Genomic DNA, 56,024 nt, shown 5'->3' with positions numbered 1-56,024 from the left:
TTCCAAGAAGTTTGCGCCGCGATCGGAGTAGGCGATCGTCGGTACCGTCTTTAAAGCTTCTGCCAATTCCTCCTGATCTTGCTTTCTGCGGCTGCTTGCAGGCAACCGGTCATTGAACGCAAGAAGGGCGGGCCTCAGCTCTTTCTGAAAGTTTTTGATCGAGGCCCATAAGAAGTCGTGGATCGTTGAGACCACAAACAAGGGGTCGTGCTCTGTACGCTCGATGATCTCATTCTTTGCTACATTCGTGAAAGTAATGCAGGCCACACGCTGGCCTTCCCCGATAACGCTCGAACGGTCCGGTCCTCGAATGAAATCAAGAGCGCGAATGAGGGACGATGTTTTGCCCGAGCCCGCCCCGGCGTCGATCAGGAAGCTCTGTCGCGTGTGCAGACAATCCAGGATTTTTTCGTCCGCTTCCGTCATCATTTTGCGGGATGCTCGGCCAGCCATTGGAGGCCTTGTTGAATATAGAGGGGAATCTCCCAGCCTGGTGCGCCCATCAGATCGAGGGCGAAATCGACCTTCCCGAGCTTGCCGCTCAACTCCCACGCTTGTGCTGTCAGGCCTGCGTCTATCGCTTTCTTGACGGCAGCCTTAGTCGTGCTGAGCTTGGCATGATTGTCAGTCAGCCAAGTGATGTTGGCGTAGATGAATGCTTCCTCGAATGAACGACCACAATGCCCGTCCTGGGTGACCTGATAGGCAACCCGAATGCAGCCTTGCGTCTTGGCCGCATTATCGCAGGCTTGCAATTCTTCGACGGTTTCCTTCTCGGGGATCCATTTGCGGAGACAGGCGTTGCTAGTGCTTTTCCCCGTCGCGACCGGGCATTTTTTTCCTCCGTCATCGACCGAGTCCAGGTCGGTAATGATCAGGCTCGGAATGCCAAGAAAGTCGATGATCGGCTTAAACTTATGGGCGTGCCCCCCGCCCACCTCAGAAATGCTGACATACTGACTTCCGAGCGTCTCGCAGCCAGCCACCTTGGCTTGCTCCTCAATCATCATTGGGAGCAGCAGCCGCTCGACCTGGCCTTCCACGAAGATGGCCTTGTCCGCGAAAAACAGATCGCAATGAGTCAGTCGAACATAGCGGCGCAGGAAGTCGAGAAGGTCGGGGTTGTGTGGTGGCAGCGGTAGCTGCGAAAGGTCCTGCATGACGACCTGACGGCCAACCCTGCGGAAATAGCGCACGGGCTCGAACTCAGAATGAGCGATCATGTGGGACGAGTGTGTGGAGAGCAGAACTTGTGCTGTCGTCCCTCCGTCCGTTTCCAAAACCTTCGAAATCTCGCTGATGGAAACCGTCTGCATCTGCGGGTGCAGGTGCGCCTCGGGTTCTTCAATCGCGATTATATGAACGCGCGGCTTGTCGCCCATCGTCGCGTCGATCGCAGCGCGGAAGGACTCCAGCTGCAGGACAATGTAAATCAGGTTTTTGTAGCCGAGCCCGTTATATTTTTCGGGCAGCTCGAACTCCTCCATTACTCCTTCTTTTTCGGCGTGTTCGCTGGCATAATATATTCGCGCATTGTCACGGTAAATTGTTTCTGCGCTCAGTTCAGCACGTACCCTCAGGTCCGGCGCTTTTTGGCCTGGCGGATAGCCAAAACTCTGAAGGCGCTTCGTCAAACGGCCAAAGGCTTTGCCGTACATCCCCGTAAGGTCGCCTGCGCTCGCCGTGAGTGCATCTTCGATCGCTTGATAACCGGCAGCGTCATCGACCCGATAGAAGCGTTCGTAATGATCGTGGAGAAGTTTTGAGAGCTTCGCGGACCGGCTTCCCTCATCGTCATCGACGTGCCGCTGAGCGGGCACGATGTCGATGCGCAGTAGGGATTTCAGCAAATTGCCGTCTTCGAGTTGTTCCACTTCTTTGCCGTCAGGGGACACTTTGAAGAAAACGCGTTTGAAATGATCTCTGAACGTCTCTTTCAGATAGTCGCACAGCGAGACGTCTTTGCGAGGCCTGGCCCCAAACTCGTCGAGAAGCTTTTTCGCGTTCTCCAGTCGATAGTCGATCCGCATGCGCACTCTGCTTGTGCCAGGCGTAAGGTCCATCAAAAGCTTGGTGGCTGCAACGAGGTCGGCGGGATCTTAGCCATAGGAAAAGGTCAGATCGAGCCGCATACGCGGTATAAGCCGCCTAAGCAGCTCAATCTTCTTTTCTGGATCAGCTTCAGCCGCAACCTTTCGCTCGATCCGCTTCAGGTCCCGGTGGCGAAGCTGAGAGAGGTCGTGGAAGGAGATTTTAGGAGCCTCGGCTCCTTGCCCGATAAACAGCCGGAGAGCCTCCATTACTGAGGTTTTCCCGCTATTGTTCGGCCCCACCAAAATGGTCGTCGTTTTGTCCTGGGCGAGATCGATTGAGAGTCGGCGCAGCAACCTGAAGTTTCGGATCTTAATGTTCTCAAGGCGCATGCGGTCATTATCTCAAATGGCTCGAAGATCTCGAAGATGACTGTAGGGCCATCCTGACACAAGGGGGAAGTAGTTTGCTATCGAATTGAACCGGAATCGCCTGTCACTCGATCCCGGGTGGCTTGATGAATTCCGTGATCAGCCGGCGAGCGCGGTGCACTGATCGCTAAACGGGTCACCTGGCTACGGTCCGCTTTCGGTCCAAGGCGTGGCATATCCCGCTCGGGCTCCTTTCCTCTGGGCTTCGAGGCAGACCTTGGGCGTGGGACGCGGTCGTTCATTGTGCATGACAATCACAGTTTGGGTGTAAGTCGATGTAAGTTCGGCTACTCCACTCAAGGTATGGAGGGTCTTAGTGTTCCAAGGCGCATTGTTCACTCGTGATTGGCTGAAGCAAGGGGTCACCGAATCCCCTGAGTGGCAGAATCTCGAAATTAGTGAAGTTGAGCAGCTCTACGAAAGCGCCCAGCATTTGCTGCATGAACATTCAGGCCACAAGAAGCCAACCGAAGCAGAAACCGAAGACCAACTTATTTATCCGCTGCTCGAATTGCTGGGCTGGCAACACAAATCCGTTCAACAGAACATGACGACAAAGGGACGCAAGGACGTTCCCGATGCCTTGCTTTTCGCCGATGGCGACGCCGCAGAAAAGGCGAAGACACTCGAGCCATGGCAACGCTTCCGTCATGGCGCTGCTCTTGTCGAAGCGAAGCGCTGGAACCGCCCGCTCGATCGCGAAGGGCAAGGCGACCAGGGTGTTCCGTCGACCCAAATCATGCATTATCTGCGCCGCGCTGCCGTCGTGGCAGATGGAAAGATGCCGTGGGGCATTCTGACTAACGGACGGCACTGGCGGCTCTACTACCAAAACGCTCTTTCTGTCGCTGAGGACTTCTTCGAAATTGACCTGGGCAAGGTCTTTGGTCTGCCCGGATGCGAACCGGATCTACTCGACGAACCGATCGATCCAGATTACGCATTCCGATTGTTCGTGCTGATTTTTGGTCGCGAAGCGTTTCGTCCGAGCGAGCAGGGCCGCAGCTTTCACCTGATCGCGATCGAGGATGCGCGCCGGTGGGAGGAAAGGGTCCGCAAGGATCTGGCAGATACGGTGTTCGAAACCGTCTTTCCCGAACTGATTACTGCCATCTCGTTGGCAGACCCGGATCGCCCCGAGACGCTCGATGATGGCTACGCCGAGCAGGTTCGCCAAGCGGCCATGTTCCTTCTCTATCGTCTATTGTTTGTGCTTTATGCCGAAGATCGGAATCTGCTCCCCGACGAGCGCGGTCCCTACGCGGACTATTGCCTGACCCGTCTTCGAGAGGAGATCAAGGAACGGCATGTGCAAAGGCAAGCACAGCTCGCCCGCAGCACTGCCTACTGGTCGCGCCTCGAGACAATTTTCGGCGCAATTTCCGAAGGCGACGATGATCTTGGCATTCCGCCCTACAACGGCGGCCTGTTCGCAGCGGAAGGCAATTCGCTACTCAGTCGCATCAAGCTGTCGGACGAGACGCTAGCCAAGGCTATATTACCGCTCTCACACCGCGAGGAAGAAGGGCGGCTTCGCTACATCAACTACCGCGACCTTTCGGTTCAGCAGCTCGGCTCGATCTATGAATCGATCCTCGAATACGGTGTCGAGATCGAGGAAACCGGGACCGTCCGACCGCGCTCGGACAACGAGGCACGGCACCGCTCGGGTTCGTATTACACACCAGAACCGCTCGTATCGCTGATCATCGAAAAAACGGTCGGCCCGGTCGTCGAAGAGAAGCGCGAGGCATTCGAAGCCGCTCTAGCAAGCGGCGCAAAGGGTGATGACCTTCGCGCACACGATCCGGCCATGGCACTGCTTTCGCTCCGCATCGTCGACCCCGCAATGGGAAGCGGGCATTTCCTCGTCAGCTTGGTCGATTGGCTTTCGGACAAGGTCTTGACCGCAGTCGGCGATGCCGAAAGCATGGCCGAGGGCGATTATACTTCTCCTCTCGTGAAGCTCATTGCCGAGTTGCGAGAGGGGATCGTCGCCAACGCGCGGGAGCATAACTGGCCGATCGTCGAAGACCAGCTGGATGACCGCCATATCGTGCGCCGCATGGTACTCAAGCGCTGCGTCCACGGGGTCGATCTCAACCCGATGGCCGTGGAGCTCGCCAAGGTCGCGCTCTGGTTGCACAGCTTCACCGTAGGTGCGCCGTTGTCGTTCCTCGACCATCATTTGCGGTGCGGTAACAGCGTGCTTGGCGCGTGGGTGCGCCCGACGATGGACTGGATGCAAGAACGCGGTGCCCTTATTTCCAACCGCCACCTCGCCCCGCTCGCCAACATCGTGCGCGAGATGGAAAAGATCGAAGGGCTGACCGACACCGACATTGCTCAGGTTGACCAGTCGAAAAGCCTCTTCACCACCGTCTCCGAAGCCAGCGCTCCGCTCGAAGCGATCCTCGATCTGGCAAAGGCGGATGATCTGATGGGCGTTCTGGAAACGAATGTCCGCCGACCCCGCGAACCGGCTGATGCCATTCGCAAGGATGGTGACAAACGCCTCGCCGACATGCGCAAGGCGCTGGCCGACAGCACCGACGAAGCAAAGGCGGAAAAGGCGCGGGTCGCGCTCGAAAAGGAATCTGCGAAGATTGACCGCGCGGTCGCCAAGGCGCGCGAAGCCGAACGCAAGTTCGACCGGGCTGAAGCGATGAAGCTGGTCCACGAAGGAACCTTCGGCGATCCCAGCCGGATCGCAAGCGGTGAAATCGAAGTGCTCGCAGCCGACGCGCGAACCGAGCTAAGCTTGGATGCACCAGAGCCGGTCCAAGGCAGTCTGATGCCGAGCCATAGGCCCGATGATCGCCGCCGCGCGCTGGCAGACAGCCTTGTTCGCGAGGCGCGCGCAATCGCGGCCGAACAGCGGTTCTTCCACTGGGAAGTGGCCTTCCCCGGCGTATGGCGCGACTTGTCTTCGTCCGGGCGTTCAGGCGGCTTCGACGCGGTCATCGGCAATCCGCCTTACGTCCGGCAGGAAGAAATCGCCCCGATCAAGCCGGCTCTGTCCAAAGCATTCGACACCTACACCGGCACTGCCGATCTCTACGTCTATTTCTACGAACAGGGGATCAAGCTGCTCAGGCCCGGCGGGCGAATGGGTTATGTTGTTACCAACAAGTGGTTGAAGGCTGGCTATGCGCAGAAGCTTCGGCGGATGTTCGCCGAGGATATGTGGGTCGAATTTCTGGCCGATTTCGGCCACGCGCGCCATTTGTTCCCGGACGCCGACGTCTTTCCATGCGTCATTGCAGTGCAGAAGCCCGATGCAGACGCTGTGCCCGAGCAATACGATCTTGCCGTTATACCGCGCGACGATGTTCCGCGTGAGGGTCTGGCGGCAGCAGTTCAGGCTGCTACCTATCGCGCCGAGCGCGCCGACCTGACCGAAGAGGCATGGGTGCTGGAGCCGCCAGACGTCGCCGCACTGCTTAAGAAGATCCGTGCGCGTGGCGTACCGCTTGAGGAATATGCCGGGGCTAGCCCGTTGTATGGGATCAAGACGGGTTTCAACGAGGCGTTTCTGATCGACACCGCTACTCGCGATCAGCTTGTCAGCGACGACCCCAATGCTGCCGATATCATCAAGCCCTACCTGCGAGGTCAGGACATCGGCCGCTGGCTGCCTGAATGGGCAGGGCTTTGGATGATCGTCATGAAGTCCAGCAGCGATCATGCTTGGCCCTGGGCAGGTGCAGCGACCGAGGCCGAAGCTGAAGCGATCTTCGCGGAGTCCTACCCGTCGATCCACCGGCGGTTCAAAGGTCTTGAGAGCTTCAGGAGAGATGGAAAGCTGAAAGGCCTCCGGCACCGTGAAGATCAAGGACGCTTTTGGTGGGAACTGCGCCCTTGCGCCTACTATGATGCATTCGAGAAGCCCAAGATCATTTATCAGGTAATCCAGTATTACCCGCAGTATGCGGTCGACCGATCAGGTGCCCTCAGCAATGATAAGACGTTCTTCTTTTCCTTGGAAAGTCCAGTCACGATCGGGACGCTCAACTCGCCGCTTCTGTGGTGGTTCAACTGGCGTCATCTGCCTCACATGAAGGATGAGGCCCTCTCCCCAATGGCCTACCGAATGGAGAGGGTCCCGATTTGCGAACCGTTGGAAGAAGACCGATTGGCATTTGTAGACGCCACCAATGGTTGTATCGATTTGACCGCCCACATTCGCGAGGCGGATGAGGCTATTTGTGACTGGCTGAGCACAGAGACGGGTGTTCGCTCAATTCCAATGTTACTCAGAGAGGCAAGCAAGCTCGACAGCGACGGCTTTGTCTCAGCGGTCCGCGCCGCCCTGCCTAAACGTGAAGGCTTGACCCCGACCCAACTCCGTCAGCTGCGCGAAGCGTTTGCCGAAACCGCCGAGCCCGCTCGGCAGGCACGGATCGAATTGCTGGCCCATGAGCGCAGCCTCGCTGCCATGGTCGAGCGCGCCTATGGCCTGACCGACGAGGAAGTTGCTCTCATGTGGCGCACGGCCCCGCCCCGCATGCCGCTGGCCCCTCCACCCGGGTTAGATCTAAGCGATGACACTGGTGACTGAACTACTCTAGGTTTTTGCTGTCACTGCTAAAGTCCGCAACCGGCGCACTTCCTGACCTTTCCGCAACCGAACTCCATTGGCTGACTGTGGGCCGGAAGCAGAATGGCGGCTCTAGAGCGGCCAAACCCAAAAAGCGGACTTAGGATGCGCCGACTTACACGCACACTGTTGGAAAAGTTCGTCAGTGCTCGCTATCGGGCTCTATGGCCACGACACCAACAGCAACAAACGCAACGAAGAAGGGGCACTGTCCCACCTGCGATGGCGAGCGCACCTGCGAAATCCACGGCTCGATCTACAAGGCTTGGGACTGGGAGGACAAGCAATATGGCCATTCGGTCAACGGCGGTGTCGACCACTCTCTGCTCGAATGTCAAGGGTGCGAGACGGTCTTCTACGAAACTTCCAGCTGGAACAGCGAAGACACCGATCACTACTACGATGCGGCGGGGCAGGAGCAGTATGAGCATCCGAGGGAGATACAAACTTATCCGAAGCCAGAGGCCAAGACGAAGCCGGTATGGTTCGACGCCATGCAAAAGGCTGACCCCCAGCTGCGCAATATCCTGAGCCAGATGTACGTAGCGCACGACAACCAGGCACACATCCTCACGGCGATAGGACTCAGAACGGCACTGGACCGTGCAACCGAAGTCATCGGCATCGACCCGGCCAAGACATTTGATGAGAAACTGAACGAGCTGCGCAACGGAGGGTGGATCGGGCAAACTGAGCGGGACATCCTCGGCGTTGTTACGGATGCGGGTAATGCGGCTGCGCATCGCGGCTGGGAGCCCGACAGTCAGGAGGTTTCCGAACTGCTCTCATCGCTAGAGGTGTTCCTCCATCGCGCTTTTATCGTCGGCCAGAAGGCATTAGGCATCAAGAAAAGTATTCCCGCAAAACCCGAGCGGCTGCTCGCCGTTGGGAAGAAGACTACTCCCTGACCACAATTGGGGCCGGAAGCGGAAAGGCAGCTTTTATATCTTTGAGCGGATTAAGCGGACAGCGACTGCTGACCGAATCGCAAGCCGGTGCATTAGAGAATGGTCTGGAGAAACCCCTCTTGGAATAGACTTTTGCCGTCGTTAAAACGCACTTGCAGGACAGCCAACACGGAGCCGAGAGCCACAAAGTAAATCGGTTTACTATTTAGCGCGCCTTTCCTACCATCCAGTGATGGCGAGAGAAACCTTTACGATTGAGGGCGCAGGCGCAATTTCTCTTACAGCCGAGGCTGAGGGGGATGCCTACGCCATACCCGTCCTTCTTGCGCACGGCGGCGGGCAGACACGGCGCGCGTGGAGAAGGGTGGTCAGCGAGCTGGCTCAAGCCGGCTTTCGCGCAATCGCCTTCGACATGCGCGGTCACGGAGACAGCGATTGGTCGCCATGCGGAGCTTATGAAATGCGCGACTTCGCGGCGGATCTGGTCGCTGCAGCGTCGCGCCTGGACCAGAAGCCAGCGCTGGTCGGCGCTTCACTGGGCGGGCTCGCCGGACTGATTGCCGCAGGGGAGCTTGCTCCAGGTAGCTTTGCTTCACTCACATTGGTCGACATTGCCCCGCGCATGGAGCCTAGCGGTGTGATGCGCGTGGTTGGTTTCATGGAAGAGCATGTCGATAGCGGCTTCGCCTCACCAGAGGAGGCGGCCGACGTGATCGCTCGCTACATGCCGCATCGTCCCAGGCGGGGCGCGAGCGATGGTCTGAAAAACTATCTGAGGCAGAAGCCGGATGGGCGCTTCTATTGGCACTGGGACCCTGTGTTTATCCGTAATATAATGTCAGCCAGACAAGGCGACCCAGACAGCCAAGAACGTCAATCGGCAATGCTGAGCCAAGCTGCGGCGAATCTCACGCTTCCGCTTCACCTCATCCGAGGCGGCTCTAGCGATCTTGTTTCCGAAGAGGCCGTTTTGGACTTGTAACGGTTTTGTGCCGGTCACCTATTTCACTATGCCACCTTGGCTTCGAACGCGAGCGGGCTGATGCCGCCCAGATATGAATGGCGTCTACGGGTGTTGTAGAACCCGTTGATGTATTGGAAGATCGCGGCTTCAGCCTGGCGCCGCGTTGGCCAGTTCTGCCGCCAGATCAGCTCTGCCTTCAGCGATTTGAAGAATGTCTCGACAGCGGAATTGTCGTAGCAGTTTCCTTTGTCGCTCATCGATGGTCGCAAGCCATAGGCCTGCAGTTTCTTCTGATAATCATACGAGCAATATTGGCTGCCGCGATCGGAATGGAAAAAGCAGCCTAGCGGCGGATTGCGCAGCCGCACCGCCATGTCCAGCGCCCGGATCGCCAGATCCTTCTTCATCCGATCACTGACCGCCCAGCCCACAACGCGGCGGCTGTGCAGATCGAGGATGACGGCAAGGTAGAGCCAGCCTTCCTGCGTCCACACATAGGTAATGTCGCCAGCCCATTTACGGTTGGGTTTATCGGCGACGAAGTCGCCATCAAGCCAGTTCGCGGCGACACCCAGGCGATGATGGCTGTCGGTCGTGACCTTGTGCTTGCGGGTACGAACCGGCTTGATGGCGTTGATCCGCATCAACCGTCCTACCCGGCGCTCGCCGACATCGAGGCCGGCCTCCTTCAATTCCATTGTCATCCGGGGGCGGCCATAGCTGCCCAAGCTCAGGCTGTACTGCTCGCGGATATGCGCCAGCACCTTCATATCCGTTCGTTCCCGCCGGCTGATCGGACGCGAGCGCCAAGACCGATAGCCGCGCTCGCTGATCTGCAGGACACGGCACATCAATTCCACTGGCCAACGGTGCCGCCAGCTGTGCACGAAAGCGAACCTCACGGCTTTTGGCTCGCGAAGAACTGCGTGGCCTTTTTTAGCACTTCCCTCTCCTCCCGCAGCACGCGGTTCTCCAGGCGAAGCCGTTCATTCTCCCGCGCCAGATCAGCCTGCGGCGCGGCCACCAATTCTCCCGGCCGATATCGTGCAATCCATTTGCCGAGCGTCGATTTGCCGATCCCTAAATCCGCTGCGACCCGTTCGCGCGACAACCCGCTGGTCAGCGCAATCCGCACCGCCTCCTGCTTGAACTCTTCTGAATGCTTCATCATCTCGACGGTCTCCTCTTGCGAGCTTAAATCGCTCAGGTGACCGGCGCAAAACCGTTACAAGTCCATTTTGCATCTGCGACAACTCGTCCCCCATGCAGAATACACCGATATTGCCGATGCCACGCACATGGTCGTGGGCGATGCGAACGATGCCTTTTCCGCCGCTATCGTCGATTTCCTAGGGCGCCATCACTCTCGCGATACGGCTCAGCCACAGGGGACGAGGGAGCTATGATCGATCGAGAGCGCTTGCAGGAAATGCTGCATATAGCGCCGTTTCACCGATGGCTTGGGCTGGAGATTGCAACATGCTCCGACCAGGGAATCGCGATCACCATGCCATGGCGCGAAGAGATCGTGTCGAACCCTATGATTGGGTCGGCGCATGGAGGGATCCTGGCTTCACTGGTCGACCTCACCGGGCTTTATACTCTGCTTGCGGCGGGCGTCGCGGCGAGAGCGACGGCCGATCTGCATGTCAATTACCACCGTTCTGCAACCTCAGGACCTCTCACTGCTCACGGACAGATCGTGAAGCTCGGGCGACAGATTTCGGTGGCGGAAACCCGGGTTCTCGAGCCCGACGGCAAGTTGGTCGCCAGCGGCAGGGGCGCCTACTTCTCGTCAACCGGATCAATTGATCAGCGCGGCGGGACTATTGATCTCGAACAGGCTCTTGCCACCCAAGGCCCAGCGACTTCTGCAGCGCAATCCACGCCAGCGTAAGGGCGCCTTTTGCCCGGACGAGGTCTGCTGAGGCCTGCTGCTGTTCTCGCAGGGCCCGGTTGAGGTCAGCCTTCGAGATCGCTCCTGCAGCAAAACGTTGGCGGTTCAGGTCCGCCGCGACGTCAGCCTGCTTCTTGATTTGCATACTGGCAGCGAGCGCAACACGCTGCTGGCCGAAGCGAGCCAAGGCACGTTCGGCGTCTTGCAGTGCCAGAAGCACCGTCTGCTGGTAATTGGCGACTGCTTCGTTGCGCGCCGCCCCGGTTTGGTCGATCGCAGCGTCTACCCTGCCGAAATCCAGAAAATTCCACTGGAGGCGCGGGATCGCGAGTGCGGAGAATTCGCCGACATCGACAACGTCGTCCAACGAGGATCCGCCGAGGCCCAGGATCCCTGTGAAGGACAATTTCGGGAACCGCGCCGCCTCGGCCACCCCGATCCGCGCCGTCGACGCGGCAAGAGACCGTTCGGCCGCCCTTATGTCAGGCCGACGCGCCACCAGGCTTGCCGGATCGCCAATCGCGACCTGCTCTGGCGGCATGGGAATGGAGCGCACAGTCGTGAGCGCTGCATCAGCTGATCCCGGCACCTGTCCGGTCAGTATAGCGAGCGCATCAGACAGGACTGCGATATCCGCTTCAGCTTCGGCAAGTTGTGACTTGAGCACCTCCAGTTCGGCATTCGCGGTGCCTACCGGGAAAAGCGGCAATGCACCGCGCTGATAGCGTTGGTATGTCAGCGCCAGGATCTCTTCCTGCAACGAAATCTGCGCCTCAAATTGCTCTGCGCGGAATTGGGCCTCCCGCAAATTGACGTAGGTGCTGGCCACTTGGGCAGTCAACTGGACCTTAGCGTCCTCTGCATTGGCCACCGTTGCAGCAGCTTGGGCATTGCTGGCCTCAATGCGCCTGCGCGAGCCACCGGCAAACTCCAGCTCCCAGTTGGCGTTAAGGCCCACATTGTAAAAGCTGAGCGAGTCATCGGTTTCTGCGTCGGAATTGGTTTGCTCTGACGGGGGGGGCGCCCCGCCTTGAAGGTCGAGACCAGGAAGCCGGCCCTGCACGGTGGTGGCCTGTGCCCCAAGCGATGGCATTCGACCCGCACGGTCTTGCCTGATGGATGCCCGTGCCTGAGCAATGCGCGCCTGCGCTGCGGCGAGCGAGGGATTGCCGGACAGCGCAGCCTCCACCAGCCGCGTCAACTCGGGATCGCCGAGCAGCAGCCACCATCGAGCGACAACCGGATCAGATGCGCTCACATCACTGCCAGCGCGCACAAAGCGAGTGCCCGTGTCTGCTGACATAACTTCCGGGGGGCCTGCATAATCGGGCCCTGCCGTGCATCCAGCTAGCAAGGCGATAGTGACAAGCGGAGGTAGCAAGTGGCGCATCGTGTAGGGCTCAGTGCATCGAAAGGGAGACATTTTTTGGAAGCGGCCTCAGGAAGAGGACCAGCGGAACCGTCGCGAGGGTCAGAATCCCCATAACCAGGAACACATCATTGTAGGTCATTATGAACGCCTCGCGTTGGAGGGTGCGGCTCAGGACGGCCATCGCCCCCTCCATGCCGCCGAAGTTTCGCGCCAGCCCTTCGAGATAGGCCTGTAGCGAAACGCTGTTCGCATTCAGGGTCTCTTCCATCCGCCGGCTATGATGCCAGATCCGCTGGTCCTGGAACGATGCCAGAGCCGAAAGAGCGAAAGAGCCACCGAGATTGCGGGCCGCGTTGAAAATGCCCGAGGCATCGCCCGCGTCTTCCTTGGCCACCGACGCAACCGTTGCCTGATTCAGGAACATCATCGCAAGTATCGTTCCGGCCCCGCGGATAAGCTGACTTTCAGTGAAGACTGCGCCGCCGGATTCCGCGGTCAGACTCGTGCTGACAAAGCAGCTGATCGCCATCAGCAGCATTCCGGTGCCGACGGCAATGCGGATGTCCACCTTGCGGATCATCAGGGGCAGAACCGGCATCAGGAGAAAGGCCGGGACACCCATCCAGAAGATGACCAGTCCCGTCTGAAAAGCATTATAGTCAGAGATGATCGCGAGGAACTGGGGGATAACGTAGGTTGAACCATACATCACCATGCCCAGGGCGAGAGCCATGATCGCGACGCTGGCGAACTGTCGATTGAACAGGAGCTGCAACTTCAAGACCGGCTTGCGTGCTTTCACTTGTCCGTAAATCAAACAGGCAAAGCCGATAATGGTCACCACCGTTAGCCAGCGAATGAGTGAGGACTCGAACCATTCTTCACGGTGCCCTTCCTCGAGTACAACAGTCAGACCGCCCAGTCCGAGGATCAGCCCGAGAATGCCAGCCCAATCGGCGTCCGTGAGATATTCCCACTTGGGCTTCTCGTGAGGCAGCCCGATAAACAGCAGGAGCAGCAGGATTGCGCAGACTGGCACATTGACGAAAAAGGCATAGTGCCAGCTCAGGTTCTCGGTCAGCCAGCCGCCGATCAATGGCCCCATCACGGGGCCAAGAACCACAGTCATGCCGAACAGGGCCATTCCGATGGGCTGTTGGTGCGGCGGCAATCGTTTAGCCACAATAGTCATTGCGGTCGGAATGAGGACTCCGCCCATGAAGCCCTGGCCCGTTCGGCCGATGATCATGGTCGTAAGGTCGGTGGCTACACCGCATAGCACCGAAAATGCGGTGAACGCGCTGACAGCGATGATGAGGAGGGTTCGCAGACCGAACAGCCGTTCCAGCCAAGCGCTCAGCGGAATGACGACGATTTCAGCAACGAGAAATGACGTAGCAATCCAGGTGCCTTCGGCGCCTGTGGCACCGATCTCGCCCTGAATGACGGGGAGTGCGGAATTGACGATTGATATGTCCAGCGTCGCGAGCATGGCGCCGAGCGCGCCCGCGGCCACAGCGACCCAGGCAGTCACGTCTGCGTTCTTTCGGCTCCCGGCCGGCCCGATCGAAGTGTCCTGCGCTGCCAGTATCTCGGTCATTGAGTCCGACTCGAGATCTCTTCCAATTCGCCGGCAGCATTCCGGGTGTCGACCGTAGCCACTACCGACATGCCGGGAACGAGCAGACGCCGCACTTCAGGGGGAGCATCGATAGCGATGCGGACGGGTATCCGTTGAACGATCTTGGTAAAGTTGCCGGTGGCATTTTCGGGGGGGAGGATGGAAAATTCCGCGCCCGTTCCCGGCGATATGCTGACCACTCGTCCCGCGATCTCAAGGCCTGGCAGGGCGTCAACTTCGAGCCTGACGCTCTGGCCGGCCCGGATGAGGCCGACCTGCGTTTCTTTGAAGTTCGCGGTCACGTAGATCGCGCTCACCGGAACCACCGTCATCAAACGTTGACCCGGTTGCACGAACTGGCCCACCCTCACCGAGAGATCGCCGACGCGGCCGGCCTTGCTGGCGCGCAGCAAGGTCGATTCAACCGTAAGGTCGGCTGTTTCCAGCTGAGCGCGGGCAGCGTCCGCCTGCGCCTGGGTCTGGCTGATCTGCTCGAACAGGGTCCCCCGGCGAGCGGTCGCGGCAGCCACCGCCGCCTGCGCAGCGGCGAGTTCGGCCCGCGCCTGCCGCGCCTGCGCCTCATACTGGTCTAGCTTTTCCCGCGGTTCGGCTCCTGTCGCGGCAAGGGGCCGATATCGCGCCACCTGGTCGTTCGCGAGGTCCAGTGCTGCGCGCGCGGCGGCGAGTTGGGCCCGCGCCTGGCGAATGGCTGCATCCTGTTCGGCTACCTGAGAACGGATTGTGTCGGCACCGGCCAGGGTCGCAGCGATCTGCGCGCGCGCCTGTTGCGCTTGCGCCTGATAATCCCGCAAATCCAGTTGTACGAGGGCTCCGCCGCGAGCAACCTGCTCGTTCTCCCCCACGAAGACCTCTTCGACGTATCCCGCTACCTTGGAAGAGATAACGACGCTGTCGGCAGCGACATAGGCGTTATCGGTCGACTGCATGTACTGTCCGTAGGTTACGTGCCGGTAGTACCACCAGATCCCGCCAAGCAGCACGGCAAGACCAACGATGATTAGCACGATGCGCAAGCCACGCCGCGATTGCGGTTTCGTTGGGGTTGTGCCCTCCTGCTCCGGTTGGTTGGAGTTATCGGTCATCTGACTCTTTCGGCAGCCTCAGTAATTCGGCAGCCTCAGTAAAAGGTGAACGCGTCTCGCGCCCTATGAGCCGTGAGTCAAATAGTAAAGGCATTTAGCAGTTTGCATTTGGGCATCCGAGGCTATCCGACTACACAGCGCTATGGATGAAAAACCAGATACCATGTCACGGTCTCAGCGTCGGCAGAAGGTCATCACCGATAATGACCGCATTCTCTATCTTATGGACGAGATCAGTCGCGGCGCGCGCAGAGTGTACGATGCGAGGGTCGCCAGGATCGGTCTCAATCAGACACAGTGGAGGATCATCGGACAACTTCTTCGCGATCCTGCCCTTACGCAGGCTGAAATCGCCAAGAAACTGGAACTGGAATCGGCGACCATCGGCCAGGCGGTTGCAGGTCTTTGCGCACGCGGGCTGATGAAAAGGCTTCGAGCTGAGACGGATCGGCGAGCGTGGCAGCTCATCCTCACGGAGCAGCTTGACGATCTGCTGCCCGAACTGAGAGGCTCCGCGGATAGGCTTCATGATCTGCTTTGGCGCGACATTGCCGCCGACGAGAAGCGAACGCTGCAGCAGATTCTTGAAAGGGTATCGGAAAATCTGGACCAACACCGTGCCGAGGCTGAATAAAATCATGGCATCGCCCCCGGAAAAGCCTATCGGCAGCATCGCTCGCGCCGCGGAGATTGGCCGAATCCTAATGAGGCACGGAGCGAAGAATCTCGCCGGAGCCCTCGGGTTTATTCCCTCTTCGAACAATGTCATCGACCCTCGCGAATTTCGCCCGGCCGCAGTTGTCGCGTTCCTCCGTGACATCGGGCCAGTCGGCATAAAACTGGGGCAGCTCCTCGCCACCCGAAGCGATCTGTTCACCGAACACTGGATCACGGCATTCTCAACCCTGCACGATCAGGTGTCGCCAGTGCGCTTCGCAGATATCGAGCCCGTACTTGCTTCAAGCTGGGGTGAGGACTGGCGGAACGACTTTGCGCAGTTCGACGAAAAGCCTTTGGCGTCCGCCTCGATTGCACAGACCTATTCCGCCGAGCTAAGGGACGGTAGCAAGGTCATCGTGAAGGTTCGACGCCCGGGCACCGCCGCGCGGATGGAAGCCGATGTGCGTCTGCTTGTGCGTCTTGCCGAGATCGCAGAAGCACGCTCTCCTGACATCGCGCGTTACCGGCCAGTCGAGTTTCTGCGGACCTTCGGCCGCAATCTTGCCTGGGAGATGGACCTCGCTGCGGAATCCCGAGCCTGCGAGCGGATCGGCGCATATCTCGATACCATCGGCGTCAGGACCCCGGCCATCCATTGGGAACTGACCGGGCTGCGGGTGAACGTTCAGGAACGCCTGTACGGCAGGCCCGCGTCTTCGCTGGGCAGCCCATCGGGCGACCCGCGGGTGGCGGCTTTCGCTAAAAGCTATGCCAACGCTGTCCTGCGGATGATCATCCTGAACGGCGAATTTCACGGCGACCCCCATCCGGGTAACGTCTTCCTGATCGGCGAGCAGGATGTCGGCTTCATCGACTTCGGATCAGTCGGGACGCTCACCAAGGCCAGGCGCGACGAGATCGTCCGCCTCGTGCTTGCGATTGCTGGTGAGAAAACCAGCGATGTCGCGAATGTCCTGCTCGCATGGGCGGGGGAGCCGAAGGTGGATCGCGATGCGCTCGCGGTGGATCTGGATCAGTTGATCGGAGAGTTCAGGGGAACCGTGCTATCTGGCATCGAGTTCTCGCAGATTTTTTCCCGCGTTTTCGACCTGTTGCGGGATTATCGACTGGTTCTGCCACCTGATCTGGCCATTCTTCTGCGTACCTTGCTTACGGCAGAGGGTGTCGTCCGATCACTGGCACCCGACTATAACATTGCCGAGGACACCCGGCCGATCATGACGGAGCTTTTCGCCGAGCGGTTCTCGCTCGCTAGCGCTCGGTCGGGTTTGAAGAAACTTCGCGGTCAGCTGCTGGGGTTGTCGGCGTCCTTGCCCGACATACTTGCCACTGCGAACTCGATCGCAAAGTCAGGATATGTGCCGGTTCAGCTCGATCCGCTCAGTATCGAGCAACTCGCAGGACTTCGCAATGAGCGTCAGTCCTTGAAAGGCCCTCTAGCTGCCGCATTGATCGTGGCTAGCGCATTGCTTGTCGATCAATCCTGGCTTCTGGCTGGCGGCGCGCTTGTGATTGCTGGGGTGGTGCTCATCCGAAAATCATAATGAAGGAGCAACTTAATTCGTGCACGGTCACGTTACGGCAAAGCCGAACTTAATGAGGATTTCATACGCCGCACTTCAGCGACCAAGACGCATCGCGAAAAAAATTTTTCGACCTATTGCGATTGAAGGCTTATTTTCCTCAATCAGACGAAACTATGGAACGGCAGCTTTCAGGCTTGTCCTCGCCTGACTTTATGGCCGCTATTAGGGCGCATTGCTGCCAAGCGAATTAGACCCCACGACATTGAATTCGAATCTCTGGAGCGCGAAATCTCACTGACGCCAGGGGGCTTCGGATAGCGCCAGTCTGCACGCGATTTCATCACCAATTTCGGTCGCAGCCTCAAGGAGGGAGGTATCATCCAAGTGTGCATACCGAGCTGTTGTCGAAACCTGCCTGTGGCCAAGGAGGCTTCCAATCATCGGCAAAGTCTCGGATGATCGCGCTGCCAGGCTGGCATAGTTGTGCCTCAGATCGTGGAGCCTGACGTCATCCAGACCGGCATCACGCCGAAGCTTGCGCCAGAACCAGTCGATCGCTGAAACCGACTGCCCCTTGAACGGAAACACTAGCTCATCCTTCTTCCCACGCGGCAATCCATCGAGCACCGCCCTCGCCTCCTGGCCAAGCCAGACGATGCGCGGACCTGTCTTGGAATCGGTCAGTTTGAGCTTCCGCCCCTGAACCTCGCCCCAGGTGAGGTTGAGGATTTCGCCGCGTCGGCATCCCGTCAACGTGAGCAGTGTGACTACCGCCGCCTCGACGGGCTGGTCAGCGCGTCGGTCGACAAGGGCTTTCCCGAGCCGCGCCATCTCGGCGTCGCTCAGAAACCGTTCGATCTTGCGCCCCCTGTTCTTCTTCACGCCTCGAAAGGGGTTTGAATGCTCCGGAATATAGCCCCAGGCCTCGGCCTTGGCGAACATGGCTTTCAGAATTTCCATGGCGCGGTTTGCCGCGCCCGGCCCTGCCGAGCGCGTTACCTCCGCGTGCCAGCGCACCGCATCGGCATGATCGATCTCGTCGATGAACTTGCCCGCAAACGCATGGTCGAGATGGGTGCGGCGGTAGATGTCCTGGATCTCGCGCGTGGACTTCTTCCAGGTCGGTGCCGCCACATCCCAATACGACTGAAGGAACGCCGCATAGGTCGGCGTCTTCGTGCCGCGCTTCTTCTTGTCTGCCGGGTTCTGCCCGAGCTCGATCCGGAGGATCAGCCGGCGGGCAACATCCTTCGCGATGCGCTCGGTAAGGATGGCGGCATCGCCGATCGTTATCAACCGCTGCTTGCCACCGATGGTCCGCTGGAGGACGTAGCTCTTGCGTCCTGAGCGGTGGATGCGCTCGCCAAAGCCCGGAAGCACGTAGTCAAACCTCGTCCGGCGCTTCCCAGCCTCTCCCGGAACAACGCGCGCGAGTTCCTCGGCCAGGATATGCTTCAGATCGTATCCGGTCACGCCGCGATGCCCAGCGCACCGGCGAGGCTCGAACAAATCCGGTCGGCGCTCTCCGAGATGATGTCGTCTGCAAGATGCGCATAGCGCGCGGTCGTCTCGGGAAGCGCGTGCCCCAACAGCTTGCCGATGGTCGCGAGTGGAATGCCCTTGGCAATGGCCGCTGAGGCAAAGCTGTGGCGAAGATCGTGGAGCCGGACATCGGGAAGAGCGGCCTTGCGCCTGATCCTGATCCAGTGTTCTCCAAGATTGATTGGTCCCTCCCGATGCAACGCCGGAAAGACAAGCTGGTCGTCGGCCCGGCGGTCGAGGCCACTCAGAATTTCGATCGCTTGCGGGTTGAGATAAATGGTCTTCGGGCCGGTCTTGCTGTCGGGTAGCGCAAGTCGAGGAATCTGGACGTAGCGCCAGCGCAAGGTCGCAATCTCCGAAGCACGTGCACCCGTGTAAACGAGCAAGAGAAGCGCGGGGATCACGAACGGGTTCGCAAACTCGTGATTGGCCAACGCGCGCCCGAGCCTGCGGTATTCGTCGGCGGAAAGGTAGCGCTCCGGGAGCTCGCGCTTGAAGCGGGACACACCGCGACACGGGTTGGAGCATTTGGCGCGATACCCGAGCTTTTCCGCATACTGCATCATGACAGACATGATCGGGATGGTGCGATTGAAGCTCCCTTCCCTCTTTGTCATGGTGTCGCGCCAGCGGTTGATGTCTGACCGTGCGATCATGTCGACCGGAAGTTCGCCGAAATGCGGAATGAGCAGCTGATCGATGCGCGAGCGCGAGCTCGTCCTGGTCGACGGCTTCCAGTGCGGCGAATAGTCGGTCCAGAATTCCTCGGCGAAGTCGACAAAGAGCGGGACCTTTTTCTGCTCGGGCGCAGACGGCAGGTCGGCAAGCGTAGCCCTGATGAGCAATCTGCGCGCGGCAGCGCGCGCGGCGGGAGCGCCCAGCGCACCTGCCGCCACTCCCGCGCGTCCCAGCGTCACCATCCTCTGCACGCCTCGGGGCCTGTACTTCACTATCCAGCTAAGGTGTCCGGACTTGCGCTTGCGCAGTCCGAAGCCAGGCAGTTCATTATCCCATGTAATCCCGAGCGGAAGTGAGGCTCGACGGGCCACATGACCGGTCAGTTTCAGCTTATTGGATTGGCGTTTGTGGGTGACGGCTGTGCCTTGCCCACCCACAGATTGCCGGTGGGTTAGAAATTTCGAACTATCTGTTTTTACTAGGTTTTGCTCCATAAATGCAGCTTAGGCTGCGTACGGTGTGCCTCAGTCTCCAATTGCGCAGGTGGTGAACAGTAATCCTGGCCGTTCTTTCTTAATGGTCATTCCCAAACCTTGCCGCAGGAGCGTGAGCAACCATTTGCATTGGCCAATGCCTGCAAGCGAGCTTGTCGACGCTCCTCCCTCAGCAAGAGACTGCACCTGCGCAAAAGGGGCCGGCAAAGGACCATGTGTGAAGCGGCAGGAACGGGACCTGTCGGTCCTGCCGCGCGCGCTGGTCCAACCCGGTCGCGGTGCGCAAGTGCGTGCGGGGCCCGGAACACATACACCGCGCCCGCAGGAGCACCGCCGCAGGTGGTGCGGGATCGAGCGCGTCATCAGCCCCGCTCCACATCACGCCCAGGTCGTCCACCAGCGAACACGAAAAGAGGGCAGGAACCGTCACCGGCTCCCGCCCTATTGGATGCTCAGAATTGGTCGAGCATTGCGCCATGCACAGTGTGCACCACACGGCTGGCCAGATGTGCTGGCAAGGCATTGTAGTCACCTTCATCCAGAGCGAAATATCCAAGGTCGTCATCCTCGACGACGTGCTGGTCGAAGAAGCTGTGCAAGGCCCGCTGTTCGGCAGTGGCGAGTGCTTCGAAGTAGCTGTTCGAGTTCGTTTCAAGGTTGCCAAGTGTAGTCATGATTTCCTCCTGATATCTGTCGGTGAGACGACAGGAGGAAGGCGGACGGGCGCGGTGCCGGCGGGTCAGGGATCGCCGGCATGGGCGACCGCGAAGCGGCGGTGGGGGCAACGATTTTGTCGAACCGCAGCGCAAGCGTAGGGGAGGCAAAATGGTGGGGCCCCGCCGTCCTTGACGCGCCGGTGCCGGGCCCGTCACCCTTGAAAGTCAGTGAGCCAGGCCCCTCCCCGCCCGCCAAAAAGCTCCAGCGTGGTCATCTGCGAAAGGACTTTCCTACAGGGTCTGGCCTGTTCCATTGGAGCCTGCGGGAGGAACGCTAAAGGGGAGTAAGGACGAACTCCAATGCCATCGAAACGAAGCGCTGTAGCCGCACTCCAAAAGCTGGAAGCCGACCGGCTGGCACTCGACCAGCGTCAGAAAGAACTCGAGCAACAGGCTGCTCTTGAATTGGGCAGTGTCATACTCGGCACGGGCCTTGAAACGTTCTCGAAGAAGGGCCTGGCAAGATTGGCCGTGGAGCTCGCAAAGCTGGGCGAGGACGAGGCGTTAAAGCGGCTGGGCGCTTCCACATCTTCTCCTAGCTCTCAAGAAGTGCCTGTGAAGTAGAACGAGGAAAGGGGCCCTGTCCGGCTCGGACAGGACCCCTTCGGGAGAGAGATCGACGGGAGAGTTCAGTCGATCTCGGGAGCATCTTTGTTGTCGTCGTTCTCGCCGGAGCCGTTGCCGCGGGAGAGGAAGTCGACCTTGTCGGCGAGGATTTCGGTGCCGTAGCGGGTGACCCCGTCCTTGTCCTCCCACTGGGTGTAGTGGATGCGGCCCTGGACGCTGACCAGCTGGCCCTTGGAGCAGTACTGGCCGACGGTCTTGGCAAGGCCGTTGAAGCAGGTCACTCGGTGGAACTCGCTTTCCTTGGCGGTGTAGCCGTTCTCGTCCTTGTATGTCTTGCCGTCCTTGTCCCGTGCTGGGCGATCGGTGACGACGGTGATCCCGGTGACGTTGGTGCCGCCCTTGGTCTCGCGGGTGTCGGGCTCGCGGGCGATGCGACCGGTGAGGATTGCGATATTGGTCATGGTGTAAGTCCTTCAGTTCCTCAAACCGGAGACCATCTCCGGCTTGCGAACATCCAGAAGAAGCAGGGCATGGGAGGACTGCACCGCAGGAGCGAAGCTCCAAGGGAAACCTGTTCATGACGGGTGGTGCGGGCAGGCGCGCGAAGCGCGACAACACGGCCGGAAAGGAACGGGTTGCCGTCCTCAGCTGACCTAGTTCAGGACTGTTCGCGAAGAAAGCCGGATGGGTATCGGGTGTGGGCCTGAAGGCTCGCGTATTCCCAATGCAATCAGCTTACCCATCGCCTTCCGATGCTGCCAGGAGATCCATGAAGTTGCGAGCTGCTTGCCGGTCTTCCTCGTTTTCGAACGCCACATCAAGATCGGGGGCGGATCCGAACATGTGGAGGAATGACCACAGCGCAAAGCGCTTGCCCCGGTCCTCCTCAAGGCCGAGATCGACCCGGCAGTGCTCAATGCCGGCTGCAAAGGTATCGGGAGAAACCCCGGAAAGGTCGGTGGTGGCAAAGTAGCGCTGCAGCAGATCGTCAAGTTGCATGAGCAGTTTATAGCCGGGTCTGTGCCGAATGGACATCGCGCCATGAAGATGCAGATGATGAAGGGCCCCTCAGGACCCAGGCGAGGTGCCCAAGAGGCCGCGACGATCGACCACGGTGATCCGGCGCGTCTTAGCATCGATCACCAGTCGTTCGGTGACGCCATTGCCGGGAAAGGCGACGACATAACGCGGATTGAGCGAGAGCATCTGCTCGTTGCGCTTGAATCCGGCGCGGGCACCAAGCCGACGATCAAGTGAGTAGGTCAGTTGCTGTACTTCGCGGCGCTCGGCCCAGCTCGCGGCCAGGCGATCGGCACCCTTGCCGTCGCCACCATGAACCAGGAAGAGATCAGGAACCACATCGCAAACCTTGTCCAGCGTCGCCCAAACATTTTCGGCATAACGCTTCGCATCCTCGGCGCTCTCGAAGCTTTGGCGACCACCGGCAAAGACTACCGGAGTGCCCTCCGGAATCAGGGCATGACGCCGGTTCTCCGCGCGTGCGCGCAGGAAATCGCGGGCATCGATCACGGCCGATGTGAGATTTCGCGAATGGTTCGTGCGCGAGCCGGAAACGGGCTTCCACGAGGAACCGGTCTCGTCGCGATAAAGTGCTGCCGTCGCCTCGCGCATTTGCTCGAAGGCCAGCATGCTGGCTTCGGCAGCCTGCGCGCGCTCGACCTGCTCTTCCAGATTGCTCGAATGCACTTCGGATCCATCAGCGGATGCCAGCAGAGTCCGGATCTCGTCGCTGGCCCGATCCAATTGAGCCGACTTACGGCTGGCTGCGCGGTGAAAGAGATTGACCATGCCCCAGGCAATATCCTCGGCATCAGCCTCCAAAGCAGTGTCGGAAAACATCGCGAAAAGGTCGGACCATACGGCGCCAAGTGTCTGGTCGATCGCGTCCTCGCAGGGAAAGTCGGTTGCATTGAATGGGGCGGGCCTGATGCTGAGGCTTGAAAGGTCAAGGCCGCTCAACTGGTCGATGAAGCTGTCGTACATGGGGTGTCTCCTGATCGCGGGGACAAGGAGAGGAGGCACCATTGCCTCGGCCCTGTCCGCCGGAGCCCGATCAGAGCCGGGAGAAGGGGCGAGACGCACCGCGCAGCGGGAAACCTGCGGCCCTAGGCTGGCGCGGGCAACACGGGCCGACGGGCCGCAGGTTGCGGCTCGCCACGACCGGCCCAAGGGCCTCTCCCGGCGGACTGGGATGAGGCAGGATCAGGACCCGCTGTCGCAGGTGGATCGGGAGCGCTCGAAGATCGCTTCACCATTCGAGAACCGCCCAACCAGGCGCAGCTCACCAAACAGGTCGATGAACTTTCCTGACACCTGGGCGAGCCAGTGCCGTGCCCTTGCCGTTCTTGGGATGTAGAAATCCGCCTCCCAGTACCGGGCATCATCGCGTTCGGCGAGCCAGATCGCGGCGAGCCCGCAATAGGTCGATATGCCGCAATCGGCGAAGGCGTTTCGCAGGAGGATGCGGTCCTCGCGGCCGCGCCATCCATCGAAGCGTTCAAAGGAAGGAAAGGTCGCCTTCGTGATATCGATGACCTCGTCGACCAGGCACTCGTAGACCCAGTCGACATCGCCGCCTTCGCCCTCATCAAGCAGGCGAAAGGCCACCACGGAGCCAGTTGGATAGCTGACGGAACGTCCCATCTCACTGCTCCTCAGGCTGCATCAGCGAGATCGATGTCGGCCTCGCTATCGCAGGATTGGTGACCCCCAAGCTCGAGCAACAGGCTTGCCGCTTCCTCGGCCTTGGCCGCAGCGGTCAAGATCGCGCGCTCGTCCGATTTGAGGATCTTGAGCCAAGACGCGATGTAGCTGGCGTGATGGTCGAGATGGGTAACAGGAAGACCCAGTTCTGCCCCGAGAATGGCCGAGGAAAGTTCGGCGATCAGTTCCTCGGCGGCATAGGCGTCGCTGCCGAAGCGGTTCTTGAGATCGCGGTCGAGCCGCGAAGAGTGACCCGTCCAGTGCGAAAGCTCGTGTGCGAGCGTCGCATAGTATTGGTCGTAGGCTTCGAAGAGTTCGGCTGGCGGCATGGTGACCCGGTCGCGCAACGGCTCATAGTAAGCCTGCGCGCCATGGTGGCGCAGGTCTGCGCCGACATGAGCAAAGAAAGTATCAAGGCGATCTTCTCGTCCATAGGGCTCCAGCGCGGCAACCAGTGGCTCTGGATGGTAGAAGTCGGGGAGGCCGTCGCACTGGTCGGCATTGAACACGGCATAGGCCTTGAGCACGCGCCGGTTCTCGGTGTCAGCTTCGCCTTCGGCGCTCTCGACCTCCTTGGTGTAGCTCTTGTAAAAGATTGCGATGGTCGACTTTTCGCCCTTGCGGACCTGTCCGCCGAGCTGCTGGCACTGGCGGTAGGTCATCCAGTAGGGCGAGGCGTAGCCACAGCCATCGGCCACCGTCCACAACCAGAAGGTGTTCATCCCGCGATAGGGGGTCCCGCAGGAGCGTAAGGGCCGCGAAACCGGTACGCCACGCCACGGCTTGACCCAGGGCTTTGTGCCTTGCTCGAGCTTTTCGATGATGGCAGCGGTAATGCGCTGGGCTGGCGAAGTCGAAGCACTGCGGCGATACTTGGTCATGGGAGTTCTCCTGATGGCCGGGACGGACATATCCCGGCTCAGGATGAGCAAAGCTGCCTCCTCTCTCCTTCAATGATGACCGTTATGCGCCCCAATTCTGGTCGTAGGCCGCACATTGCAAGGTGCCCGAAAGCGGACCGCTTGCTTTTCTGATCCGGCAGGCTGCGCCAATTTTGAGTGCTGGGTGGAAACCCGTTGGTCTGTAGCTTGAATTCGCTGGGCTAGCCTTCGCCCGCGAGGCTTTCCAATACCGGGCACCGATCATTGCTCGTGGTGCCACATTGCTCGATCAGTTTAGCGAGAGCGTTCTCCATACGCTCAAGGTCGGCCCGCTTCGCACGGATGTTTGCGAGGTGCTGTTCGGCGATCGATTGCACCTCATCGCAACGCACTTCCTGACCTGGCGTTAAGTCAAGCAATGCCCGCACCTCTTCGAGGGAAAATCCGAGTTCGCGCGCGCGCCGAATGAAGCGGAGGCGCTCCGTGTCGTGAGGACCATAGTCGCGGTAGGCGCCCCTTCTCGGCGGAGCATCGATAACGCCTATCCGTTCGTAATACCGGATTGTCTCGATGTTACACCCGGTCCGCTTCGCCACTTCGCCAATTTTCAAAGCCAACCTCTTGAGTCTGTAGTTGCTACAGACTGTAAATAGGTGTGCGAATCGAGGTTTGCAAAAGGACGATCGATGCGCGGCATCAGCACATGGTGGAACGGATTGGCGACGGGCGGAGGTATCTTTGCAGCCTTCGGGGCAGCTGCATGCTGTGCACTGCCCTTGATGCTCGCGTCGGTGGGTGTGGGCTCGGCGTGGCTTGGCAGCATCTCGCCGGTCCTGGCCCCCTATCGCGTCCCGTTGCTGACCCTGGCGTCGGCTCTTCTTCTCGCTGCGACCCTCCGTTTGCTCTGGCAGTTTCGGCAGGCACGAACATGCCCGGCGGACAGTGCATGCGGATCATCGACTTATCGAGCGCTGACCGCCATAGGAATTGCCATCGGTGCGGCGCTGCTGACAGGTGCCTTCCTCTATGGCTGATCCGATCCTGATCTCGCGCTTGCGCTGTCCCGAATGCGGTCATGAGGAGGACATGGAAATGCCGACCAACGCTTGCCTGTTCTTCCATAACTGCGCGGGTTGCGGCGTTCGCCTTCAGCCGCTCCAAGGCGATTGCTGCGTGTTCTGCTCGTACGGCACCGTTCCCTGCCCCCCAATACAGGAAGGGGATTGCTGCCATGGCTGAGGCTTTCGATTTCGTCGCCATCGGATCGGGAACTGCTGCGCAGGTCGCGGTCCACCAGATGGCCAACGCCGGGAAGCGCTGCGCGGTTATCGATTATCGGCCTTACGGTGGCACATGTGCGCTTCGAGGGTGCGACCCGAAAAAGATGATGGTGAGCGGAGAGGAAGCGCTCGCGGCATACAGGCGAATGAAGGGGAAGGGCATCAAGGGCTCGGTTTCAATTGATTGGGCCGACCTCCAGGCATTCAAGCGCAGCTTTACCGACCCCGTCCCTGAAAAGCAGGAAGCTCGCTACGAGCGTAAGGGCGTCGCGACTTTTCACGGCGCGGCACGCTTTGCTGGCCCCGACAGGATCGTGATAGGCGACCGGGAACTGAGTTTCTCGCACGCTCTTATCGCAACGGGAGCAGAGCCTCGACCGCTTGGGATCGAAGGTGAGGAATTGCTGATTCACAGCGATGCATTCCTAGAACTCAAAACCCTTCCAGATCGGATCGTATTCGTCGGCGGCGGATACATTGCCGCAGAATTTGCCCACCTCGCCGCGCGCGCCGGTGCAAAGGTCACAATCTTCCAACGAGGCCGCATTCTGAAAGCCTTCGACCCTGACACGGTCGATTGGCTCATGCCAAGTTTCGATGATCTCGGCATCGAAATTGTGGACGCTGAAGTGGACCGCGTAACGAAGAAAGGCAGCGTGCTGACCGTCCATGCTGGCGACCGCAGGATCGAAGGGAGCCTGGTGGTGCACGCTGCCGGAAGAATCCCTGCGATCGGCTCGCTCGATCTGGAGGCGGGAGACGTCGCCTGTGACGCGGGTCGCTTGGCACTTACCGCCCAGCTACGGAGCCAAAGTAACCCCAAGGTCTTCGCGGCAGGTGACGCTGCTGCAAATGGCCCGCCACTGACTCCAGTCTCCAGTAACGATGCCAAGGTCGTGGTAGAAAACATACTCGATGATACCGGTCGAACTCCGAACTATCGAGGGGTGCCAAGTGCACTTTTCACGGAGCCGCCGGCGGCCAGGGTCGGAATGCTGGAAAGCGAGGCGCGTGAGGCAGGGCTGGATTTCACGGTGCATGCTGGCTCGCACCCTGGTTGGTTCTCGGCGAGGCGGCTGAACGAAGAGATCTACGGCCACAAGCTGCTGGTCGAGAACGGAACGGGACGCATCCTTGGAGCCCACTTGGTCGGCCCTGACGCCGACGAGCTCGTCAATATCTTCGGCTTGGCCATGCGCCATGGGCTAAACGCGGACGACATCAAATCTACCATGTTCGCTTATCCGACGGCGGCCTCCGATGCAGGGTATATGTTGGGATGAGCAACGCGGAAGCCACCAACAAGCGTGACTTGGCCGCCAACCGTCTGCACCGTATCCTAATCTGGGGCGTGCCGTTTGCGGCGCTAATCGGCCTAAACTTTACCGCAGAACTTCTGCAACCGAACGAGAGGGTGGAAATCGCGGCGGTGCTGTTCCTATGGATGGGGGCGGCGTGCTCGTTAAACGCTTTGCGTTGCCGTCGGCTTCACTGCATGATCGCAGGGCCAGCATTTCTGATTGGTGCTGCGCTTTTTGCCATGGTGGCATTCGGCTTGGCTGATTTCGGGAAACACGGTCCAAGCGTCATCATCTGGGTCACGTTTGGGGTAGTTGCTGGCAGCTTTATCGCCGAACGGATAGCAGGGAAGTATTGGCGAAGACCGGCGTAAGCTCAGGTTTCTGTTCACAGCGAAATAGAAACGAGACCCTCTCCACCAAGAACCTTTCCAAAGCGAACACGAGCGGGTGGTCTCGATCAAGCAGACTGCCGTCTGCTTCTGCTGCGCAGTCGCCTGGGAGCGGACTGTTAGCAACCGGCCCAAAATTTGACATGGAAAAGGCGGCCCGTCCCGATTGGGACGGACCGCCCGCCGAGTGACCTGGACCTGTCAGGAGGGGTCAGGCAGCCTGCTCGGCAATTTCGTCAGTTGCTTCCACGTTGGCCGCCTCGTCGCCTCCGTGGTCCGCCAGTTCGGCTTCTTCAGAACCGGCGAAACGCATTATAGGTGGAACCCAGGCCTGCGCCCGTTCCTTGACCTCGGGCTCGCCAATGAAGTTGCCGGAGAAGATGCGCTCGGCAGCGCTCGCCAGTTCGGCCTTCTTCGATGCGGCATAGCGACTGACGAGTTCGGGACCGCCGGCGCCATCGAGCGCTTCGAGCGTGCGAGCCTTGGCCACGCGGTCGAAGTAGTTGGCCGCCGTGGGACGCCACCAATGCGCGGTCTCGATTTCAAGTAACGAGCCAAGCGCCTCGTGCAGCGGCACCGAACGTTCGCCTTCGCACGCAAGGCTTGCAACTAGAGTGCGCGAGACGACATGGCCGAGCCAGGCCGAACGCGCCTCATCGGAAAGCGCCCGGAACCTCGCAAACCGCTTCACGTCGCATTCACCAGCACGCCAGCTTTCATCGAGCGACCCGGCAAACTCGGCCAGGGCAGCGCTCGCCGGCGCATCCTTGGCCTCAAACCCGGTGACCGGGCCGGAAGCGACAGAGCCGACCAGCGTCGACGCTTTCTTGGCGCGCCAGTCATGTCCATCGACATCGGCAAGCGTGAAGACCATGAAGTCGAGCGCCAGTGCCGGATCGTTGGCGAGATGGATCGCAAGGATGTCGCGGCGCTGCATGGCCAGTTCGTCGAGCAGGCGCTGGGACAGCGAGCTGCCCTTGGGCTTCGCCGCTCCACTTTCCTCGATTGCCTCGACAACACCTTCGTCAGCGATGACTTCGGTCTCGGTGTAGAACTGCGGGACCAAGGTCGGCTCGCCATTGCGCGAGAGGACTAGGAAGGCACCAGCCTCGGATTTCAGTTCGTCAGCGAGGACCGGCGGCCGGTCATTGAGCGCGCGCATGGCCCGGTCGATGACGACCAGTTCGCGTTCGGCTTTGGCGATCTCCTCTTCGTCGCTGTCCTCGTCTTCGAGCACGGCGGCGACGCGGTCGTAGTCGGCCTCAAGTTCTCCGAGTTCCCGTACTTCCTTTTCGGTCATCGGCGCAGGTTCGCAAGGCAAGCGGCTCATACCTTCGACAAGGTCATGGCTGACATAATTGCCAAGCGTCGGACGCACCCAGGCAAGGCCAAATTCGAGCGCGGCCTTTCCTGCGGCTTCTTCCATGGCTTTGTGCGCGAGATCCTCGAGCAGCGCGACATCGATCCAGCTTTCACTGGCATCATCATCGAAAAGTTCGCGCTCGATCCGGCCACCCGCTGCGATGTAGGCATCGCGTCCGACGAGCACAGCTCGCGGATCGGAACCGCGCACCGTGGCATCAAGCACCATGCGGCGGATCGTGTCGGGCGTGATCTGGTACCAGGCGTCCTGCAGCTCGGCATAGACATGCGCCTGGCGCTCGACGTCGGAGATCGCGCCGTAGGCCTTGGCCATGTCGAGCGTGATCGTGCCTTCGGCGAGCGCTTCGAAGACGCAGGGTGCCAGACTTGCCAAACGCAGGCGCCCTTCGACGAACCGGAGGGTGAGGCCGAAGCGGCGCGCCACGTCTTCGGTGGTAGCTCCTGCTTCGATGATGGAGGCGAAGGCCTGTGCCTCGTCGGCCGGGTTCATTGCGAGTCGCTGGAAGTTCTCGGCAAGGCTGGCTTCGCGCACTTCGCTTTCCTCGCCTTCGATGACGAGGCAGGTGACTTCGTGCGTGTCAGGCAAGGTGCCCTCTTCGGCCAGCGCCTGCAGCGCGGCGAGCCGGCGACCGCCAGCCTCGACCTCGAACTTGCCGCGCTTTCCTTTGCGCACGACGAGGTTCTGCAGCAGGCCGCGCGCGGCAATGTCTGCCCGCAGCTGGAGGTCGGCCAGCACGTCGCTCGACTTGCGAACGTTACGCGGGCTCGGGACGAGCTTCTTCAAGGGAATCGACTGGATCATGGGTGTTCTCCTGATGGAATGAAGGCGCAGGTGAGGATCACGAGGCCCACAAGCCCAAAGGGCTCCCTCCACTCTCATTCTGAGACTGGCGTCGGTCCGAGGGATCAGGCGGCAAGTGCGGGGAGGACCAACGAGGCTCCGGAAACTGGCACGAACAGCCGCGTGCGGTAACGGATGATCTCGGTGAAGCAGCCCTTGTTCTTGTACCAGTCGAGGCGATCGGGCGAGAATCCGGTCAGTTCAAGGCGCTGTTCGCCGCCAACCAGCGCACGCTTCACTGTGAGTGGATCGTGGCTTGCGAGGCCCAACGGTTTGCCGCTGGCGAGGACGAGGTCGCCGATCTGATCGGGTGCCGGTCCGACAACCCCGGAAAGGCCAAAGGTCTCGGCAATTGCGGCGAGATCGACATTGAGCACTTCGCGGCCGATGATTGACTGACCGTCCTCGGCAACGAGCCGGGTAACGCGGACATGATCGCCGGGGAGGCGCTTCCAGACCGGAAGCAGAAGTCCGGTGGCGAGATGGACGCGCTCGGTCACCGGTGAAGCGGCGGCCTCCTCTTCCTCGGCCCGCCAGGTGCTGGTGAACGCGGTGACGCCAATTTCTTCCCAGTGGCTCTCAGCGAGTGCCTCGAATGTCCAGTTCGCGGACTTGAGCGGGCGTAGCAGGCGTCGGCGTTCGATCACGGCCCCGTCGTCGGCGATGAGGCGACGGGCCGGAACCGAGAGCGCGACTTTGCCCGAGCGCGCATTGCGCATCGGGATCGCATGCAGGTTGCCAATCTCGTGCATCCGGACGAGGCGCTGCAATTGCAAAGGCCGAAGGTACCTCGTCACTTCGAGCGAGATGAGACGTGTTTCTGCTCCGGTCACGGGGTCGGTGCGCAGGAGTTCATCTGCCAGGACCGTGAAGCGATCGACCCTGACAGTCTCAAGCCCCTGGTCGAGCGTTCCGGCTTCGCGTGCGGCTTCGATCCGCGCTTCGACGAGGCCAAGATATTCGTCGAAGATCGCGTTCTGAAGCGCGATCGGTAGCGCGAGAATGCGATTGAGCCAGCGCTGGATGGTGGGGAGATTGTCGGTCAGCCCGCCATCGGGGCTTTCAAGCCGGAGGCCGGTGCGCTCGACGAAGTTACCGAAGCTCGTGGCTTCGAGCTTGCCGTCATAGAGCAACTGGAACCAGCGGCTGAGCGCATCTCGCGCATAGTCGCTTTCGAGATTGTCTGCCGGATCGAACAGGTTCTGTCCGCCGGTCTGGCGCTGGCCGCGCGTAAGCGCGCCCAATGCATCGAGCCTTCGCGCAATGGTCGAGATGAAACGGCGTTCGCCCTTTACGTCTGTGGTAACCGGGCGGAACAGCGGGGCCGAGGCCTGATTGGTGCGGTTGGTACGACCGAGCCCCTGGATGGCGTTGTCGGCGCGCCATCCCGGTTCAAGCAGGAAGTGAACCCGGCGTTGCTGGTTCCGGCAGCCGAGGTCGGCATGGTAGGAACGCCCCGTACCGCCCGCATCCGAGAAGACCAGGATGCGCTTGGTCCCTTCCATGAAGCTTTGGGCTTCGGCGACATTGGCGCTGGGGCTACGCCGTTCGAGGCGCTGCTCACCATCGCGGCCCAGGACAAGCCTGCGGGTCCGGCCCGTGACTTCGGCCACGGCGTCGGTTCCGAAATGTTCGATAATCGCATCGAGCGCAGTGGCGATGGGCGGCAGTGCGCAAAGCTGTTCGATCAGCGCATCGCGCGCAGCAATTGCGCGCGGGCAGAAAACGGGATTGCCCTCTCCGTCGCTCATCGCCTCGGAGCGAAGATTGCCGTCCTCGTCGGCGAAGACCTGCATCAATCGTATCGGGAAGCTCTTCGTAAGGTAGTCGATGACGTATTCACGCGGGGACAGATCGATATCGAGAGCTTCGCGTTCTTCCACGGTAAGGTCGGCAAGGCGCCGGTCGAGCATGGCCTCGGCGGTCGAGACCAGCTGCACGACAACCGAATGCTCTTCGCCAAGCGCTACTTCCATCGCGGGGATCAGGCTCGGCAATTTCATCGAAAGCAGGAGCTGGGCAAAGAAGCGCTGCTTGGTGCCTTCGAAGATCGATAGCGCCGCAGTCTTGGCATTGCGGTTGAGCGTGTCGCCGCTGTCCTCGTCGACCACGCGGGTTGCTTCGAGCGCCGCTTCGAGGTTGCGGTGGATGATCGCCCAGGCATCAGCATAGGCATCGTAGATCCGTACCTGTGCTTCGGTCAGGCTATGTTCGAGGATGTCGTACTCGACCCCGGCGAAGGACAGCGCACGGGCAAGATAGAGGCCCTGGGCCTTGAGATCACGGGCGACGAGCTCCATCGCCGCGACGCCGCCAGCGCGGATCTCGGTCATGAATGCCTCGTGGGTCGGAAAAGCGGTCTCGGGTCCCCAAAGGCCGAGGCGGGAAGTGTAACCGAGGTTGGCAATATCCGAAGCGCCAGTGGCAGAAGCATAGAGCACGCGGGCGCGCGGGAGATGGTTCTGCAGCCTGAGGCCCGCCATCCCTTGTTCGGAGCCCTTGGCCTTGCCGCGGATTGAAGAGCCCCCGAGCGCATTGGCCATGGCGTGGGCTTCGTCGAAAGCGATCACGCCATCGAAATCCTCGCCCGCCCAGGCAAGGATCTGGTCGAGCCGCGTATCGTCGGCGCGCCCCGAGCGCAGCGTCGGGTAGGTGACGAAGAGAATGCCTTCGGACATCGTGACGGGCTGGCCGAGTTTCCAGCGCGAGAGCGGCTGGAGATCGAGCGGCAGCCCGCCAAGCGCTTCCCAGTCGCGGCGTGCATCTTCGAGCAGCGCCTCGTTCTTGGTGATCCAGACATGGCGGCGCTCGCCTGCGAGCCAGCGATCCATGATGACTGCGGCGATCTGTCGTCCCTTGCCCGCTCCGGTTCCGTCGCCGAGGAAGAAGCCCTGTCGGTAGGCGTGCCCATTCCCCGACAATTCGAGCGAGGTGCCTTCCTGGCTGACCTTGAAGCGCCCCGGGAGATCGCGTGCGAATGCCTGGGCAGCATAGACCAGTGTCTCGCATTGCGCTTCGGACAAGAGGCCATTGGCCTGCCAATTTGCGGGGAGACGCGGGCTAACGTTCGGCTGCGGAGCCGCAACCGACCCCATGGCGACCGATTCCACGAGTGGGGTGGGATGAACCGGCGCGCCTTCGAAAGCGATTCGGCTTGGCCGGTAAGGTAGGTAGATGCCTGTCTGTTCGGGCACCGGCGCGGGTTCGGCGAGGACCGAATAGGTGAGGTCGATCGCATTCGCTGCGGCTTTTGATGTCGCTGCGAAAGGCGCCAACGGCCGGACCGGCGTGCGTTGGTTCGAAGTCTTGCCAACGAGGCGCAATGGTTTTCCGACTGGCAGGCGATGGAGGTTGGCGGATATATTCGCCCTTGGCGAAAGCTTCGTGACAAGCGCGTGGAGCGCGATCAGGTCGCAGGTATCCCCGTTGATTGCGGGCGAAGACGCAGTCGGCGTCTTGTCGATGACGACCAGGCGAACGGCAATCCCCGTCCCTGTCCGGCGAAACATCTGCTGCAAGCGAACATGGAGGAGCAGCGACGCTTCTTGCTGTGACTTGGCGAAAGTGGAAGCATCGAAGCCTTCGGGCATGATGGCGACTATCCTTGCGCCACTGGCCGCGGCCCGGATTGCACTACGAAGGTGGCGCTGCGCCGTCTCGCCATCCTTGCCGCGTTCTTGGCTACGCGCGAACGGCGGATTCATCAGGACGACCGACGGAATGGGGCCGCGATGCAGGTCGGCGATCAGTTCCCCGTCATGCGCAGTGATCGTGGCCGAAGGGAAGATGTGGGCCAGACCATCTCGTCTTGCCGGATCGATCTCGTTGAGGAGCAGCGAAGCATTCTGGAGGGAGCTCCAGAGAGCGAGGGCGCCATTGCCGGCGGATGGTTCGAGGAGTGTGTCTTGCGCGCATAAAGCTGCAGCCTTCGCCATCAGCCAAGCCAGCATCGGCGGGGTCGAGAACTGCTGGAGCTCGACCTGTGTTTCGCTGCGCACATGCCGCGGCGGCAAGGCTGCTTCGAGCCAGTCGAGCCGCGCGTCGGCTTCGTGCACGCTTGTTGCCAGATCGATGCATGAGGACTCCCTAAGCCAGAGCAGTGCGCCGATCTCGACCGCGTTGTTGTAGTCATCGATGGTCCAGGCGCTTCCCCAGTCCGGGGTGCCGGTCTCTTCGGCGAACAGCCCGGAAATGTCGGCACGGGTAAGATGCCGTCCCGAAGCGAGTAGTTCGGCAACTCGGGTGCCGATAGCGTAGGCCAAAGGCATTGACGGCAACTGCTCGCCGGTGGGAAACAGGTCTGATTGAAACATGGCAATTCGTCCTCCTGATGAAGGCATCGGGACACGCCCTCTGCCGGATCAGGAATTCGAGAAGCCCTCTCTCCTCTACGGCGCCGCCTTGCGGCGCAGCCATGCTGTGAGTTCGTCGTTCCAGTCGGTGTCGTGGGAGGATGGCTTGCGCACATGGATCGTCCGGCCTTCTTGTTCGTAGGCAGCCAGGCCACGCGACGCAGCCAGCTCGCCGCCAGCGTCGTGATCGACGAAGAGATGAAGCTCGGTCACGCTCTCGGGCACACTGACGAGGCCGAAGCGCTCATTCCCGAGGGTCGCCCAGACGGGGACACCGGTGAGAGCATAAGCCGACATTGCGCTTTCAATGCCTTCAGCAAGGCCGAGCTTGCCAGAGGCCGGAGCGAAGAGGCGGACAGCAGATTCACCGAGCGCGCCAAGCGCGCGTTTCGGCTTGTCGAAATCGGCCTTGGCATTGCCCGAAAGGAACGTTCGATGGACGGCAATCGGCCCCTCGTCGAGGCTGACCGCCGCAATCATCGCCGGCAGCAAGCGGGTTCGGCCTTTCGGGCCAAGCGGCGTCCGTGGATGGAAACGGAGCGCCGACGATGCGGCGAGGATGCCGCGGCTCTCAAGATATGCCTTTGCCGGACTGGCACACAGTCGCTCTGCATCGCGCCAGATCCTCAGCGCTGCCGTCGAGGGTTTGCGCGTTCTGGTCGGTTCGGGGCCGTTGGTCGTCGCAGAAGCTGAAAAAAGCGCCGGTGCCTCGAATCCTTCACGCGCCAATGCAGACAACACGCTCTGCTGATCGCATCCCGCAAAGCAATGGAAGAGGATGGCCTGTCGGCCGAGCGACACACCGAGTGACGGCGTGCGATCATCATGCGCAGGGCAGCAGGCCATGCCCTTGGTGCCGGACCACTTGCCGCCCCGGCTTTCGCAGATCTTGCGGGCGGTGTCCTCAAGCGAGGTACGTGACAGGGTTGAATTCGAAACGGGCATACCGGCTCCATCGCCTCACAATTGCCCCTCCAACCGACCCTCTCTCCTCTCGGATAAGCACGCAAAAAAGCGTTTTCCTACACCTATTTGTTCTATTTATGTTCTCTTGCAGATCGAGGCAAGGTGAAAGGTTATGCGATGCGAATGTATCTGGTGGCCTGCGGTTGCGGTGCGCTAGCGATTGCGATAGCGATAGCGATTTCGGGGTCTGCGCGGGCGCGGGAGTTTCAAGTCTTCGACCATGACCTCAGCAAAGTTGAGGTTACAACCGACAAAGGTCTTGGCTTTAACCCGACTGCAATCGACTTGGCCAAACCAGAAGGCGGCAAGGCTTATATCGATAGAAGCTTCAAGGAAGCTTTGTACGAGCCACTCATCCGGCAAGCTGAAGCGCGATACCAATTACCGCCTCGACTGCTTCAGGCCCTGATTTGGCAGGAATCGCGGTTCAACCCGATGGCGATCAGTCCGGCTGGCGCCGCTGGTCTCGCTCAACTGATGCCGGGAACGGCAAGAGAACTCGGTGTCAGCAATCGCCACGATCCGGCTCAGAACATCGACGGTGGCGCGCGGTATCTGAAGCAGATGCTAGAGCGCTTTGGTGCGATCCATCTCGCGCTGGCCGCCTACAACGCTGGACCCGGCGCCGTGTCGCGAGCCGGCGGGATACCGAAAAATCGGGAAACGCCTGGATATGTGAAGAGCGTTATCGACCGATGGATGGCATACAGCTCGATATGACTACGAATCGGAAAAGGATCAGCGGACGGCTCGAGCATCTTCCTCGGGGAGCTGCAATTGTAACCGATGCCGGTGATCACTGGGTTCTTGAAGACTATGAACCCTCAAACGATGACTTCGGATTTGAAGTTACCGCAGAGGGTATTGTCGTCGGGTTCGACCGGCTTCGCGTCGAATGGCTTGGTCAGGTGTCCGCTTAGGAGCAGGTCAAGCGGCCCTCAAGACCGCAATGTTTTGCGGCTTGCCGCCGATGGAGTCGAGGAAGTCTGCCCAATCCTGCAACATTGCACGCCGAGGAGCGAGATATTCGGCAGCATTGTATGCTCCGCGAACTTCGTTTTCTTCGCTGTGTGCCAATTGCAGTTCGACCCAGTCTTCATGATATCGACGGATCCACATCGGGGGATCGCCGACCTCGACAAGCTGCTCATTCGCCCAGGTGCTCGCCAGACCCCTGAAGCCGTGAACAGTTTGCCGCCCGTGGTAACCGAGCCGATAGAGGCCATAGATCATCGTATTCTCTGAGAGCGGCATCTTGGGCTTCTGGCCTGGAAAGACGTATTTACCTTCGGACTTGCTGATCAAATCCTGAGCAAGAGAAGCGGCTTGTCGCGACAGTGGCACGATATGCTCGCGGCCCATTTTCATCCGGTCAGCGCCAATGCGCCATACTGGTGAAGGTCCACCCATATCTTCGAACTCGTGCTTCTTGGCGAATCGAAGCTCCTTCGTCCGCACCCATGTAAGAAGAGCGAAATTCAATGCTGCCCGGGTAATCTCGGAGCGTCTCTCACCCTCTTCTTGATATTGCCCGATCTTAATCATCAGCTCGGGTAGCTGCGCGAGAGGTAGCTTCGCCATATGCTTGACCCGAGGCCGTGGCTTCAGTGCCCCGCGAAGATGCGCAGTAGGGTCGGAATCACAAAGGCCGCTGGCAATAGCGAACTGGAACACCTGTCCAATACATTGCTTTGCCCGCCGACTGATGTCGAGCGCGCCGCGCTCTTCGATTTTCCGAATGACCTTTAGCACTTCTGGTGGAGTGATCTCATGCATCATGAGCTCGCCCAAGTCAGGAAACACATCCTGGTCCATGCGTGACCAGACACGCTTCGCATGCGCGGGATCGAGACTACTTGCTCTGTTCTGATGCCACATGGTGGCGATCGCCCTGAAGGTCTTGGCCTCTTCGAAGTCCCGACCCGGTTTGTGGACCATCGGGTCCCTGCCCTCAGCCAGCACACCTTTGGCAACTTTCTTGAGTTCTCTTGCTGCCGCTATTCCTACTTCGGGATAGGCGCCGAAAGAAAGCAGCTTCTCCTTACCGTGGTAACGGTATTTCAGCCGCCAGAGCTTCGAGCCGTTCTTTTGAACAAGGAGGAATAGACCCTCCCCATCCGCAAGCTTGTATGGGCGCTCTGCCGCCTTCGCTTTTTTGATCTGAATCTCACTCAAGGCCATTGGGGGTATCGCTCCTTTTCGCTACCCCCGGAAAATACCCCCAAAATACCCCCACACCAAATCCGGCTTCAAGCGAATGCAAGCGCACGCAAGCGGACGCGAATCGCTCACATCATTCTGTTTTAATTGAATTTTGCGGATGCATGCGGCCCCAAGCGAACCCATGCGGATTCGAGAATGGTAGCGGAGGAGGGACTCGAACCCCCGACACGCGGATTATGATTCCGCTGCTCTAACCGGCTGAGCTACTCCGCCCCCATGGGCCTTGCGCCGGTGCCTGAAATGGCACGCTGCGCGTCCGGCAGGCGCGCCTCTTAGGGGCAGTGTGCGTGGCGGTCAATATGGGAGTTTGCGGGTTTTTCACGATCGGTCGATTTTCATCGGCCTACCCCGCCCCGTAATGGCCAGCGCCCCGCCGCTTCCCACGGACCGCCACGATAGAAATGAGCCTGCAACGCAGGTATGACGAACGAGCGCGGGGTGAAGTCGGGCTGCAGACGAGCCTGCAAGGCACGGGCTTCTTGCGGGTTGACCTTGTTCTGGATGGTGATGTGAAAACGCGGGCGATGGTCGTCTTGCGCCGTCAGGGAACCAGCGAAACGGTCGGCAATAATATCGCGCAGTTCCATCAGCGGCTCGCTCTCGACCGCCAGCGCCGTTCCGCGACCCAATGACACAATATGTGCCAAACGGGCCGGCAATGGCGCATATTCAGCCGCCAGATCGGTCAGAAATGTGCGCAATTCGCGCTCCAATGACGGCGGTATGGCGTGAAACATGGTCAGATGCGCCGACAGAACGTTTCGGGCTGGCGGAAAATGCGCGCGCCGCAGCCTATCGGCCATAGCGAATATCTCGGGCGGCAAGGCGGCGGTGACAATGATCGGATCGGCCATGCCCTGTCTGATGCCAGCCCGTGCGAAAAGGGGAAACACATCTTGAACGGAGCAAGCGGCGACTGGAGGGGGGAGTGTTGCCGCCTGCCCCGTTCAAACGGTCTCTTGCGGACCGCATTGGTGTTGATACGAGCAGGTGACGCCAGACTGCTTTGGGGGCGTTCTGCATTTCTGCGGGGCAAATTTGCCGTCACCTGCTATGACCCGAGAACGCACGGGGGCTGCCACCCGTTCCGCATCTGCGAAACGGCCTGCCGCCTCTCGCGCACGGCTGGTGCCCGTTCGGGCGATATGGAGGGGGAAACGATGCGCACATTCTGGATCGTCAGCGGGCTGCTGTTCGTATGGGCCCTGATCGGGGACATGGCCTATCTGGCGCAGGTTACCGCCGATCTGGACGAGCTGGCGAAGACCGATCCAATATCGGCCAGCGCGTTCCGCACCATGCCCGAATGGATCTGGGCGGCCTATGCCGTGGCGGTCTGGGTCGGCACTCTGGGTGCCATCGCGCTTTTGCTGCGGCGCAAATGGGCGGTGCCGCTTTATGCCGTTTCACTGGTCGCGGTGATCCTGCAATTCGGCTGGACCTTTCTGACGACCCAGCTGATCGAGGCGAAGGGCGCCGATGTACTGATTTTTCCGGCAGTCATCATCGCGGTGGGCGCATTCTCGCTCTGGTGGGCGATGAAGCATGCGAAATCGGGCGTGCTGAAGTAACGCCTATTCGATCTCGCCCCGCTGGCGGCGCAGTTTGCGCCACGCGGCGACATTGTCGTTATGCCCGTCCAGCGTATCGCTGAAAGCATGCCCGCCCGACCCGTCGGCGACCATATAGATCGCGTCGGTCTTGGCGGGATGCAGCACGGCAAGGATCGATTCCCTGCCGGGATTGGTAATCGGCCCCACCGGCAGTCCCGCCATGGAATAGGTGTTATAACCGTTCACCGCGTCGATCTCGCTGCGGCGGATACGGCGGCCCAGCGGTTTGCCCTTGGTGATAGGATAGATGATCGTGGGGTCCGCCTGTAACCGCATGCCTTTGCGCAGGCGATTGGTATAGAGGCCCGCGACCATGCGCCGCTCTTCGGGAACGCCGGTTTCCTTTTCGACGATCGCGGCCAGCGACAGCGCCTGCTCGGGCGTTGTGACAGGCAAATCCTTGTCGCGCTTGGGCCATTCGGCGGCCATAAAATCGCTCATCGCCTTTTGCATGCGGGCCACCACATCGGCGCGCGCCTCGCCGCGTTCGAAATCATAGCTGTCGGGCAGGACCGAACCTTCGGCAGGCACCGGCACTTGCCCTGTCAGCAAGGGTTCCGCCATCAGCCGTTCGTGCACCATGATAGAGGGCAACCCCTCTGGCACGGTGACAAAGCGGCGGATCACCTCGCCATGCTGCAAGATGTCGAGGATGGTCGCAGGGCTTGCACCCTTGGGGATGGCGAATTCGCCTGCCTTGACCGGATCGCCGCTGGCCAGAATCTTGGCTCGCAACAGGAAACCGTCAGCGGAAGTGATCAACCCTTCCTTTTCCAGCTTGTCCGCCGTCGACGTCAGCGTGGCGCCCGATGGAACGACGAAGCTGGTCGCCTTTTCCGGCCCGGCTCCGCCATACCAACCGGCCATGAACCAGCCGCCCGCGCCCAGCATCGCAAGAATGGCGATGGCAACAAGGACAGCGCAGCCCCGTTTCATGGATCAGTCGTCCACGGCCTTCATGACCAGCGAGGCATTGGTGCCGCCAAAGCCGAACGAATTGTTCAGCACCGCCTTCACCTCACGCTTTTTCGCCTTGTGCGGGACAAGATCGACACCCTCGGTCCCTTCGTCGGGATCGTCGAGGTTGAGCGTCGGCGGAACGATGCCATCGCGCATTGCAAGGATGCAGAAAATCGCTTCCACCGCGCCCGCACCGCCCAGCAAGTGACCGATGGCCGATTTGGTCGAGCTCATCGAAGCGCCGCCCAGATCGTCGCCCAGCACGCGCTTTACCGCAGCCAGTTCGATGGTGTCGGCCATGGTGGAGGTGCCGTGCGCATTGACGTAATCGATGTCGCCCGCTTCCATGCCCGCCTTGCGCAGGGCCATGCGCATCGCGTTTTCGGCGCCCTTCCCTTCGGGATGGGGAGCGGTCACGTGATAGGCATCGCCCGACAGGCCATAGCCGACCACCTCGGCATAGATCTTCGCGCCGCGTGCCTTGGCATGCTCGTATTCTTCCAGCACGACGACGCCTGCGCCCTCGCCCATGACAAAACCGTCGCGGTTCTTGTCATAGGGGCGGCTCGCCTGTTCGGGACGGTCGTTATAGGAACAGTTCAGCGCCTTCGCCTGCGCAAAGCCCGCCACGCCCAGCGGATTGATGGTGCTTTCCGCACCGCCCGCCAGCATGACATCGGCATCGCCGTCCTTGATCATGCGCGCGGCATCGCCGATCGAATGCGCGCCGGTCGAACAGGCGGTCACGACCGCATGGTTCGGCCCCATCAGCCCGTATTTGATCGATACCTGGCCCGAAATCAGATTGATCAGCCGCCCGTGCACGAAATGCGGAGACACGCGGCCCGGCCCTTTTTCGGCCAGCACCAGCGATTCGCTTTCGATACCCGGCAGCCCGCCGATGCCCGACCCGATCGAGCAGCCTGCGCGCAGCTTCAGATCGTCGTCCATGTCGGTAAGCCCGGCGTCTTCCAGCGCCTGCCCTGCAGCATCGATGCCATAGACGATAAAGGGATCGACCTGACGGCGGATCTTGAAATCGACGCGCTTGTCGGGGTCGAAACCATATTCGTGTTCGGCAGGCTTTACCTCGCACGCAATCAGGCATTTCTGCCCCTCGGTGTCGAACCGCGTGATCGGACCCGCGCCCGACTTGCCCGCGATAAGATTGGCCCAACTCGTCTCTACATCACCGCCCAGCGGGGTGACGAGACCAAGTCCGGTAACAACGACACGGCGCATCCAGGATTCTCCGTTATTCCATGGCGCGGGCCTGTGCGCCCGCTGTATTATCTGGCCCGTTCTATTATCTTGCCAGCATCAAACGCAACAGGCCCAGCCCAGCGGGCCGAGCCTGTCGGTCAAGGCCCGAACCGCTAGCGCGGCGGGCAGAGCAAAAATTGCTTCAGACCCTGCGGCCTCAGCCCTTGTGCTCTTCGATATACTTCACCGCGTCGCCGACGGTGGTGATCTTTTCGGCTGCATCGTCGGGGATTTCCACGCCGAATTCTTCTTCGAACGCCATGACGAGCTCGACGATGTCGAGGCTGTCCGCGCCCAGGTCGTCGATGAAGCTGGCGTCCATCGTCACCTTGTCGGCTTCAACGCCCAGATGTTCGACGACGATCTTCTTTACGCGTTCCTCGGTGTCGCTCATGAATAAACCTCTTGGTACTGTGCGCCCCTGCCCCGAGCGTACGCGGCAGGAACGGTTTAAATCTCAGGCGTGGCCCTAGTCGGCCAAAACGCCTCTGGCAAGAGCGCCTGTCAAGCACTGAACAATTAGTGCGGGCGCGCAGGGCGGGGTCGATGCCGCCCTGCGCGGGCAATCCTGTCAAGTTTCGCCCCGCCCCGGGGGGCCAGTTACTCGCTGGCTGATTACTCGCTGGCCGATTACTCGCTGACGGGCTTGGGCGGTTCGACGGTGCGGATCGATAGCTCGCGCAATTGCTTGGCGCTCACCACGCTGGGCGCGCCCATCATCAGGTCCTGCGCACGCTGGTTCATCGGGAAGGCGATGACTTCGCGAATGTTCGGTTCGTCCGCCAGCAGCATGACGATGCGGTCGATGCCCGGCGCCGAACCGCCGTGCGGCGGCGCGCCATATTTGAACGCATTGATCATGCCCGAGAAATTGGCGTCCACATCCTCACGCGAATAGCCCGCGATCTCGAACGCCTTGTACATGATGTCGGGACGGTGGTTCCGGATCGCGCCCGAAGACAGCTCGTAACCGTTGCAGACGATGTCGTACTGCCAGGCCAGAATGTCGAGCGGGTCCTTGGTCTCCAGCGCTTCCAACTCGCCCTGCGGCATCGAGAACGGGTTGTGGCTGAAATCGACCTTCTTCGCGTCCTCGTCATATTCGAACATCGGGAAATCGACGATCCAGCAGAACTTGAAGCAGCCCTGTTCGATCAGGCCCAGTTCCTCTGCCGTGCGCGTGCGCGCGACACCGGCCAGCTTGGCCGCGTCCTTTTCCTTGCCCGCGGCGAAGAACAGACCGTCGTCCGGGCCAAGGCCCAGCTCGTTATACAGTTCTTCCATGCGCTCTGGCCCATGGTTCTTGGCGATCGGGCCACCAAACTCGCCGCCCTTGCGGATGACATAGCCAAGGCCTGCGAACCCTTCCTGACGGGCCCAGTTGTTCATGTCGTCAAAGAACTTGCGGCTCTTGTCCGCGGTGTCCGGCGCGGGGATAACGCGCACCTTGCCGCCCGAACCGACGATCTTTTCGAACAGGCCGAAACCCGACTGCGTGAAATGATGCGTCACATCCGAAATGATCAGCGGGTTGCGCAGATCGGGTTTGTCGCTGCCGTATTTCAGCAGCGCCTCGGCATAGGGGATGCGCGGGAAGCTGCCTGCGGGCGTCACCGTCTTGCCACCCGAAAACTCCTCGAACACGCCTGCCAGCACCGGTTCCAGCGTCTGGAACACGTCTTCCTGCGTGACATAGCTCATCTCGAAATCGAGCTGGTAGAATTCGGGGCTGCGATCGGCGCGCAAATCCTCGTCGCGGAAGCAGGGCGCGATCTGGAAATAGCGGTCGAACCCCGCCACCATCAGCAACTGCTTGAACATTTGCGGCGCTTGCGGAAGCGCATAGAAACGGCCCGGATGCATGCGCGCCGGCACCAGATAGTCGCGCGCGCCTTCGGGGCTGGATGCGCCGAGGATCGGAGTCTGGAATTCCGTAAAACCGGCGTCGATCATGCGGCGGCGGATGCTGGAAATGACTTGCGAACGCAGGACGATGTTCGAATGCACCTTGTCGCGGCGCAGGTCGAGGAAGCGGTTCTTCAACCGGATTTCCTCGGGGTATTCCTGCTCGCCCGCAACCGGCATCGGCAATTCCTCGGCCTTGCTCTGCACGGTGATGCCGCGGGCATAGACCTCGATCTCGCCGGTCGACAGATTGGGATTCACGGTCCCGGCCGAGCGGGCCTTGACCTCGCCGTCGATGGTGACGACCGATTCCACACGCAATCCGTCAAGCACGGCCAGCGCCGGGCTGTCTTCGTCCGCGACGATCTGGGTGATGCCGTAATGGTCGCGCAGATCCACGAACAGCACGCCTCCATGGTCGCGCTTGCGATGGATCCAGCCCGACAGGCGGATCGTCTCGCCGACATTGGCGGCCGTCAAAGCGCCGCAGGTGTGGGTGCGATAGGCATGCATGGAGATTGTTCGCTTCTCGTCTGTGATCTGATGAACGGGACGCTTCAGCGGACCCGCAATAGTGTGATGCGCCGCGCACTAGGAGAAACCGGCCCGCTTTTCCAGTGGGCATTGCCGTACATCTGACGATGCCGTTCGCAATTGGGTGGATCTCACGTGCGTTCGCATCTTTCCAGCCATGGTTACCCGATCTTAACCGCAGCCATGCCAAAACCGGCGCTCGGGCTGCCTGCCGCATGTCGGGCCGCACCGGCGCAAGGGGCGGTTCGAAGGCTTGGCGCGGATATTCAAGCGTTTCCTTCCGCCTCTTGATCGCCTGCCGCTGCGGCACCGCAGATGAAAACTGTCGGAAGCTTTGGCGCGTTAAGCATGCCGGCCAAGCCATTCTTAACCAAAGGCCGCTTATGACAGTCCCGATGCACCGCCATAAGTGCGCCAGGAGAATATGTTCATGTCCGTAACCGACATCTTCGCCAGCGAGATTTTCGAGTCAGAAGACGAGCTCGATCAGTTCCTGGGCAATGTCGAATCGCTGATGCGTCAGGGACAGCCCGATGTGGCCGCCACGCTGATTCTGGCGCAGCTGATGGAACTGAACGACGGACGGCACGATATCGGCAAGCTGGCACAGGCGACACCGGTCGGTTCGGTACGCCTGATCGGCTGGGAAACGCTGGACCAGACCTTCAAGAAGATCGACCGCCCCGACCAGCTTGTGACCGCCATGTCGATCGACATCAGCGCCCCGATGGTCTTGCCCGCCCCGAACGAGGAAACGGGCAATTTCCGCGAACCCGATCTGGAAACACTTTACTTCACCGACAGCGCCTTCGCCTTCAACCGAGCGGGGCGTGAGGAAATCAATCACGGCTATGGCCGCAAGGCGGGCGTGTGGCGCAGCGCGTTCGAGGAAGCGGGCGCCGAAGTTCAGGTCCGCGGGCTTGGCGGCATTTATGGCGAAGTTCTGGCCTATGAACGCCGCAGGGAAGATGGCCTGCTGACCGATCCCGCCGATTGCGACGCGCTCGTGCTGGGCCATGCGTTCGTCGCCGTGCGCCTGCATCAGGCGATCCGCGCCGTGATCGAGGGGCGCGGCCTGCCGCGCGCGATCACCGTTCTGGTCGGCAGCAACGAAAGCTATCCTTTTTTCGACGCCCCCGCCTATACCCGCGACGAATATTACGACCTGATCGAGGATGGTGAGGACGGCGAAGTCGAGGAATCGAAATTCGCCAGCCTGTCGCTTGCGCCCCGCCCTGCCGACTACGACCCGGGCAGCATATTCCAGGACGACAGCCAGGTCAGCGGCACCAGCCTGCGCCGCCGTATCCGCGATGCCGCCCCGGTCGAGGAACCGGCGAACGACACCGCACCGGCGGGCGGCAACAGCATCGTGACCAGCCTGTTCGGCCGTTTGCGCCGGCGTCCCGCCTGATCCCACCTTTCGCAATCCCGGCCCGCCGCCGGGAATGTGGCCAAAAAAAGGGGGATGCCGCCTGCTGCCGTGATTGCCAGCGGCCTTCAGGCGGCGTAACCCGCCCGAAGCCATGAAAATTCACGACCTGATCACCACGACCGAGGCGCTGGCCGACATCTGCGAGCGGATGGCCACAGCCGATTTTGTCGCCGTCGATACCGAATTCATGCGGGAATCGACCTATTGGCCGCTTCTCTGCCTTGTCCAGATATCCGACGGGAAAGAGGCTGCGGCCATCGATCCGCTGGCCGACGGCATCGACCTCAAACCCCTGCTCGACCTGCTGACCGAGAACGAGGAGGTTCTGAAGGTCTTTCACGCGGGCGGGCAGGATGTGGAAATCATCTACAACCTGACCGGCAAGACCCCGCATCCGATCTTCGACACGCAGATCGCGATGATGGCGATCAGCCAGTCCGAACAGATCGGCTATTCCAACCTTGTCGACAGCTGGCTGAACATCCAGATCGACAAGGGTGCGCGTTTTACCGACTGGTCGCGCCGCCCGCTGACCGAACGGCAGATCGAATATGCCATCGGCGACGTCACCTATCTGTCGCGCATCTTCCCCAAGATGCTGAAAAAGCTGATCAAAACGGGCCGCGGGGAATGGCTGAACCGCGAGATGGACCGGCTGGCCGACCCTGACAATTACGCCACCGATCCCGAAACGCTGTGGCACCGCATCCGCTCGCCCGGGCGCAATCCGCAGGTGCTTGGCCGGCTCAAGGCGCTGGCCGCATGGCGCGAGACCGAGGCGCAGGACAAGAACATCCCGCGCGGTCGCATCATCCGTGACGAGACGCTGGCCGACCTTGCCAGCCATCCGCCGAAGAAACAGGGCGATCTTGCCAAGGTGCGCGGCCTGTCGGGCGGGTGGAAGGACAATGACATCGGCAAGCGCCTGATGAAGGTGCTGGAAGAGGCCGAGCCGCTGCCCAAGGACGAGATGCCCGAACGCAAAAAGGGCGTGCCGCTGGGCAAGGAAGGCGCTCTTGTGGCCGACCTGCTGAAATTGCTGCTTAAAATCCGCAGCCGCGAGATCGACGTCGCCTCCCGCCTGATCGCGCGGGCCGACGATCTTGAGGCTTTGGCCGCGGGCGTTCGCAAGAATCTGGAACTGCTGGAAGGCTGGCGCTTTCAGGAGTTCGGTAAGGACGCGCTCAATCTGGTTGAGGGCAAGCTGGCCTTCGCGGTCGAAAACGGGCGGCTGGTGATGACCCATATCGACGAGGTGGAGCCCGACGCAGCCCCCGCCGATCCGGAAACGACAACGGGCGAATAAAGGCACGCGCTTGAAGAACACCTATCTGCCGACCCTCAAGCAGTTGCAATATCTGCTGGCGCTGCATGAAAAGCGCCATTTCGGGCGCGCGGCGGAAAGCTGCTATGTCTCGCAATCCACATTGTCGGCCGGTATCCGCGAGCTGGAATCGCTGCTGGGCGTAACCTTGGTCGAACGCACCCGCCGCGTGGTGCGCTTTACCCCGCTGGGCGAGCGGGTGGTGGACAAGGCCCATGTCCTGCTGCGCGAGGCGGAGGAACTGGCCGAGCTGGTACAATCGGCGGGCAAGCCTTTGTCGGGCGAATTGCGCATGAGCGTGATCCCCACCATCGCCCCCTTTCTGCTGCCGCGCATATTGCCCCGCCTGCGCAAGGAGCGCCCGAACCTGCGGCTGTTCCTGCGCGAGGAGCCGAGCGCGGATGCCATCGAATCGCTGCACCACGGGCGCGCCGATTGCGTGCTGCTGGCCCTGCCCTTCGCGACGGGAGAGGTGGATAGCGAGGTTCTGTTCGACGACCGCCTGTTCGTCGCCTTTCCCAAGGACGACCCGCGCGACCCGCCCGAAGTCGTTCCTCCGTCGATGATCGACGAGGCGCGGCTGCTCTTGCTGGAAGACGGGCACTGCCTGAAGGAACATGCGCTGGCCGCCTGCAACCGCCCCGAATTGCGCGCATCCGCCACCATGATCGGCACATCGCTGCATACTCTGGTGCAGATGGTGGACAACGGGCTTGGCCTGACCATGCTGCCCGAAATGGCGCTGGAAGCGGGCATTCTGGACGGCACAAACGTGGTGGCGCGCCCCCTCAAATCGAAGAACGCCTCGCGCCAGATCGCCCTTGTCTGGCGGCGCGGCTCGCCGCGTGCGGACGAGTTCCGCCTGCTCGCCAGGGAATTGCGCGAAGGCTAGACGCCGCGCCCGCGCCATGGGTGACAAAGGTGACACATGTCACCCGTCGTGTCCGCCCCCGCAACCCGCAGAAATGCTCGGCTGAAGCGCCATGGATGGCGGGTTACACCTGCCGGAAAATCTGACGTGTGAAAGAGCCGGTCGCCGCGTTTGGCGTGGCGGCGGTGTAGGCTGGCAGGGCGGTGTAGGACAGTGAAATTGTCGGGTTCGGGCGGGGTTTGAAAGCGGACATGGCAGCTTTGCGGGAATTTTGTCTGAAAGCGGACGGGCAGCAAACGACCGATTGCAGAGGATGAAGCGGAAAAGTAAAAGTGGCGCCATCGAAACGGGACATGGGAGGTGGGGAGTAGGATTATGATCCCGCAAGCGCTCACCGAAGCCTGCGAGCGAAACAAATTCGTCTGGCATCGGGAATCCCCACAAGATGTCGATTTCGCGTTCGATGATCTAATGATCGAGCAGCAGGGAGAGTTCTGGCAGTTCAGTCGAGTGTATTGCCTTCAATTCGTCTCTGAAACTTTGCCATTCGAAATGGCGGACTTCCTTGAAGACGATGGTCAGATTTCTGACCTTGTTGAATACGCGCATCGGGAGCTTCAAATACCGAACGATCTGATCCCGATTTCAACCTATGAAGCCGAGTCGCTTTATTGCGTCCGTCCTGGCACCAGCCAGGTCGTGCTACTGACACCAAGTAAAGGCGGCGAGGCATGGGACGAGCAAGAAATCAGCAGCAGCTTCTTCACGTTCATGCTCGAGCACCTTCGATGATCGGCCAGCCGATATGACGGATAAAACCGGCGAAATTCGTGCGATTATCGAAGAGGTGCTGGACGACAGCCGTCGGTGCGGAGAAGTTGCGACGGTCGTCGGAAAGCGTATGCGCGAAGCCGGGATACCTGTCGATCGGGTTTTCATTAGTACCCGTTTTCAAGATGGTATCTCCAGCGACATATTCCTTGGCGATTTAGCCGACATCGCAAGGTTTGAAGTGGATGCGCGGACACTCGGTTGCGCGATAATCCTTGAGGAAATGGTCAGGGAATTCGGGGAAAGGGGCCGGAAGCCCGTCACCATCGAGATAAAGAGCTTTGAAGAAATCGCGGAGAAATATGGCGGGAGCTATGATCGGTACCTCACGTCGAACTGATTGCAGTCAAACGCCTGCCAACCATCCCGTTCCGCTCATTCGCTCTCCGGAGAGGCATGCCTGAAAGCAGCCCGGGCCGCGCCAAATCGGCAGCCGTGCTCTCAAACAGCGCGCTGCGGACCCGCTCCGCTTGCCAGCCGCCGGCCTTAACGCCGCCTCTGTTGCGTTAAAGCTCCGCTCGCTGCGCGATGTTCGCCTTAACGCTCGGGCGGCTACTCGGCGAAATCCGCGCTGATCACGATCCGCGCCGCATCCCATTCGGGCACGGCCTCGGGCCGCATCGGCACCATGAAGCGTTTGGGTTTCTCGCCCTCGACCGCAGGGCGTTCGATTTCGATGACGTCGCCTGCGCCGAAATTGTCGACGGCGATCACCGTGCCCAGCGCCTCGCCCGTGTCGGACATTGCGGGCAGGCCCAGCAGGTCGGCGTGGTAATATTCGCCCTCTTCCAAGGGCGGTAGTTCTTCGCGGGCAACGGTCAGGACCATGCCGCGCAGCGCCTCGGCCCCGTTGCGATTGTCGATGCCGGCCAGTTTCAGGATCGCCCCGCCCTTGCCGTCATCGCGCAGTTTCTTCACGCTGACCTCGCGGCTTTCGCCGTTCCCGCTACCGGAAGGCGCCTCGCGCAAAAGCGTGAAGGCGCGGAACCGCGATAGCGATTCCACGCCTTCCCCGAACAGTTTCAACCGGATCTCGCCATTCACCCCATGCGCGCCGGTAATAGCAGCGAGCACGATACGATCGGCAGTCATCGATCCGGCCTTTACCGCAATTACTCTTCGGTCGCTGCTTCTTCAGCAGGCGCTTCTTCGGCCGGAGCTTCGGCAGCAGCTTCTTCAGCCGGTGCTTCTGCGGGCTTGTTGGCTTCTTCCTCGGCAGCCTTCTTGGCTTCCTCGGCTTCACGGGCCTTCTCGGCCTTTTCCTCGGCGCGTTCCTTGGCCTTTTCGCCCGGTTCGGCCTTCTTGGGGTTGTTGCGGGCCGCACGCTCAAGAATGCCGGCGGCATCGAGGAAGCGGGCAACGCGGTCGGTCGGCTGCGCGCCAACGCCCAGCCAGTAACGCACGCGGTCTTCGATCAGCTTGACGCGATCTTCCGAATCCTTGGGCAGCACGGGGTTATAGGTGCCGACCTGCTCCAGATACTTACCGTCGCGGGGTGCGCGGCTGTCGGCCACGACGACGCGGTAATAAGGACGCTTTTTCGCGCCACCGCGCGACAGACGGATTGCAATTGCCATTTCAAATACCTTTCAAACAAATCACAAATTGGAAAAATTCACGAAATCATTTCTTTTTCAGCAGGTTCTGCAGCTCGGGCGGGATATCGCCGCCGCCGGGAAGACCCGGCATGCCGCCCCCCATTCCGCCGCCGCCACCAAGACCCGGCATGGCGGCACCCAGACCGCCTTTTCCGAACAGCTGGCCAAGGCCCTTCAGCCCGCCCATCTTCTTGATCTGCTTCATGGCCTTGGCCATTTCCTGATGCATTTTCAAAAGCTTGTTCACGTCCTGCACCTGCGTGCCCGAACCCGCCGCGATGCGCTTCTTGCGCCTGGCGTTGAGGAGTTGCGGCTTCTCGCGCTCTTTGGGCGTCATCGACCCGATGATCGCGTCCATGTGGAGCAGCACCTTGTCGTCCATGCCCGACTGCGCCATCGCCGCCTTGGCCTTTTTCATGCCCGGCAGCATGCCCGCGATCGCGCCGATGCCGCCCATGTTCGACATCTGCTGCAATTGCATGCGCAGATCGTTCATGTCGAATTCGCCCTTGGCCATGCGCTTGGCAAGGCGTTCGGCGTCTTCTTCCTTGACGGCGGTCGCGGCCTTTTCGACCATCGACACGATATCGCCCATGCCAAGGATGCGATTGGCCACGCGCGAGGGGTGGAACACCTCGATCGCGTCCAGCTTTTCGCCCGTACCCGCGAATTTGATCGGCTTGCCGGTGACCGCGCGCATCGACAGCGCCGCGCCGCCGCGGGCATCGCCGTCCATGCGGGTCAGCACCACGCCGGTCAGCGGAACCTCTCCGGTAAAGGACTGGGCGACGTTCACCGCGTCCTGACCCGTCAGCGAGTCGACGACCAGCAGCACTTCGCGCGGGGTCGAGACGGCGGCGACCGCCTTCATCTCGGCCATCAGCGCTTCGTCGACATGCAGGCGGCCCGCGGTGTCGAGCATCAGCACGTCGAAGCTTTGCAATTTCGCCGCCGAGATCGCGCGGGTTGCGATCTCTACCGGCTGTTGCCCCGCGATGATCGGCAGCGTCGCCACGCCCGCCTGCTCGCCCAGAACGGCCAGCTGGTCCTGCGCCGCCGGACGATTGACGTCGAGCGAGGCCATCATGACCTTCTTGCCCTCGGTCTCTTTCAGGCGCCGGGCGATCTTGGCAGTGCTGGTGGTCTTGCCCGAACCCTGCAGGCCGACCATCATGATCACGACCGGCGGCTTGGCATCCAGATCCAGTTTCGCCGCTTCGGGGCTTCCGCCCTGTTCGGGATCGCCGCCCAGCATTTCGACCAGCGCGTCATTGACGATCTTGACGACCTGCTGCCCCGGCGTGACCGAGCGGAGCACTTCCTGCCCGATCGCGCGTTCGGTAACCGTATCGATAAAGCGGCGCACCACGGGAAGCGCGACATCGGCCTCCAGCAGCGCGATCCGCACTTCGCGCATGGCGGTGCGGACGTCGTCTTCCTTCAGCGCGCCGCGACCGCGCAGCGAATCGAAGACATTGCCGAGCCGGTCGGACAGTGCATCAAACATGGGTCACCTCCGGCGTGTCCGCCGCTTCTCCTGTTATGCCTGCCGCGAAAACCGCCGCAAACCGTTCAAAACCGGCGTAAAACGCCGAAAACGCCGGTGGGCGAAACCTCGCCGACCAGCGTGTATGTCAATGCGTGCGGCGCCATGGGAACCGCCCTTGTGCATGATCCCGTTCGCGGCAGGCCGATGGCCTTTCCCGTCCGGTTCGGTGCGCCCCATACATCGGCCCTGCCCCGCTGGCAAGCGCCAGTACGCCCTGCTGGCAAGCAAATGTACGCCCCGCTGGCAAGCACCTGTACGCCCCGCTGGCAAGCGCCAGTACGCCCCGCTGGCAAGCGTAAGCGCGCCCCGCTGGCACCGGCAAGCATCCCCTCGCGTCATTCCGCCCCTTGCGGAAGGGGCAACAAAAAGCGCCGCTTAACCTCTTTTTTAGGGTCTGCCCCCTATCCCCACCGTTCAGGCGCCGGAATCGCGCCAAGGGCCGTGGAGCAGATATTTGCGATGAGTGATCGCGCCAAACACCCCAAGGGAAAGGGCGGCAACCGTCCGACCGACCGGTATCGCCGGGCGGAGCGCGATCTTGTGCTTTTGGGCGTGATCATCGCGGCGACCATCATGCTGGTGGGCCATGCGGGCGCGGTCATGCCGCAGGTCGTCGGCTTTCTGAATGGCGACGGCGACGGACCCGCGCAATGGGCGGCCAGCGCCCTGCTGCTGAATATCGCGCTGATCATCTTTGGCTGGCGCCGGTACAAGGAACTGATCGGCGAAGTCGAAAAGAGCCGCATCGCCGAGGAAGAGGCCCGCGAACTGGCGCTGACCGATCCGCTGACGGGGTCGCTCAACCGCCGTTCAATCCTGCCCCTGACCGAGGAAATGGTGCTCGAGGCCGAAAAGCTCGACAAGGCGGTCGCCTTCGTCATGATCGACCTCGACAATTTCAAGCAGATCAACGACCTCAACGGCCACCGCGCGGGCGATTGCATGCTGATCGAGATCGCGCAGCGCATCCGTGCGCAAATGCCGCCCGGTGCGCGGCTGGCGCGGCTGGGCGGTGACGAATTCGCCTGCGTGGTCCCCTATAACCGCTCCTCGCCCGACCTGATCGACCAGCTGGCAACCAGCATCATCGATATCGCCCAGCGGCCCATCGCCATCAATGGCGGCGAGCTGGCCGTCGGCCTGTCGCTGGGCCTTGCGACCAGCGTGGAGCTGGAACAGCCCGGCCCCAATGCGGCGGGCGAACTGCTGCATATGGCGGATATCGCCATGTATCACGCCAAGAAGATGGGCCGGAACCGGTACGACTGGTTCACCCCCGAAATGGAGCGCGAGCTGAAGCTGCGCAGCGAGCTGGAAAGCGGCATCCGTCGCGGCATCGCGCGCGGCGAATTCGTGCCCTTTTACGAACAGCAGGTCGATGTGGAAACCGGCGAGCTGACCGGTTTCGAAATGCTGGCCCGCTGGCAATCGCCCACGCTGGGCCTTGTCACCCCCGATTTCTTTATCCCCGTGGCCGAGGAAATCGGCTGTATCGCCGAATTGTCCGAAGCCGTGATCGCACAGGCGCTGAAGGATGCGGCGGACTGGGATCCGGCGCTGACCCTGTCGGTCAATATCTCGCCCGTGCAATTGCGCGATCCGTGGTTTGCGCAGAAACTTCTGAAACTGCTGGCCGCGGCGAAATTCCCGCCCGAACGGCTGGAAATCGAAGTGACCGAAAGCTGCCTGCACGAAAATATCGGTCTCGTCCGGTCGCTGGTTACCAGCCTGAAGAACCAGGGCGTATCGGTCAGCCTTGACGATTTCGGCACCGGCTATGCGTCGATCGCCCAGCTTCGCGCCCTGCCCTTCGACCGGATCAAGATCGACCGCAGCTTTATCGCAGAGCTTGGCCGCAGCGGCGACAATGCCGCGCTGGTCAGCGCGATCACCTCGATCGGGGCGGGCATGCGCCTGCCCGTCACGGCCGAGGGGATCGAGAGCGAGCATGTGCGCGACCGTTTGCGCGGCCTGGGCCAGTTCAAGGGTCAGGGCTATTTCTATGGCCGTCCCGAGCCTGCCGAAAAGGTCCATGCGCGGCTGAAAAGCGAAGCGCGACTGGCCGAGGACGTGCGCACTCCGTCGCGCCTTGGCCCCGATGCGGCCAGGACACCCGAAGACGGCGAACCGCCCCGCGCCGCCAAAGGCTGATCGCCGCACAGGGCGATTGGTCCGAAAGACGCAGCGCGGGACTGGACGTAACGCCCCCCGCTGCATAGATGCGGGCCTGTTATGCGCATCCCCTTCACCAAGATGCACGGGCTCGGCAATGATTTCGTCGTGCTCGATGCCCGTGCCGAGCCGCTGCCGCCGATCAATGGCGAAATCGCGGCCGCGCTGGCCGACCGTCATACCGGCATCGGCTGCGACCAGCTTGTGCTGATCGAACCGTCGGACATGGCCGATATCCGCATGCGCATCTTCAATTCCGATGGCGGAGAGGTAGAGGCCTGCGGCAATGCGACCCGCGCGGTCGGCCTGCTGGTGGGCGGTGAACTGACCGTCGAGACTTTGGGCGGGCTGCTGGCGGTGCGCCCCGATGCAGCGGGCATTGCGGTCGACATGGGCGTTCCGCGTTTCGAATGGGATGCGATCCCGCTGGCCTATGCGATGGACACGCTGGCGATGCCGGTCGGCTGGGACATGCTGGACACCCCCGTCGCGGTGAATGTCGGCAATCCGCATGCGGTGTTCTTCGTCGACGATCTGGCCGCGATCCCGCTGGGCGAGATCGGGCCGGTAATCGAACATGATCCGGTGTTCCCGCAGGCCGTCAACGTCAATGTCGCACAGGTCCTGTCGCGCGGCGCGATCCGCCTGCGCGTATGGGAACGCGGCGCGGGGCTGACGCGGGCGTGCGGCACGGGCGCCTGCGCCACGGCGGTCGCGGCGATGCGGCGCGGTCTGGTCGACCGCGAGGTGACCGTGTCATTGCCCGGCGGCGATCTGGTGATCGGCTGGGGACAGGACAGTGCAGAGGCGAAGGGCCGCATCACCATGACCGGCCCCGCGACCATATCCTATACCGGCGCTTTCGATTGGGGGGCTTACGCTTGAGCGCCTCTGAAATCGTAACCCTGGGCTGCCGCCTGAACATGGCGGAGAGCGAGCGCATTGCCGCGATCCTGAACGGCAGCGCCGACAAGACCGTGGTGGTGAACAGCTGCGCCGTCACGCAAGAGGCGGTGCGCCAGACCCGCCGCGCGATCCGCCGCCTGCGCCGCAGCCATCCCGACGCGCGCCTGCTGGTCACCGGATGCGCCGCCGATATCGAAGGCGAGCAGATCGCCGCCATGCCCGAAGTCGACGGTCTGGTCGCCAATGCGGCCAAGCTGGAACCGCGCGCATGGTCGGCAGGCGATGCACCGCGGCTGGCACCGCAGCCGGCCGCCCGCGCCCGCACGCGCGCGTTCGTTCCCGTGCAGAACGGCTGCGACCACAGCTGCACCTTTTGCGTGATCCCGCAGGGTCGCGGGGCCAGCCGGTCGCTGCCGGTCGACGACATCGTGCGGATCGTGGCCGACCATCTGGATCAGGGCGCGCCCGAGATCGTGCTGACCGGCGTCGATGTCACAAGCTGGGGACACGACCTGCCCGACGCGCCCGCGCTGGGGGTTTTGGTACGCGCGCTGCTCGATGCCTGTCCCGGTCTTGCCCGTCTGCGCCTGTCCTCTATCGACGGGGCGGAAATCGATCCGCTGCTGGAAGACATGGCCGCGCACGAGCCGCGTTTCATGCCGCATCTTCACCTGTCGCTGCAATCGGGCGACGATATGATCCTGAAACGCATGAAGCGCCGCCACAGCCGCGCCGACGCGATCCGCCTTGTCGAACGGCTGAAAAACCGCCGCCCCGAACTGGCCGTAGGCGCCGATCTGATCGCGGGATTTCCCACCGAAACGGACGATATGCACGCCAATAATCTCTCCATCATCAGCGCCTGCGATATCGTGCATGGCCATGTCTTTCCCTTCAGCCCGCGCCCCGGCACGCCCGCCGCGCGCATGCCGCAAGTCGATCCGGTGCGCGTAAAGGCCCGCGCTGCCGAAATGCGCGGCGCGGTCGCCGTGCAGCGGCGCCAATGGCTGGACGGGCTGGTCGGCAGCACACAGACCGTGCTGGCCGAACGCGACGGCACCGGCCATGCCGAGAATTTCGCTCCCGTCCGCCTGCCCGCCGGCATGGCACAGGGCGAAACCGCCCGCCTGCGCATCACCGAGCGCGACGAAGGCCTGCTGGTCGGAGAAGCGGCATGAGCGAGAGCTGGCAGACCCGCGTCTTCGGCGGTTTCCGCAAGACGTCCGAACGGCTGAGCGAGAACCTTGCCGGTATCGGCGGGCAGACGCGGCTGACCGATGCGCAGCTGGACGAGCTGGAAGATGCGCTGATCCTGTCGGACCTTGGCCCGCGCGCGGCCATGCGCATCCGCGAGAAGCTGGCCGAACGCCGTTTTGACCGCGGTGCCGACCAGCGCGCCATTCAGGAAGCGGTGGCCGGGGAAATTGCCGAAATCCTGCGCCCCGTGGCGAAACCGCTTGACGTTACCGCATTTCCCCGCCCGCATGTCGTGCTGGTCATCGGGGTCAATGGCAGCGGCAAGACGACCACGATCGCCAAGCTGGCCCATCTGTTTCAGGAAGAGGATTATTCGGTGATGCTGGCCGCGGGCG

Annotated in this window: 52 protein-coding genes and 1 tRNA gene (2 of these 53 only partly in view); 23 read left to right on the top strand and 30 right to left on the bottom strand. The window is 61.2% G+C overall.

All coding sequences use genetic code 11. The features are described 5' to 3' along the window. The 3 genes from LOZ74_RS05550 to LOZ74_RS05540 form a co-directional block, all read right to left on the bottom strand. Positions 1 to 429, bottom strand: partial view of a UvrD-helicase domain-containing protein gene (locus LOZ74_RS05550; protein ID WP_054525568.1) — the 5' end (the start) only. Its footprint begins 1,248 nt before the window's first position; 429 of the gene's 1,677 nt are visible here — the first part of the coding sequence; the start codon lies at positions 427 to 429; its stop codon lies beyond the left edge, outside the window. Next, the gene (locus LOZ74_RS05545; protein ID WP_230293235.1) at positions 426 to 2,030 is read right to left on the bottom strand and encodes an ATP-dependent endonuclease; all 1,605 of its coding nucleotides are present in this window, start codon (positions 2,028 to 2,030) and stop codon (positions 426 to 428) included. Before LOZ74_RS05545 ends, LOZ74_RS05550 begins: the two co-directional genes overlap by 4 nt. Before the next feature lie 69 nt (positions 2,031 to 2,099). Then, positions 2,100 to 2,423, bottom strand: coding sequence for an AAA family ATPase (locus LOZ74_RS05540; protein ID WP_230293234.1), 324 nt, complete (start codon positions 2,421 to 2,423; stop codon positions 2,100 to 2,102). 355 nt (positions 2,424 to 2,778) lie between these two features. Between LOZ74_RS05540 and LOZ74_RS05535 the strand changes: the two genes are divergently transcribed. The 3 genes from LOZ74_RS05535 (at position 2,779) to LOZ74_RS05525 (ending at position 8,952) form a co-directional block, all read left to right on the top strand. Then, positions 2,779 to 7,023 (top strand): Eco57I restriction-modification methylase domain-containing protein, encoded by a 4,245-nt coding sequence (locus tag LOZ74_RS05535; RefSeq protein ID WP_230293233.1) that lies wholly within the window; start codon positions 2,779 to 2,781, stop codon positions 7,021 to 7,023. A 203-nt stretch (positions 7,024 to 7,226) separates the two neighbouring features. Continuing rightward, positions 7,227 to 7,970 (top strand): DUF4145 domain-containing protein, encoded by a 744-nt coding sequence (locus tag LOZ74_RS05530; protein WP_054522875.1) that lies wholly within the window; start codon positions 7,227 to 7,229, stop codon positions 7,968 to 7,970. Positions 7,971 to 8,202: 232 nt separating this feature from the next. Continuing rightward, a complete protein-coding gene (locus LOZ74_RS05525) occupies positions 8,203 to 8,952 on the top strand; it encodes an alpha/beta fold hydrolase (RefSeq protein ID WP_230293232.1) in 750 nt (249 codons plus the stop codon). A gap of 26 nt (positions 8,953 to 8,978) precedes the next feature. Here the strand turns inward: LOZ74_RS05525 and LOZ74_RS05520 are convergent. After that, positions 8,979 to 10,105 (bottom strand): IS3 family transposase gene (locus tag LOZ74_RS05520; protein ID WP_370638831.1). Its coding sequence is split into 2 segments (ribosomal slippage): positions 8,979 to 9,865 and positions 9,865 to 10,105, totalling 1,128 coding nucleotides; the frame shifts between segments, so codons are not numbered across the junction. A gap of 231 nt (positions 10,106 to 10,336) precedes the next feature. Between LOZ74_RS05520 and LOZ74_RS05515 the strand changes: the two genes are divergently transcribed. Further along, positions 10,337 to 10,831 carry a hotdog fold thioesterase gene (locus tag LOZ74_RS05515; RefSeq protein WP_082379178.1) on the top strand — a complete coding sequence of 165 codons (495 nt, stop codon included), beginning with the start codon at positions 10,337 to 10,339 and terminating at the stop codon, positions 10,829 to 10,831. On the opposite strand, the gene LOZ74_RS05510 is transcribed toward LOZ74_RS05515, so the two are convergent. From LOZ74_RS05510 to LOZ74_RS05500, 3 genes are read right to left on the bottom strand one after another with little or no spacing between them, the layout of a single operon-like run. Continuing rightward, positions 10,761 to 12,221, bottom strand: a complete 1,461-nt coding sequence (locus tag LOZ74_RS05510) for an efflux transporter outer membrane subunit (RefSeq protein ID WP_064305672.1) — start codon at positions 12,219 to 12,221, stop codon at positions 10,761 to 10,763. The two genes, LOZ74_RS05515 and LOZ74_RS05510, sit on opposite strands and share 71 nt — an antisense overlap. Before the next feature lie 10 nt (positions 12,222 to 12,231). Next, positions 12,232 to 13,803 (bottom strand): MDR family MFS transporter, encoded by a 1,572-nt coding sequence (locus LOZ74_RS05505; protein ID WP_218845311.1) that lies wholly within the window; start codon positions 13,801 to 13,803, stop codon positions 12,232 to 12,234. After that, the gene (locus LOZ74_RS05500) at positions 13,800 to 14,927 is read right to left on the bottom strand and encodes an HlyD family secretion protein (RefSeq protein ID WP_054522878.1); all 1,128 of its coding nucleotides are present in this window, start codon (positions 14,925 to 14,927) and stop codon (positions 13,800 to 13,802) included. The genes LOZ74_RS05505 and LOZ74_RS05500 overlap by 4 nt, the downstream gene beginning before the upstream one ends. Before the next feature lie 142 nt (positions 14,928 to 15,069). On the opposite strand from LOZ74_RS05500, the gene LOZ74_RS05495 reads away from it, so the two are divergent. Both LOZ74_RS05495 and LOZ74_RS05490 read left to right on the top strand, forming a co-directional pair. Further along, complete coding sequence (locus tag LOZ74_RS05495) at positions 15,070 to 15,561, top strand: MarR family winged helix-turn-helix transcriptional regulator (protein WP_054523095.1); 492 nt, start codon at positions 15,070 to 15,072, stop codon at positions 15,559 to 15,561. A gap of 4 nt (positions 15,562 to 15,565) precedes the next feature. Next, positions 15,566 to 17,152 carry an AarF/ABC1/UbiB kinase family protein gene (locus LOZ74_RS05490; RefSeq protein WP_054522891.1) on the top strand — a complete coding sequence of 529 codons (1,587 nt, stop codon included), beginning with the start codon at positions 15,566 to 15,568 and terminating at the stop codon, positions 17,150 to 17,152. Between the two features lie 273 nt (positions 17,153 to 17,425). On the opposite strand, the gene LOZ74_RS05485 is transcribed toward LOZ74_RS05490, so the two are convergent. The 3 genes from LOZ74_RS05485 to LOZ74_RS05475 all read right to left on the bottom strand — a co-directional run bounded on the left by LOZ74_RS05485 (position 17,426) and on the right by LOZ74_RS05475 (position 20,522). Continuing rightward, the gene (locus LOZ74_RS05485) at positions 17,426 to 18,607 is read right to left on the bottom strand and encodes a site-specific integrase (RefSeq protein WP_054522892.1); all 1,182 of its coding nucleotides are present in this window, start codon (positions 18,605 to 18,607) and stop codon (positions 17,426 to 17,428) included. Continuing rightward, entirely contained in the window at positions 18,604 to 19,596 is a 993-nt protein-coding gene (locus tag LOZ74_RS05480; RefSeq protein WP_054522880.1) for a site-specific integrase, read from the bottom strand. Before LOZ74_RS05480 ends, LOZ74_RS05485 begins: the two co-directional genes overlap by 4 nt. 704 nt (positions 19,597 to 20,300) lie before the next feature. Next, complete coding sequence (locus tag LOZ74_RS05475) at positions 20,301 to 20,522, bottom strand: hypothetical protein (protein WP_011413785.1); 222 nt, start codon at positions 20,520 to 20,522, stop codon at positions 20,301 to 20,303. A gap of 342 nt (positions 20,523 to 20,864) precedes the next feature. Here LOZ74_RS05475 and LOZ74_RS05470 point away from each other — a divergent pair, with 342 nt between their 5' ends. Continuing rightward, complete coding sequence (locus tag LOZ74_RS05470; protein WP_011413784.1) at positions 20,865 to 21,128, top strand: DUF6437 family protein; 264 nt, start codon at positions 20,865 to 20,867, stop codon at positions 21,126 to 21,128. 65 nt (positions 21,129 to 21,193) lie between these two features. Here LOZ74_RS05470 and LOZ74_RS05465 read toward each other — a convergent pair whose 3' ends face one another. From LOZ74_RS05465 to LOZ74_RS05440, 6 genes are all read right to left on the bottom strand, one after another. Then, positions 21,194 to 21,592 (bottom strand): single-stranded DNA-binding protein, encoded by a 399-nt coding sequence (locus LOZ74_RS05465; RefSeq protein WP_011413783.1) that lies wholly within the window; start codon positions 21,590 to 21,592, stop codon positions 21,194 to 21,196. Between the two features lie 274 nt (positions 21,593 to 21,866). Then, positions 21,867 to 22,130 carry a hypothetical protein gene (locus LOZ74_RS05460; protein ID WP_011413782.1) on the bottom strand — a complete coding sequence of 88 codons (264 nt, stop codon included), beginning with the start codon at positions 22,128 to 22,130 and terminating at the stop codon, positions 21,867 to 21,869. A 69-nt stretch (positions 22,131 to 22,199) separates the two neighbouring features. After that, positions 22,200 to 23,135, bottom strand: a complete 936-nt coding sequence (locus LOZ74_RS05455) for a DUF2493 domain-containing protein (RefSeq protein WP_230293231.1) — start codon at positions 23,133 to 23,135, stop codon at positions 22,200 to 22,202. 219 nt (positions 23,136 to 23,354) lie between these two features. Beyond that, positions 23,355 to 23,795: a hypothetical protein gene (locus LOZ74_RS05450; protein ID WP_090481503.1), complete on the bottom strand. Its 441-nt coding sequence runs from the start codon at positions 23,793 to 23,795 to the stop codon at positions 23,355 to 23,357. A gap of 11 nt (positions 23,796 to 23,806) precedes the next feature. After that, a complete protein-coding gene (locus tag LOZ74_RS05445) occupies positions 23,807 to 24,736 on the bottom strand; it encodes an ArdC family protein (protein WP_170002882.1) in 930 nt (309 codons plus the stop codon). Between the two features lie 221 nt (positions 24,737 to 24,957). Continuing rightward, entirely contained in the window at positions 24,958 to 25,347 is a 390-nt protein-coding gene (locus LOZ74_RS05440) for a helix-turn-helix domain-containing protein (RefSeq protein ID WP_007163748.1), read from the bottom strand. A gap of 75 nt (positions 25,348 to 25,422) precedes the next feature. Between LOZ74_RS05440 and LOZ74_RS05435 the strand changes: the two genes are divergently transcribed. From LOZ74_RS05435 to LOZ74_RS05425, 4 genes are read left to right on the top strand one after another with little or no spacing between them, the layout of a single operon-like run. Next, on the top strand, positions 25,423 to 25,770 hold the full coding sequence (locus LOZ74_RS05435; protein ID WP_007163747.1) for a mercuric transporter MerT family protein: 348 nt from the start codon (positions 25,423 to 25,425) through the stop codon (positions 25,768 to 25,770). Continuing rightward, a complete protein-coding gene (locus LOZ74_RS18250; RefSeq protein WP_081432306.1) occupies positions 25,763 to 25,975 on the top strand; it encodes a GDCCVxC domain-containing (seleno)protein in 213 nt (70 codons plus the stop codon). The genes LOZ74_RS05435 and LOZ74_RS18250 overlap by 8 nt, the downstream gene beginning before the upstream one ends. Beyond that, entirely contained in the window at positions 25,968 to 27,299 is a 1,332-nt protein-coding gene (locus LOZ74_RS05430; RefSeq protein ID WP_011414915.1) for an NAD(P)/FAD-dependent oxidoreductase, read from the top strand. The genes LOZ74_RS18250 and LOZ74_RS05430 overlap by 8 nt, the downstream gene beginning before the upstream one ends. Next, complete coding sequence (locus LOZ74_RS05425) at positions 27,296 to 27,688, top strand: hypothetical protein (protein ID WP_011414916.1); 393 nt, start codon at positions 27,296 to 27,298, stop codon at positions 27,686 to 27,688. The genes LOZ74_RS05430 and LOZ74_RS05425 overlap by 4 nt, the downstream gene beginning before the upstream one ends. 229 nt (positions 27,689 to 27,917) lie before the next feature. Here LOZ74_RS05425 and LOZ74_RS05420 read toward each other — a convergent pair whose 3' ends face one another. The 3 genes from LOZ74_RS05420 to LOZ74_RS05410 form a co-directional block, all read right to left on the bottom strand. Then, positions 27,918 to 29,891, bottom strand: coding sequence for a ParB/RepB/Spo0J family partition protein (locus tag LOZ74_RS05420; RefSeq protein ID WP_230292593.1), 1,974 nt, complete (start codon positions 29,889 to 29,891; stop codon positions 27,918 to 27,920). 104 nt (positions 29,892 to 29,995) lie between these two features. Then, a complete protein-coding gene (locus LOZ74_RS05415) occupies positions 29,996 to 34,243 on the bottom strand; it encodes a strawberry notch-like NTP hydrolase domain-containing protein (RefSeq protein WP_230293230.1) in 4,248 nt (1,415 codons plus the stop codon). Between the two features lie 75 nt (positions 34,244 to 34,318). After that, positions 34,319 to 35,227: a toprim domain-containing protein gene (locus tag LOZ74_RS05410; RefSeq protein WP_230293229.1), complete on the bottom strand. Its 909-nt coding sequence runs from the start codon at positions 35,225 to 35,227 to the stop codon at positions 34,319 to 34,321. Between the two features lie 144 nt (positions 35,228 to 35,371). Here LOZ74_RS05410 and LOZ74_RS05405 point away from each other — a divergent pair, with 144 nt between their 5' ends. Further along, a complete protein-coding gene (locus tag LOZ74_RS05405) occupies positions 35,372 to 35,968 on the top strand; it encodes a lytic transglycosylase domain-containing protein (RefSeq protein ID WP_011413770.1) in 597 nt (198 codons plus the stop codon). Next, a complete protein-coding gene (locus LOZ74_RS05400; RefSeq protein WP_192895895.1) occupies positions 35,944 to 36,168 on the top strand; it encodes a DUF5818 domain-containing protein in 225 nt (74 codons plus the stop codon). Before LOZ74_RS05405 ends, LOZ74_RS05400 begins: the two co-directional genes overlap by 25 nt. 7 nt (positions 36,169 to 36,175) lie before the next feature. On the opposite strand, the gene LOZ74_RS05395 is transcribed toward LOZ74_RS05400, so the two are convergent. From LOZ74_RS05395 to LOZ74_RS05385, 3 genes are all read right to left on the bottom strand, one after another. Continuing rightward, on the bottom strand, positions 36,176 to 37,429 hold the full coding sequence (locus LOZ74_RS05395) for an integrase arm-type DNA-binding domain-containing protein (protein ID WP_011413769.1): 1,254 nt from the start codon (positions 37,427 to 37,429) through the stop codon (positions 36,176 to 36,178). A 178-nt stretch (positions 37,430 to 37,607) separates the two neighbouring features. Then, positions 37,608 to 37,684 (bottom strand) — tRNA-Met (locus LOZ74_RS05390). Positions 37,685 to 37,806: 122 nt separating this feature from the next. Continuing rightward, positions 37,807 to 38,325, bottom strand: a complete 519-nt coding sequence (locus LOZ74_RS05385; protein ID WP_230293228.1) for a 2'-5' RNA ligase family protein — start codon at positions 38,323 to 38,325, stop codon at positions 37,807 to 37,809. A gap of 306 nt (positions 38,326 to 38,631) precedes the next feature. Between LOZ74_RS05385 and LOZ74_RS05380 the strand changes: the two genes are divergently transcribed. Further along, complete coding sequence (locus LOZ74_RS05380; RefSeq protein ID WP_230293227.1) at positions 38,632 to 39,042, top strand: sugar transporter; 411 nt, start codon at positions 38,632 to 38,634, stop codon at positions 39,040 to 39,042. Positions 39,043 to 39,045: 3 nt separating this feature from the next. On the opposite strand, the gene mltG is transcribed toward LOZ74_RS05380, so the two are convergent. The 4 genes from mltG to aspS all read right to left on the bottom strand — a co-directional run bounded on the left by mltG (position 39,046) and on the right by aspS (position 43,725). Continuing rightward, the gene (gene mltG / locus LOZ74_RS05375) at positions 39,046 to 40,020 is read right to left on the bottom strand and encodes an endolytic transglycosylase MltG (protein ID WP_230293226.1); all 975 of its coding nucleotides are present in this window, start codon (positions 40,018 to 40,020) and stop codon (positions 39,046 to 39,048) included. A 3-nt stretch (positions 40,021 to 40,023) separates the two neighbouring features. Further along, on the bottom strand, positions 40,024 to 41,286 hold the full coding sequence (fabF, locus tag LOZ74_RS05370; RefSeq protein WP_230293225.1) for a beta-ketoacyl-ACP synthase II: 1,263 nt from the start codon (positions 41,284 to 41,286) through the stop codon (positions 40,024 to 40,026). A 178-nt stretch (positions 41,287 to 41,464) separates the two neighbouring features. Beyond that, positions 41,465 to 41,701, bottom strand: coding sequence for an acyl carrier protein (locus tag LOZ74_RS05365; protein WP_047821044.1), 237 nt, complete (start codon positions 41,699 to 41,701; stop codon positions 41,465 to 41,467). A gap of 236 nt (positions 41,702 to 41,937) precedes the next feature. Beyond that, positions 41,938 to 43,725, bottom strand: coding sequence for an aspartate--tRNA ligase (gene aspS, locus LOZ74_RS05360; protein WP_230293224.1), 1,788 nt, complete (start codon positions 43,723 to 43,725; stop codon positions 41,938 to 41,940). 451 nt (positions 43,726 to 44,176) lie between these two features. Here aspS and LOZ74_RS05355 point away from each other — a divergent pair, with 451 nt between their 5' ends. From LOZ74_RS05355 to LOZ74_RS05345, 3 genes are all read left to right on the top strand, one after another. Beyond that, a complete protein-coding gene (locus LOZ74_RS05355; RefSeq protein WP_230293223.1) occupies positions 44,177 to 45,160 on the top strand; it encodes a hypothetical protein in 984 nt (327 codons plus the stop codon). A gap of 112 nt (positions 45,161 to 45,272) precedes the next feature. After that, positions 45,273 to 46,487 (top strand): ribonuclease D, encoded by a 1,215-nt coding sequence (rnd, locus tag LOZ74_RS05350; protein ID WP_230293222.1) that lies wholly within the window; start codon positions 45,273 to 45,275, stop codon positions 46,485 to 46,487. A 10-nt stretch (positions 46,488 to 46,497) separates the two neighbouring features. Continuing rightward, the gene (locus LOZ74_RS05345; RefSeq protein WP_230293221.1) at positions 46,498 to 47,397 is read left to right on the top strand and encodes a hydrogen peroxide-inducible genes activator; all 900 of its coding nucleotides are present in this window, start codon (positions 46,498 to 46,500) and stop codon (positions 47,395 to 47,397) included. Between the two features lie 103 nt (positions 47,398 to 47,500). Here the strand turns inward: LOZ74_RS05345 and LOZ74_RS05340 are convergent, their stop codons facing one another. Beyond that, entirely contained in the window at positions 47,501 to 47,731 is a 231-nt protein-coding gene (locus tag LOZ74_RS05340; RefSeq protein ID WP_230293220.1) for a hypothetical protein, read from the bottom strand. Positions 47,732 to 47,751: 20 nt separating this feature from the next. Between LOZ74_RS05340 and LOZ74_RS05335 the strand changes: the two genes are divergently transcribed. Next, complete coding sequence (locus tag LOZ74_RS05335) at positions 47,752 to 48,168, top strand: hypothetical protein (protein WP_230293219.1); 417 nt, start codon at positions 47,752 to 47,754, stop codon at positions 48,166 to 48,168. Between the two features lie 13 nt (positions 48,169 to 48,181). Continuing rightward, entirely contained in the window at positions 48,182 to 48,547 is a 366-nt protein-coding gene (locus LOZ74_RS05330) for a hypothetical protein (protein ID WP_230293218.1), read from the top strand. Positions 48,548 to 48,759: 212 nt separating this feature from the next. Here LOZ74_RS05330 and rimM read toward each other — a convergent pair whose 3' ends face one another. From rimM to ffh, 3 genes are read right to left on the bottom strand one after another with little or no spacing between them, the layout of a single operon-like run. Continuing rightward, positions 48,760 to 49,299, bottom strand: coding sequence for a ribosome maturation factor RimM (gene rimM, locus LOZ74_RS05325; protein WP_230293217.1), 540 nt, complete (start codon positions 49,297 to 49,299; stop codon positions 48,760 to 48,762). A gap of 20 nt (positions 49,300 to 49,319) precedes the next feature. After that, a complete protein-coding gene (rpsP, locus tag LOZ74_RS05320; protein WP_230293216.1) occupies positions 49,320 to 49,784 on the bottom strand; it encodes a 30S ribosomal protein S16 in 465 nt (154 codons plus the stop codon). Between the two features lie 46 nt (positions 49,785 to 49,830). Beyond that, positions 49,831 to 51,312 (bottom strand): signal recognition particle protein, encoded by a 1,482-nt coding sequence (gene ffh, locus LOZ74_RS05315; protein WP_230293215.1) that lies wholly within the window; start codon positions 51,310 to 51,312, stop codon positions 49,831 to 49,833. Positions 51,313 to 51,813: 501 nt separating this feature from the next. On the opposite strand from ffh, the gene LOZ74_RS05310 reads away from it, so the two are divergent. From LOZ74_RS05310 to ftsY, 4 genes are all read left to right on the top strand, one after another. After that, the gene (locus tag LOZ74_RS05310; RefSeq protein WP_230293214.1) at positions 51,814 to 53,505 is read left to right on the top strand and encodes a bifunctional diguanylate cyclase/phosphodiesterase; all 1,692 of its coding nucleotides are present in this window, start codon (positions 51,814 to 51,816) and stop codon (positions 53,503 to 53,505) included. An 81-nt stretch (positions 53,506 to 53,586) separates the two neighbouring features. Further along, complete coding sequence (gene dapF, locus LOZ74_RS05305) at positions 53,587 to 54,411, top strand: diaminopimelate epimerase (protein ID WP_230293213.1); 825 nt, start codon at positions 53,587 to 53,589, stop codon at positions 54,409 to 54,411. Next, positions 54,408 to 55,610, top strand: coding sequence for a MiaB/RimO family radical SAM methylthiotransferase (locus LOZ74_RS05300; protein WP_230293212.1), 1,203 nt, complete (start codon positions 54,408 to 54,410; stop codon positions 55,608 to 55,610). The genes dapF and LOZ74_RS05300 overlap by 4 nt, the downstream gene beginning before the upstream one ends. After that, positions 55,607 to 56,024 carry the beginning of a signal recognition particle-docking protein FtsY gene (ftsY, locus tag LOZ74_RS05295; protein ID WP_230293211.1) on the top strand. 503 nt of this gene lie beyond the right edge of the window, so only the first 418 of its 921 coding nucleotides appear in the window; the start codon lies at positions 55,607 to 55,609; its stop codon lies off the right edge, out of view. The genes LOZ74_RS05300 and ftsY overlap by 4 nt, the downstream gene beginning before the upstream one ends.

It is taken from the genome of Croceicoccus sp. Ery5, from assembly GCF_020985325.1.
Taxonomy (GTDB): domain Bacteria; phylum Pseudomonadota; class Alphaproteobacteria; order Sphingomonadales; family Sphingomonadaceae; genus Croceicoccus.
Note: the sequence above shows the minus strand (reverse complement) of the source record. Positions and strands in the feature narration are given on the sequence as shown.

Coding starts and splice junctions, on each gene's coding strand:
- LOZ74_RS05430 (WP_011414915.1), top strand. CDS start 25,968: ATGGCTGAGGCTTTCGATTTCGTCGCCATCGGATCGGGAACTGCTGCG.
- LOZ74_RS05455 (WP_230293231.1), bottom strand. CDS start 23,135: ATGTACGACAGCTTCATCGACCAGTTGAGCGGCCTTGACCTTTCAAGC.
- LOZ74_RS05420 (WP_230292593.1), bottom strand. CDS start 29,891: ATGATCCAGTCGATTCCCTTGAAGAAGCTCGTCCCGAGCCCGCGTAAC.
- LOZ74_RS05380 (WP_230293227.1), top strand. CDS start 38,632: ATGCGCACATTCTGGATCGTCAGCGGGCTGCTGTTCGTATGGGCCCTG.
- LOZ74_RS05410 (WP_230293229.1), bottom strand. CDS start 35,227: ATGCCCGTTTCGAATTCAACCCTGTCACGTACCTCGCTTGAGGACACC.
- LOZ74_RS05330 (WP_230293218.1), top strand. CDS start 48,182: ATGACGGATAAAACCGGCGAAATTCGTGCGATTATCGAAGAGGTGCTG.
- LOZ74_RS05540 (WP_230293234.1), bottom strand. CDS start 2,423: ATGCGCCTTGAGAACATTAAGATCCGAAACTTCAGGTTGCTGCGCCGA.
- LOZ74_RS05460 (WP_011413782.1), bottom strand. CDS start 22,130: ATGCAACTTGACGATCTGCTGCAGCGCTACTTTGCCACCACCGACCTT.
- fabF (WP_230293225.1), bottom strand. CDS start 41,286: ATGCGCCGTGTCGTTGTTACCGGACTTGGTCTCGTCACCCCGCTGGGC.
- LOZ74_RS05465 (WP_011413783.1), bottom strand. CDS start 21,592: ATGACCAATATCGCAATCCTCACCGGTCGCATCGCCCGCGAGCCCGAC.
- LOZ74_RS05435 (WP_007163747.1), top strand. CDS start 25,423: ATGCGCGGCATCAGCACATGGTGGAACGGATTGGCGACGGGCGGAGGT.
- LOZ74_RS05310 (WP_230293214.1), top strand. CDS start 51,814: ATGAGTGATCGCGCCAAACACCCCAAGGGAAAGGGCGGCAACCGTCCG.
- rimM (WP_230293217.1), bottom strand. CDS start 49,299: ATGACTGCCGATCGTATCGTGCTCGCTGCTATTACCGGCGCGCATGGG.
- LOZ74_RS05415 (WP_230293230.1), bottom strand. CDS start 34,243: ATGTTTCAATCAGACCTGTTTCCCACCGGCGAGCAGTTGCCGTCAATG.
- LOZ74_RS05340 (WP_230293220.1), bottom strand. CDS start 47,731: ATGTCCCGTTTCGATGGCGCCACTTTTACTTTTCCGCTTCATCCTCTG.
- LOZ74_RS05525 (WP_230293232.1), top strand. CDS start 8,203: ATGGCGAGAGAAACCTTTACGATTGAGGGCGCAGGCGCAATTTCTCTT.
- aspS (WP_230293224.1), bottom strand. CDS start 43,725: ATGCATGCCTATCGCACCCACACCTGCGGCGCTTTGACGGCCGCCAAT.
- ffh (WP_230293215.1), bottom strand. CDS start 51,312: ATGTTTGATGCACTGTCCGACCGGCTCGGCAATGTCTTCGATTCGCTG.
- LOZ74_RS05510 (WP_064305672.1), bottom strand. CDS start 12,221: ATGCGCCACTTGCTACCTCCGCTTGTCACTATCGCCTTGCTAGCTGGA.
- LOZ74_RS05385 (WP_230293228.1), bottom strand. CDS start 38,325: ATGGCCGATCCGATCATTGTCACCGCCGCCTTGCCGCCCGAGATATTC.
- LOZ74_RS05475 (WP_011413785.1), bottom strand. CDS start 20,522: ATGACTACACTTGGCAACCTTGAAACGAACTCGAACAGCTACTTCGAA.
- LOZ74_RS05495 (WP_054523095.1), top strand. CDS start 15,070: ATGGATGAAAAACCAGATACCATGTCACGGTCTCAGCGTCGGCAGAAG.
- LOZ74_RS05515 (WP_082379178.1), top strand. CDS start 10,337: ATGATCGATCGAGAGCGCTTGCAGGAAATGCTGCATATAGCGCCGTTT.
- LOZ74_RS05365 (WP_047821044.1), bottom strand. CDS start 41,701: ATGAGCGACACCGAGGAACGCGTAAAGAAGATCGTCGTCGAACATCTG.
- LOZ74_RS05470 (WP_011413784.1), top strand. CDS start 20,865: ATGCCATCGAAACGAAGCGCTGTAGCCGCACTCCAAAAGCTGGAAGCC.
- LOZ74_RS05500 (WP_054522878.1), bottom strand. CDS start 14,927: ATGACCGATAACTCCAACCAACCGGAGCAGGAGGGCACAACCCCAACG.
- LOZ74_RS05450 (WP_090481503.1), bottom strand. CDS start 23,795: ATGGGACGTTCCGTCAGCTATCCAACTGGCTCCGTGGTGGCCTTTCGC.
- LOZ74_RS05480 (WP_054522880.1), bottom strand. CDS start 19,596: ATGGTGACGCTGGGACGCGCGGGAGTGGCGGCAGGTGCGCTGGGCGCT.
- LOZ74_RS05505 (WP_218845311.1), bottom strand. CDS start 13,803: ATGACCGAGATACTGGCAGCGCAGGACACTTCGATCGGGCCGGCCGGG.
- LOZ74_RS05395 (WP_011413769.1), bottom strand. CDS start 37,429: ATGGCCTTGAGTGAGATTCAGATCAAAAAAGCGAAGGCGGCAGAGCGC.
- LOZ74_RS05425 (WP_011414916.1), top strand. CDS start 27,296: ATGAGCAACGCGGAAGCCACCAACAAGCGTGACTTGGCCGCCAACCGT.
- LOZ74_RS05445 (WP_170002882.1), bottom strand. CDS start 24,736: ATGACCAAGTATCGCCGCAGTGCTTCGACTTCGCCAGCCCAGCGCATT.
- rpsP (WP_230293216.1), bottom strand. CDS start 49,784: ATGGCAATTGCAATCCGTCTGTCGCGCGGTGGCGCGAAAAAGCGTCCT.
- LOZ74_RS05530 (WP_054522875.1), top strand. CDS start 7,227: ATGGCCACGACACCAACAGCAACAAACGCAACGAAGAAGGGGCACTGT.
- LOZ74_RS05490 (WP_054522891.1), top strand. CDS start 15,566: ATGGCATCGCCCCCGGAAAAGCCTATCGGCAGCATCGCTCGCGCCGCG.
- mltG (WP_230293226.1), bottom strand. CDS start 40,020: ATGAAACGGGGCTGCGCTGTCCTTGTTGCCATCGCCATTCTTGCGATG.
- LOZ74_RS05400 (WP_192895895.1), top strand. CDS start 35,944: ATGGATGGCATACAGCTCGATATGACTACGAATCGGAAAAGGATCAGC.
- LOZ74_RS05405 (WP_011413770.1), top strand. CDS start 35,372: ATGTATCTGGTGGCCTGCGGTTGCGGTGCGCTAGCGATTGCGATAGCG.
- LOZ74_RS05355 (WP_230293223.1), top strand. CDS start 44,177: ATGTCCGTAACCGACATCTTCGCCAGCGAGATTTTCGAGTCAGAAGAC.
- LOZ74_RS05545 (WP_230293235.1), bottom strand. CDS start 2,030: ATGCGGATCGACTATCGACTGGAGAACGCGAAAAAGCTTCTCGACGAG.
- dapF (WP_230293213.1), top strand. CDS start 53,587: ATGCGCATCCCCTTCACCAAGATGCACGGGCTCGGCAATGATTTCGTC.
- LOZ74_RS18250 (WP_081432306.1), top strand. CDS start 25,763: ATGGCTGATCCGATCCTGATCTCGCGCTTGCGCTGTCCCGAATGCGGT.
- LOZ74_RS05335 (WP_230293219.1), top strand. CDS start 47,752: ATGATCCCGCAAGCGCTCACCGAAGCCTGCGAGCGAAACAAATTCGTC.
- rnd (WP_230293222.1), top strand. CDS start 45,273: ATGAAAATTCACGACCTGATCACCACGACCGAGGCGCTGGCCGACATC.